This is a genomic window from Hoyosella levis, assembly GCF_026008515.1.
GTDB classification, from domain to species: Bacteria; Actinomycetota; Actinomycetes; order Mycobacteriales; family Mycobacteriaceae; genus Lolliginicoccus; species Lolliginicoccus levis.
The window spans coordinates 1-53,851 of the sequence record NZ_BQYM01000001.1 but is presented as its reverse complement, the minus strand read 5'-3'; the positions used below and the strand labels follow the sequence as shown (position 1 = coordinate 53,851).

Below are 53,851 nucleotides of genomic sequence, written 5' to 3'. Positions count from 1 at the left end.
AGCAGCTCATGGTGTCTACAAGGATTCCTTGGATCGGCGACCGGAAAAAGGCCCGGCCTGCGGTGCAGCCGATGGCCGACTACGGCTTCTTCGGCCCCCGATCCGTCACGTGGAAGGTCTGGGGGCACTCCACCACGCCCATCCTCGCGCTGCAGCGCGCGGTCGTGGTCGAGGAGCTCGACCCTGCCCTGATCGCCGCTGTCGACGCCACGGGAGCCAATTACTCCCGCCCGCGAACCCGCTACGACCGCACCGTGCGCTACTTCGCCACCGTCGCGCTCGCTGATAGCGAAACCGTGCTCAAGGCAGCCGATGTGCTCGTCAAGGTGCACGCGAAGGCGATCGGCATCGAGCCGCTCAGCGGCAACCCCTATGACGCCAACGACCCCGCCTCCCAGCTGTGGATCCTCATCACCGGCTGGCACTCGGTGCTCAAGATGTACGAGACCTACGGCGGCGGCCGCCTGACCGACGAGGAGGACCGCCAGTTCTGGGCCGAGTGCGCCGTCGCCGCCGAGCTCCAGACCTGCGATTCCGCGGACGTGCCGCGCTCCAGCGAGGAGGCTCGCGCCTACTTCGAGCGCATGCGCCCCCATCTCGCCATCAGCGAGGCCGCGCGCCGCATGATGGACCACCTGCTCACCGCCAAGGTCGCTTTGCCCGGCACTCCGCTGATCCTGCGGCCCGCGGTGCACCTGCTCTCCGTTGTCCTGCGCGCGGGCACCATTGCCACCATGCCGCGCTGGATGCGCACGCTCAGCGGGTTCGATCAGCCTGCCGTCGTCGACCTCGCGGTCCGCCCCCTCCTGAAAGCCGGTTTCGCGATCGTCGAGCGCAGCCCGCGCCTCAAGCTCGCGGTCGCCGCGACCATCGCGCCCTCCGTGGTCCCGGTCGCTGCGCCCCAGATCCTGGGCGTCGCTCCGCTATCCCCCGAGGTCCTGACTCCGGCGCGGGCCCGTGAGCGCTTCGGCTATGCCCGTCCTGCTGACGCGCACCGCGATCTGCGCGCCAAGCAATGGCAGCGAGTCTTCGGCGAGGGCAAGCCGCCCAGCGATGAGGGCCTCATCGAGTCCCAGGCCTACCTCGGCAACCTCGCCTGAACTGCTACGAAAGGCAACCATGACCCCCTCCACGGCTCTGTTCAACCCGCGCGAGCCAGGCTTCGCCGCGTTCGACGCCACCACGCGCCGCCTGTTCGAGATCACCATCGACTTCTTCGAGTCCCATGGCAAGGCCTGGCTCAAGCAGCAGGACCGCGACCGCGTCTGGTACTCGGATTTCCTCGACCTCGTCAAGCGCGAACGGATCTTCGCTACCTTCCTCACCCCAGCCAGCGAGGCCGGTGGTGATCCCGGCAAGCGGTGGGACACCGCGCGCAATGCCAAGTACAGCGAGATCCTCGGTTTCTACGGGATGCAGTACTGGTATGTCTGGCAGGTCACCATCCTCGGGCTCGGACCGATCTGGCAATCGAGCAACCCTGACGCGCGGCGCAAGGCCGCGCAACTGCTCGAGTCCGGCGAGATATTCGCGTTCGGGCTGTCCGAGCAGGACCACGGCGCGGACGTCTACTCCACCGACATGGTGCTCGACCCCGACGCCAAGGGTGGCTACCGCGCCACTGGAAGCAAGTACTACATCGGCAACGGCAACCTCGCCGGCATGGTGTCGGTGTTCGGGCGCCGGTCCGACAAGCCCATCATCGATAGCGCCGACATCGAGCGATACCGGCCCGAGGAGGATTTCGAGGGCTACATGTTCTTCGCCGCCGACAGCCAGCACAAGGCCTACAAGCTGCGAAAGAACGTCGTCGACGCGCAGATGTACGTCGCAGCGTTCGACCTCCAGGACTATCCAGTCCAGCAGGAGGACATCCTCCACGAGGGCAAGTCCGCCTTCCACGCCGCGATCAATACCGTCAACATTGGCAAGTTCAACCTCGGCTTCGGCGCGGTGGGCGCCTGCGAGCACGCCATGCACGAGGCCATCGGCCACGCGGAGAACCGCATCCTGTTCGGCCAGCGCGTCACCGAGTTCCCCCAGATCCGGCGCATGACCGCCGAGGCCTATGCCCGCCTCGTGGGCATGAAGCTCTACAGCGAGCGCGCCATCGACTACATGCGCTCCGCCTCGCCCGACGATCGGCGCTACCTGCTGTTCAACGCGATCGAGAAGATGAACGTCACCCGGGAGGGCGAGAAGATCGTCACCCTGCTGTCGGACACCATCGCCGCGCGCGCGTTCGAGAACGACATGTACTTCAACATGGCACTGCTCGGGGTGACGGGCCTGCCACGGCTCGAGGGCACCGTCCACGTGAACATGGCGCTGTCGCTGAAGTTCCTGCAGAACTACATGTTCCGGCCCACCGATGCCGGCCAGGCAGCGCTGAGTAAGCTGCCTATCGGTCGTGCGCCGCGCCCCGCGATGGCTGCCCTCTCCAAGGGCGCGCGCGGGGTGAGCAGCATCGCGGCCGCAACCCTGCCCGGGCAGGCCACCCCGCTGCCCGAGGTGCCCGTCCGTCGCGATTCCTCCGACGATGTGTTCTTGTTCAACCAGGGCCCGAGCAGGGGCCTGGGCAAGGTGCGATTCGCCGACTGGCGGCCGATCCTCCGCGAGCATGCCACGATCCCCAACGTGGCGGTGTTCCTCCAGCAGGCCGACGCGCTGCAATCGTTGCTCGCCGCCGCGGCCCCCACCGATGAGCAGCAGAAGGATGTCGATTTCCTCTTTTGCATCGGGGAGATGTTCACCCTGCTGCCCTACGCGCAGCTGATCCTCGAGCAGGCCGGCATCGAGGGCACCCGTGCCGACGTGCTCGATCAGCTGTTCGAGGTCCTCGTCACCGACATGTCCCGTCACGCGACGACGCTGCACTGCAAGGCCACCGCCACTCCCGCGCAGCGCAAGCGGGCGCTCGACCTGCTGCGCCAGCCGGTGGGTGACAGCGATCGGCTCGACCGTGTTGTCGCGGATGTGCGTGCGCTCGCCGGGGCCTACGAGATGAACCCCTAGCGGATCAGACCTTGCTGAAGGCCCGCCACATCGCATGCCCATACAGCTCCCCGAGCTCATCGGGAGACCATGTGGCGGGCTTATCAAGCAGGGACCGCATCGCCGCCTCGCAGGACGAGATGAAGAGCTCAACGAGAACGGGGAGCTTGCGCTCGAGGTCCGGGGTGGCCCGCGCCCGAAGCATCGGGGCGAGCTGGGCGCGGGCCGCCGCTGCCACCTCGGCGCGCGCCGCAGCGAAGCGATCCGCAACCTCCGGCTCCCGCGCGCGGGAGAACGTCAGTCGCCACGAATCAGCATGCGCGGCGCCCGCGCGCAACAACGCCTGGTAGCCCCGCACGAACGCATCCTCCGGGTCCTGCGCCGCCCGTCCGGAAGCTGCGAGCGCGTCGAGGGTCGAAGCGAGCAGCACCTGCGACTCCCGATCAAGCAGCGCGTCGATCAGCTGCACCCGGTCTTCGAAGCACGAGTACACCACGGGCCGGGTCACATCGAGGCGGTCCGCCACAGCCCTGATCGTCACTGCGCTCACCCCGTCGGAGACCGCGATGGCGAGGGCAGCGTCGAGGATCTGCGGGCGCCGCCGATCCGGCCCGAGATGAGCGGCGCGGGCACGCGGGCTCGGTGGGGCAGGCACGGCAGCTCCTCGGTCGGACGGCTTCTTCCCGCCTGATCCTATGCGCCGCGAGCGCTAGCGGGGACGGCGGTGGGCGTCGAGAGAATGCTCGCGCTCAGCGGGATCGAGCTTCTCGACGGCGAGGCGCAGTCCGGGACGGGGCATCGACGCGGCATGTTCCTCGAGCAGGGCGCGCACGCCGGCGGGCACCCGGCCCATGGCGTGCTTGAGGAAGATCCCGACAGCGTTGTGCACGACGGGCTCCGGGTCCTGGGCCAGCATCGCGGCAATGCGCAGCGATCCAGCGAGATCCTCGTCGGAGCCGGAGCGCACGAAGAACAAGGGCGCGGTGATCGCGGTGCGGCGGCGCAGCGGCTCGGGCGAGACCGCGAGCTGGCGCAATGGCTCGAGCGAGCCTCCGGCGAGAAAGCCGCCGATCACGCGGGGAGCTGCCCGGTCCACCATGTCCCAGGTGGTGATGCGGTGGTGATTGTCGAGGTAGCAGCGGTAGAGCACCTCGCGCTGCGGGCCGTCGAGCTTGCGGCGAGCCTTGAAGTCGAGGATGCAGAACCCGGCCAAGCGCGGCTCGTACGCGGGATGATCGAGCAATTGCTGCACCTCCCCGAGCGGGAGGCCCGCGTGCTCCTTGGCGATGGCGAACAGGTCACCCATGCGCAGGCCGATCGCGGGCTCGGCGGGGGCGAGGCGCTTGCGGATGGTGGCGAGCTCGGCCTCCGACCGATGCGCCTCGAGGCTGGCGATCACGTCCGGCGCGGTCATGGGTGCAATTCAAGCAGGGGCGACCGCGGTTCCGCAGCAGGTCAGGCAGCGGGGCGATCGAGCAGCTCGTGCAACCGCGCGCGCACAGCGCCTGGCTCGGCCACGGCCCCGATGGCAGCGACGGCGTCGGGATCAGCGGCTTGGAGCAACCCGAGGAGTACGTGCTCCGGCTCGATGGTGCGTTCCTTGCGCGCGATGGCCTCGCTGAGGCTGAGCCGGAGGGCCTGCTTGGTGCCCGATGCGAACGGTATGTGCCCGGTCCGGAACCGCTTGCGGATGGGTCGGCGGATATCGAAGCCGAACCTTCGCTCGATCGCGCCGGCGACCTCATTGAGATTGATGCCGATGCTCTGCAGCGCGGTCGCGTCGGCCTCGCCGAGGACGATATCGGTGGCGGATGCGCGGATGCCCTCGGCAGTGAGCCCGGTGCTGGCGAGCGCATCGCGCTCAGCGCTGTCGAGCGTGCCGAGTATCCCGATGAGCAGGTGCGTGGGGGTGATCGTGGCGGATCCCGCGTCGCGGGCCTCCTCCTGCGCGAGCACTACCCCGGCGCGGGCGGTGCGGGCGAATCGCTCGAACATGGTGGCCTACTTCCCGTACTTCTTGTGGACAGCTTGTCTGCTGATGTCGAGGTGCGTGGCGATTGCCTGCCAGGTCCAGCCGTGCTGGCGCGCGTTCGCGACATGGACTGCCTCGAGCTGGTCGGCGAGCTTGCGCAGCGCGACGACGGCCTGGAGGCCGACCGCGGGGTCGTCGGAGGCCGCTGATCCTGGCAGGGAACGGGGCGTACTCACAATGTCAATCTAGGTTGACAGCGATAGTTTGTCAACCCATGTTGACACTGTGCCTTCGGCGCTGTCATCCGGCCCAGCCCGGGATCACCAAGCGCCCAGCACCTCGCGCAGCCAGGCGACGAGCTCCAGCGGCGCATCGAGCATCACATGATGACCGGATTCGTTGATCGATCCGTACACGGCATCCCCCGGAAGCAACTGCCGCGTCGTCTCGAGGACCAGCTCGGTGACCACCGAGTCCCGTCCCGCTCGCAGCAACGCCGCCGGAACGGTGACCGGTCCGCTCACTGTGTGCGGCGATGTCAAGGCCTGGAAGATCGCCGGATCGAACCGCCACGACCAGCCCTCCTCTACCCGCTGTACCGAGTTCTCGCCGATATGGCGTTGCAAGTAGTCCGCGATCGGTTCGGCCGAGCCGAACGGGCGGAACGCTGCCACAGCGTCCTCCCTGGTGCGGTAGACCCGGTTTGGCCGCGCGCCAAGGTCCGCGAACGCGGCGCGCGCAGCGGCACTGGGCATTCCCGCGAAGCCGGTATCGACGAACGCGATCCCACCGAGGCCATGACCCGTCCCCGCCAGGTGATAGGCGACCCGTCCGCCCATGCTGTGCGCAACGACAATGGGCCGGTCGCAACCATCAAGAAGCGCAGCGACCTCCCGCGCCCACGCCGCGTAGCTGTAGCTCGGGCGCCGACCGCTATCGCCATGGCCGGACAGGCTCAGCGCGATGACGCGGCGGTCCTGCGCGAGCGATGGTCCGATGTGATCCCACCAGTGCGCGTTCGCCGCCGCGCCATGCACCAGCGCCACCACCGGATCATCGGCCCTCCCCCAGGCCCGGTAGGCGATATCCACGCCGTCGACGCGCACCGTGCCCGTCTCGACAGGTTCCTCGAGAGCGCGGCGGAACCACTCGGGAGCGGTCATATGGTCTCGGCTATACCGGCAAGGCGATCGAGCGACGCCGCGAGGTTGGCGCTCGACGTGGAGCGGGCACGGGGGAACCGGGACTCATCAGTGAGCCGCGACCAGTCATAGGTATGGGTGACGCGGGACTCGTTGTCGCCCAGCGGCTCCACCTCCCACCGCCACAGGTGCCCGAACGGGGGCTTGCCCACATCGGCGGGCGTCCATGCGATGAGGCGCCCCTCGGTGAACTCGACGACATGGTTCTCCCGCGTATTGCCCTTCTTCGTGGTCATCGTGAAGACGTCGCCGGCCGCCCGCACCCGCTGCCCCGCGGGCGCCTCCGCGAGATTATCGTTGCCATCCCAGCTCGGCTGCTGCGCGGGATCCGCGATCAGCTCAAAGATCCGCGCCGCGGGCGCATTGATGATCCGGCTTGCGTGCACTACCTGCGTTTCATCGGTCATGGCTCGATTCAATCAGCTCGCGGTTCGCGCGGCACGGTGGTTCGGGGGCTCGAGGCGGGGGCTCGACCCCAGCCAGTGCCGCGCCGGTCGCTCGCCAGTGGAAACTTTTCCCGCTCCACCGAGGAAAAGTTTCCACTCCGGGCGGGTGAACCGTCACCCCGCCCCCGGCACGCCGGAAGTACCGCCCCCACCAGGAGCCGAGAGCGCCAGGATGAGCTCGAGCACAACGCGGGGGTCGGCGAGCGCATCGCCGTAGATCTCGCGGAGCTGGTTCATGCGGTAGCGCACGGTCTGGGGGTGGACGAAAAGGTCGGCGGCGACGGTGTCGCGCTGGCCCTGGCGCAGCAGCCAGGCCCGGAGTGTCTCGCCGAGCCGGTCGGCGGTGGTGCCGCGCAGGTCATCGAGGGGGGCGAGCGCTCGGCGGCGCAGGTCGGCGGTGGCGTCGGGGTCGGCGGTGAGGATCAGCTCGACGAGGTGATCGTCGGTGTCGACGGGGCCCGGCGGGCTTGGCGGGACGAGGGCGAGGGTGCGCAGGGCGCGCTGGTAGGAGGCCGCGACGTCGGTCCAGGGCCGGGCGGGGCCAATGATGGCGGGCCGATCGTGGAGCAGCGCGAGCAGGTCGCCGCGCTTGCGGCCATCCATGTCGGGGACGAGCAGCACGGCGAACGCATCGCTCGCTTCGATGCCGGGGAGGTCGTCGGTGAGCTGCAGGGTGGACTGCACGAAGCGGGAAGCGAGGCCTCGGGACTGCGCGAGGGGCAGCAATACGGAAGTGAGGGTCGTGGGGGGCTGCCAGTTCGCGCGCTCGGCGCTGGCGAGCAGAAGGTCCTGGGGCTTTCCCGCGAGGAGCTGGCGGCCGAGCTGGTCGAGGTAGTGCTCGCGCACGCGGCCGGTGGTGGCGCGCTCGTCGGCGTGCCCGGCGCTGCTCGCGGCGGAGAGCTCGTCGATGAAGGCGAACGCGAGCTCGGCGAACCGGGCGACCGTGGACGCCGGCAGGCCGCCCTCGACGGCGGTGGCGGCGATGGCGCGCCAGGAGACCCGCGCTCCGACGCGGTAGGCGGCGAGGAGGGCGTCCATGGAGCGGCCGTTGCGGGCTTCTCCCCTGCCGAGCTCATACGCTGCGTCGAGGGCGGCGGGCAGGGGCGAGCTCTGGTCGGAGTCGGCGGGGCGGGCGGCGATCTGGACGAGCGCACCGAGGGCCATGCGGACGGCGTTCTCGATGTTGCGGCCCATGCGTCCGCGGAAGGCACGCGTGTAGGACGGCACTTCGACGGTGACGGCGCTGACGGTCAGTTCTGCGTAGCGGGGCAGGCTGGCCTGCAAAGCGTCGACTATGCGGGGGTCGAGATCGAGCCCGGTAACGCGTCCGGGATCGCGGCCTTCACTGCTGCGCGGCATGATTTGTACTCAGCGCATAAAAAGCTAGATCGAGTTCACGTCCCATGGACAAGAGTTTATACCTGAGGTGCGCGAGAGTGGAGGCATGACAACACGGGCTCCGAAATCACTCGCAGCCGGCACCCTCCGTGACCGGCTGATCAGGCTGGCCGAGAGGGCAACCACTCCGTTGCTGCCCTCGGACTACCTCGATCTGGTCGCGCCGCTGCGGTCCGGGTCGGCGCTGCGCGGACGGATCACTGCCATCCACCGCGAGACCACTGACGCAGTGACCGTTGTCATCAAGCCCGGCCGCGACTGGCGGCCCCACACGCCGGGCCAGTACGCGCGCATCGGCATCGACGTCGATGGCGTGCGGCAGTGGCGCACCTACTCGCTCACCTGCGGCTCCGACCGTGCTGATGAGTGCATCTCCATCACCGTCAAGGCGATCGAGGGCGGCACCGTGAGCAATCACCTCGTGCACCGCGCCACCGCGGGCACCATCATCCACCTCGACCATGCCGCCGGTGATTTCACGCTCGGCGCCGAGCTTCCCGCGAAGGCGTTGTTCGTCACCGCCGGCAGCGGCATCACCCCGGTGATGGGCATTCTGCGCAATGCGGTCGACCGTCTGGAGGACGTGGTCGTGGTGCATTCCGCGCCCACCGCCGAGGACGCCATCTTCGGCGCGGAGCTGCGCGCGCTGCACCGCCAGGGCCGCATCTCGCTCATCGAGCGCTACACCACTACGAGCGGGCGCCTGAGCGTCGACGAGCTGACCGCACTAGTTCCCGATCTCGCCGACCGCGAGGCGTGGGCGTGCGGCCCGGCCGGGCTCCTCGATGGGATCGAGCAGCGCTGGACCGATCTCGGCATCGCCGACAAGCTGCACACCGAGCGCTTCCGCATCACCCCGATCGTCGCCGGGGATGGCGGCACCGTCACCTACGACCGGGCCGGTACCACCGTCGAGGCCGATGGAGCCGAGTCCCTGCTCGATGCCGGCGAGGGCGCGGGCGTGCTCATGCCGTCGGGCTGCCGGATGGGCGTGTGCTTCGGCTGCGTCGTCCCGCTGCGCACCGGTGTTGTCCGTGACCTGCGCAATGGCGCGATCACCGCTGCTTCCGAGGGCGATGGCGTCCTCATCCAGACCTGCGTGTCCGCTGCGGCGGGCCCCTGCACCCTCGACGTATAAGGACTAGCTGACATGACCGTGATCCAGAAGAAGCCCAACAACGCGATCGCCCACCTCACCGCCGAGGACATCGAGAACATCGGCATCGAGCTCGACGCGATCCGCCAGCAGGTCCTCGATACCCGTGGCGAGCGCGACGCCGAGTACATCCGCTCGGTGATCAAGCTGCAGCGCTACCTCGAGCTCGGCAGCCGCGGCGTGCTGCTCGTCTCGCTGTTCCCGCCGGCATGGCTGATCGGCACTGCTGGCCTCGGCATCGCGAAGATCATCGAGAACATGGAGATCGCGCACAACGTTATGCACGGCCAGTGGGACTGGATGCGCGACCCCCAGATCCACTCCACCACCTGGGAGTGGGACAACGCCTCGCCGTCGGACATGTGGAAGCACTCCCACAACGAGCTGCACCACACCTACACCAACGTCATCGGCAAGGACAACGACCTCGGCTACGGCATCATGCGCGTGGACGAGGATCAGAAGTGGATGCCGTTCTACCTCGCGCAGCCGTTGTGGAACTTCATCAACGCGTGCGTCTTCGAGTACGGCATCGCTGCCTATGACCTCGAGATCGGCAAGTACATGAAGGGCCGGATCCCCAAGGAGGAGTTCGACCGCAAGAAGAAGAGCGTGCTCGCCAAGATCCGCAAGCAGGCCACCAAGGACTACCTGGTGCACCCGCTGCTCTCCGGGCCCTCCGCCCCCACCACCTTTGCCGCGAACGTCGTCGCGAACCTGATGCGCAACTGGTGGACCCACTCGGTGATCATGTGCGGGCACTTCCCCGAGGGCGTGGAGACCTACGAAAAAGCCTCGATCGACGGCGAGACCCGCGGCGAGTGGTACCTGCGCCAGATGCTCGGCTCCGCGAACATCTCCGGCGGCAAGATCACGCACTTCATGACCGGCAACCTGTCGTTCCAGATCGAGCATCACCTGTTCCCGGACCTGCCATCCAACCGGTACCAGGAGATCGCCCCGCAGGTGCGCGAGGTGTTCGACCGCTACAACCTCAACTACGTCAGCGGGCCCCTGCCCAAGCAGGTCGCCTCCGCGTGGAAGAAGGTCATCCGGCTGTCGCTGCCCAACGACTTCGGCAGCAAGGTCAAGTCCGCGCCGGCAAAGGTCATCAGCGCCCAGTTCGGTTCCCGGACCCCAGCCGCAGCGGCCGCATAGCTTTCCCCCTGCGAATCAACCGTGCGCGGGCCAGCTCGATCGGCCCGCGCACGGCCTTTTTGCGACAGCCCCGCTCGTGGCGGGTTCTTTCACTCGCCCGGCTCCTGTGCCTGCATGGCGGCAGCGAACATCACGCTCATCTTCTCGGCAAAGGCGGTAGTGGCCCTCAGCGGGCGCAGCATCACCGTGAACTCATCGATGAGCCCGTCAGCATTCGTATGGAGGAAGTCGCACCCCTGCAGCTCAAGGTCGCCGACGCGGGCGCGGAAGATCAGCGCGTGATCGCTGCCGTCGGAGATCTCCTTCTCGTACTCGAGGCCCTCGAATACCTGGGTGACGGCGCCGAGGATCAGGGCGACCATGTCACGGCCCTCGTAGGGCCGGTGGGCGATGGGGCTCCGGAAGACAACGTTCTCGGCGAAGAGCTCAGGGATCGTGGAGAGATCATTGGCCTCGACGGCGGCGCGAAAGGGGTGCATCAGTGGGCTCCTCGCAAGACGTGGGACGCTCCGAACACCGTCAACAATAGGACCATGCGAGCACCGGGCCGCTAAACTCCGCGCGCATGCTGCGGCTTCGGGCCGAGAACTCCCGCCGGAGAGGGTAAGTTGGTGCAATGGCGAAGTGGCTGTCCCCCCTCGACGCGATGTTCCTCTATATGGAATCTCCCGATTCGATGATGCATGTTGGTGGCCTGATCGAGATCGAGATCACCAACGGCTCTGCTGGCGACATGAGCAGGCAGATCCGTGACGAGCTGCAGGAGATGACCACGGTGGAACCACCGTGGAACCGCAAGCTCGCCACGCCGCGCTTCCTCAAGAACCCCGCGCACCGCTGGGTCGAGGACACCGAGTTCGATGCGATGTATCACGTGCGACGTTCCGCCCTGCCGAGCCCCGGCGGCGAGCGCGAGCTCGGCGTGCTCGTCTCCCGGCTGCACAGCCGACCACTCGACTTCCGCCGCCCGCCCTGGGAGTGCTACATCATCGAGGGGCATGAGTCGGGAAACCTGATGCTCTACACCAAGGTCCACCACTCCCTCGTGGATGGCTACACCGCGGTGAAGATGCTGATGCGCTCGTTCTCGAAGTCCCCCGATGAGCCCGATGAGCCGTTCTTCTTCCAGATCCCGCCCCCGCGAAAGCGGCTCAAGACCGCCTCGAGCAAGAAGGCCGAGGACGACCCAGCCGACCAGGGCTCGTTCGTCAGCGCCGTCGCTGGACACATGATGTCGGTGCGCGATATCGGCAAGGGCCTGGGCCGCTTGTCACGCTCGCGGTTCCGCAAGGACGATCACATCGTTACCGTGCTGCAGGCGCCCCGCGGCATCCTCAACGGCAGGATCGGCCGCGACCGGCGCTTCGCCACGCAGCAGTACGATTTCGCCCGGCTGCGCAAGATCGCTTCCGCGGCTGGCTGCACGCTCAATGACGTCGTGCTCGCCGTGTGCGGCGGAGGCCTGCGGACCTACTTGCAGGGCATCGATGCGCTCCCGGACAAGCCACTGATCGCGTTCGTCCCTGTCAACATCCGTCCCAAGGATGATCCGGGCGGCGGGAACATGGTCGGCGGCATGCTCGCCTCGCTCGGCACCGATGAGACCAACGCGGAGGATCGCCTCAAGGCTGTCGTCGCCTCGACCAGCGCGGCGAAGCAGCAGATGGAGAACATGACCCGCGCCGCCATCATCGCCTACACGACCTACGTCGGCTCGCCCCTGCTGATCCAGACCGGCCTCGCGCAGTTCGGACTCAGCAAGGTCGTCCCGCCGAGCTTCAACGTCGTCATCTCCAACGTGCCGGGCCCGAAGCAGCCCCTCTACTTCCGGGGCAACCGGCTCGCCTCGGTGTACCCGGTGTCCTTCCTCATGCACGGTGGGCCGCTCAACATCACCTGCGAGAGCTACGGCGATACGTTGAACTTCGGGTTCGTGGGATGCCGCGATACCTTGCCGCGGCTGCAACGCCTCGCGCTCGCGTGCGGGGAGGCCGTCGACGAGCTGGAGAAGACCTTCGTCAATCCCTAGCTCGTCGCGCGCTTCCAGTTCGATGCAGGGTGGCGATCGTTGCCGCCACGAGCAGCTCCCATGCCTGCACCGCATACACGGCGCCGCGCTCCCACGCGCCTTCCCCCAGGACGATCCCCGAACCCGCTTGCTGGCTCGCCACCAGCATCACCAAGCATGCGAGGCCGGTGATCCCGAGCCCGATGCTCGCCATGCGCACCGGGACGGGGACCGCCCCGCGCAGCACAAGCGCGCCGCCGGCGATCAACGCCAGGTTGCCGCCGACGATCGCCATCACGGCGCCCACCACATGGAAGCCCATCGTCGCGCCGCTGCTGGTATCGAGCTCGGCCGGGAAGGCTCCCACGAGGATGATCCCGGCGCCATGCACCAGCGCGAGCGCCAGGAACAATCCGCGGCGTGCCCCCGTCGGCACCGCGCGCGCCAGGAGGAATGCACCGAGGACGAACAACACGCCATGGCCGATGAAGCCGGCATTCATCACCCAGGCCAGCGGTGAATCGATGGTGCGGCCACCAGACACCCCAGGCACCGGGACACCCAGGTCGCTGATGTAGTTGCGCGAGTAGCTGTAGCCGGGGAACGCCACCGCCGCGGCTGCCTCGCACACCAGGTACCAGGCAGCCGCGGCAGCAAGGACAACAGCGGCGGGCACGGCAGCAGCGCGCACGCCTAGAAGATCCAGGCGATGAGCCAGGCGGTGATCGCGGCGATGGCCAGCAGCAGCACGATCGTGAAGATGACGATCACCGCGATCGACAGGATCACGCGGCGGCGGATCTGGGCGCGCGTGAGGTCCGGATCGGTGACGTGCCGATCGAGCAGCGCGACATTGCGATTGTTCGCCTTGTAGACCACATCGAAGATGGTGCCGAGGATGGGGACCGTGCCCGTGATCGCATCGAGCGCCAGATTCAGCAGCATCAGGACGAGTGTCGAGCCGCGCGCCCCATAGCGGGCCGCCTGGATGACGATGCCCGCGCTGATGACCAAGCTGGCCGCGTCGCCGGCGCCCGGGAGCAGCCCCAGGATCGGGTCGATGCCAAACGTCTGCTTGGTGCCAGGGATGCGGAAGCGCGAATCCATCAGCTTCGAGAACCGACGGATCTGGGCGCGCCGCTGGTCAACGAGCTCGGTCGACATGTGTTCTGGGGCCATGCGCCGAGTATCCCAGATGGTTGGGGGGTGGCCCGTGGCGCTACCAGGCCGGTGCCCGGCCTACCGGAAGCAGGCTGCGACGAATTCGCCTATGGGAATCAACGGAATCCGGGCTCCAGCACCCAAATTTGTTGAGTTTCATAGGCTTCTGCCGGTATGCCCGCCCGAGCACGCAGTCGACGATCCTCCGCAAGGATGTGCTCCGCTCGTGACCGGAATCACCGCTGCGACCCTGCCCCGCGTGACAGATTGAAGCCCGGATACCTGTTTTCCCATACCAGGAGGCTGCAATGCCCACCAGTTCAGACCTGCACCGAGGAGCCTCGTTCCGCCGCCGCGGCGGCTTGCTCGGTCTAGCAGCACTCGGTGCGGGCGCGCTGGCCACCATGGCACCGGGTGTGGCTTTGGCCGCCCCGGCACCGGTGTGCGCGGCGGGCACCTGCACCGTCACCTACACCGCGGCGGGCGCGGACACCTTCACTGTCCCGGATGGTGTCATCGGGATCGGTGTCACCGCGATCGGCGGGCGGGGCGCGTCCAACGATGTGGGCGGTGTGGGTGGCCTCGGCGCCATGACCACTGAAGCTGGCGTGGCGGTGACCGGCGGGGAGGTCCTTGATGTGCTTGTCGCCGGGGACGGCGTCGGCCGCAATGGCGGTGCCGGCGGCGGGGGCGATGCGGCTGCCGGGGAGCTGAACTCGGGGCGTGGCGGAGGCGGGGCGTCCTCGGTGGCGCGGGGTGCTGACCGGCTGATCGTGGCCGGCGGCGGGGGCGGCGCGGGCAGCGACGCCATCGCCCATGGTGGTGACGCCGGTGCCGACGGAGCGCGCGGCGCCGGCCGCTCCGCCGGAGAGGGAGGCAAGTCCGCGGTCGGTACGACTCCCGGCGCGGGGGGAAGTGGCGACACCGTCTCGCAGGACGGTGAGCCAGGCTCGGTGAACGGCGCTGGCGGCAACAGCGTCGAAAGCCCGAGCACCGGTGGGGGTGGGGGCGGCGGCCTCGCCGGCGGGGGCGCAGGCGGCGGTGGTGTCGCTGGCGGGGGCGGCGGCGGAGGCGGAGGCGGCTCGTCCACCGGATCGCCAACCGTGACCGAGCTTCCCGCGACGGTGATCATCACCTACACCGACCCTGATCCAGGCTGCGGCGGGTTGATCTGCCTCGACTTCGGCTCCCTCGGGCTACCGAGCTAGCTGCACAAGACGGCCCCGGCAGGCTGATGCGCGGCGCGCCAGGGCGCAGGCCGCGTCGAATTGGCCTATGCAACGCAACAGAATCCGGGCTCGAATCCCACTATTCGTTGCGTTTCGTAGGCTTCTGCCGGTGTGCCCCGGCCAGGGACGGACCTCATTCGGCGACGTATCGCAGCATCACCACGGGTTTGAAGTGCCTCGTCTCGGCCAAGCGGAGCTGGATGCGTTTGTCCAGTGCCGGGAACATTGGTGTGCCGCCGCCGAGCACCACGGGCGCGAGGAACAGCTGGAACTCGTCGATGAGTCCGTGCGGCATCAGCGCGGCCGCGAGGCTCGCGCCGCCGACCTCCATCACACCATCGCCCCCGGCCTTGAGCCGACGCACCTCCTCTACCGCGTTCTCGCTGATCAAGGTGCTGTTCCACTGGACCTCGGCGAGCGTCCGCGAGAAGACGAGCTTCGGCTTCGTCGTCCAGAGCTCGCCGAACTCGCGCTCGATGGGCGGGGCGTCCTCGGGCACGTGCGGCCAGTACTCGGCCATCAGCTCATACAGCCGGCGGCCGTGCAGCGAGATCTCGATCTCGCGGTACCGGTCGTTGTGGAACTGGTGCAGCTCGTCGTCCGGGACGGACCAGTCGATGCTGCCATCGCGGTCGTTGATGTAGCCGTCCAGGGATACCCCGAACGTGTAGATCAGTTTCCTCATGATGGGGCAGACCTCCTCCGCGCTCGAATCTCATCGGCGCTCCTCAGACCTCATCAGAAGCAGAGCCATCCGCGTCGGCGTTTGGCTATTCCGCCAATCAGCGACTACAAGCACGGTGCCAAGCCCTAGCGAACTATATAAGCGCGCGCTAATATAGTGGCAAGCCGATAGAAGGAGTTGATGAGCATGATCCCCGACCCGCTCGCCACAGCAGGACTCGTCGCGCGCGAGGTGCGCAGCGGCACCCGCGAGGACACTGCAACCCGGACTGTCATCGCGCGGCGCACCTACTCGACCGATCAGGCCGACCTCTGGGACGCCCTGACCAATGCCGAGCGCCTCCCCCGCTGGTTCCTGCCCGTCAGTGGCGAGCTCGCGCAAGGTGGCAAGTACCAGATCGAGGGCAACGCGGGCGGCACCGTCGAGCAATGCTCGCCCCCGGAGTCGTTCGCCGTCACCTGGGAGATGGGCCCCCAGGTCTCGTGGCTGCGCGTGCGCCTCGCCCCCGCCAGCGACGGCACCGAGCTCGAGCTCGCGCACGAGGCACCGGTGGACCCGGAGTTCTGGGCGCAGTACGGTCCGGGCGCCGTCGGGGCCGGGTGGGACCTCGCCCTCATGGGGCTTGGCCTGCACCTCGACAGCGGGGTGGCGGTCGATCCTGATCTGGAGAACGCCATTTCGACCTCCCCCGAGGGCATTGCGTTCGTTCAAGCCTCGACGGAGGGATGGGCGCGCGCGGCGATCGCCGACGGAGACGACCCGACCGATGCTCACGCTGCCGCCGAGCGCACCCTTGCGTTCTACACCACTGTTCCCGAGGACGAGACCCCGGGCTGATGGCAACCGCAGCGCCAGAGCAGGTGTTCGAGGCACTCGGCGACCCCGTGCGCCGGGCCATCCTTGACGTCCTGTCACGGGGCGAGCGCGCCGCCGGGGACCTCGTGGCCGCGGCGCGCGGGGAGGCGCCGATATCCCAGCCCGCGGTATCGCAGCACCTCAAGGTGCTGCGGGAAGCCGGACTCGTCCAGGTCCGAGCAGAGGGGACCCGCCGGATCTACGCGCTTGATCCCACAAGCATCAACGCGGCCCGGGACTGGCTCGCCGCTCTCGCGGACCCGCTCGCGCCATTCGAGCAGCCACTCGACGCGCTCGCCACCGAGATCGCCCGCGGCAAGCGGGAACGCCGTCGCACCGCGGCAGAGCGCAGCAGGAGCCATGCAGGGGGAAATGCGGATACCGCGTGACCGGCACGCCGCCGATGTCGATTCGCGGCCCGCCCGTTCGACCTATTCGCAGAGGACGGACCTCGCCCATATGACCCAAGGAGCTATCGATCATGCGCACTCTCATCATTACCGCGTTCGTGTCCCTCGACGGCGTCATGGAGGCCCCCGGCGGCGAGGAGGGATACCGTAACACGGGCTGGACCTTCAAGGACGTCGAGTTCGACGAGGCGGCATACGCGATCAAGGCTCGCGAGCAGGCCGAGACCACGGCGCTGCTGCTCGGCCGCAAGTCCTATGAGGCCTTTGCACCGGTGTGGCCGACGATGGAGGAGTTCGCCGAGTACAACGCGATGCCTCGCTACGTCGTATCGACGACCTTGGCCGAGGAGGATTCCCGCTGGCCTGCAACGATCCTTCGTTCGCTCGACGATGTCGCGGCGCTCAAGGAGACCGACGGCGGGCCCATCGCGGTGCACGGCAGCGCGGCGCTGGGACACGCGCTCGCGGATGCTGGCCTCGTGGACCGCTACCACCTGCTCGTCTTCCCGCTGCTCCTTGGTGCCGGCAAGCGGCTGTTCAGCAGCACGGACAAGGACACCACTAGGCTGAGGCTGATCGAGCACGAGGTGTACTCCAATGGCATCCAGATGCAGGTTCTCGACGTCCTGCGCTAGGCACGAAGGCGACACGCATGGCACGAAGCAATCCTCGGATCGGCAAGTTCCGGCGCGAGCGGCTGATCGGCCGCTACCTCGCGAACCCGGCGGTGCGCGCGCTCGACAGGATCGGCGTGCGGCCCTCGGTGATGGCGGAGCTCGAGACGATCGGCCGAAGGTCGGGCAAGCCTCGAGTGGTGCCTGTGGGCGTCGCGGTCGATAGCGCGGGCGCCTGGCTGATCTCCCAGCACGGCTACAGCTCCGGATGGGCGCACAACATCGCCGCCGATCCGAACGTGCGCCTGCGCATCGAGGGCCAGTGGCGGCCGGGCATCGCGGAGTTCCGGCCCGATGACGATGTGGTGGCGCGCAGCCGGGGGTTCAGTTCCAATCCCCTTCTCTCCAGGCTGATCGCGCTGACGTTCCGGGCGCTGGAATCCGATCCGATCACGGTGCGGGTGGATTTCCGCTAGTAGCGCCCCCCAGGAGTGCCCCCCGGTGCGCCCATCGTTGGGAGACTCCTCTGGACTTTTTAGCGAGCAACTGATTACTATCTATCTTTCATGGTGACTGGTGTCACAGGCCTAGATGGGAGGGAAATCAGTGCTTGCACAACACCCCGTCCGAGCAGCGTCCGCGAGCGCCACGTGCTGAGCTACTCAGCCGCCCCGGGCGCGCGTCGGCAGGATTTCCCGGGAGGGACGGTCCGCGCCCGGCTGCTCGGGCTCGTGCTGCGCAGAACCGTCAAGCCACTACTGGGAATCTGGGCGCGGTATCCCTTCGCTCCCTGGCCCTACGCCGCCATCGACCACGTGGGCAAGCTCCTCACCGTCGCCCCGGGAAGCTCGACCACACCCGTGCGACTACCCAACTGCGATGCGCGCCTCGTGTCCCCGGCCGAGCCACGCGATCAGCACACCATTCTCTACCTCCACGGCGGCGGCTTCTACGTGGGCCACCAGCACCTGCACCGCCAGATGGTGGCCAGGTTCGCCACCCGGCTCGGCTCCGCGGTCCTCGCGGTCAACTACCGCATGCTCCCCCACCATGCCGTCGGAGATTCGATCGCTGACTGCGTCGACGGCTACCGGCACCTCGTCCGATCAGGCATCGCGCCCAGCGAGATCGTCATCATGGGAGACTCCGCTGGCGGCTATCTCGCGCTCATGACCGCGATCGAGGCAATCGAGCAGGGAATGCCCTCTCCCGCTGCCGTCGTGGCGATGTCGCCCCTTGCTGACTGGAGCCCAGCGGGAAAGCTGGCCGCGCCGACATCCGCCACGTGCGATGTGTTCCCCGCGCGCGCCGTACCGGTGCTCACCGCCCAGGCGGAGGCCGCCCGGCAGCGATCTCGCACCCAGGCGGGGCGCGCGCCGCTCCGCTCCCCGGTGGACTGCGATCTCGCGCGGCTTCCGCCCGTGCTCATCCAGGCGAGCTCCAGCGAGATGGTGTATCCCGACGCGGTGCTCCTCGCGGAGCGGCTTGCCGACCACGGGGTGGAATGCACGCTCCAGGTCTGGCGCGACCAGGTGCACGTCTTCCAGGCAGCGGCTGGGATCGTGCCTGAGTCCGCCCACGCCGTCGCTCAGATCGCCGCGTTCGTTGACGGCATCGCCAGCGCGCGGTCCAGGCAGCGCCTGCTGCGGGCATGAATCGCCACCAGCCCGATCTCCCGCAATGACGCCCGCATCAATGGCACAACCGAGGAGCCGCACCACCATGCGCTTGATCAGCCCGCTCGACTACCTGTTCCTCGCCCTCGAGGCGCGGGAGCACCCCATGCACGTCGGTGGGCTCGAGCTTTTCCGCCCGCCCGATGGCGACGGGCATGGATTCGCGCGGGAACTGCACGACTCCCTCGTGCGCGCCCCGGAGATCGCCACGACGTTCACGCGGCACCCCGGGGCAGCTGGAGCCTCCCCTCGCACGCTCACCTGGGCCGTGGACACCGAGATCGATCTCGACTACCACGTGCGGCTCGGTGCGCTGCCCCGGCCGGGCCGCATCCGGGAGCTCCTCGAGATGACCTCGATGTGGCACAGCACGCTGCTCGACCGGCACCGCCCCCTGTGGGAGATGCATATCGTCGAGGGCCTCGAGGACGGCCGGGTGGCCGTCTACACGAAGATCCATCATGCCCTCGTCGACGGCGTGTCGGCACTGCGGCTGCTCCAGGATTCCTTGTCGAGCGATCCGGATGAGCGGCACCTGCCCGCGCCGTTCGCCCCCCGGCCGTCCACTGGCCACGCCCACCACCCAGCCCCGTCGACGCCGCTGCTGCGGAGCGCGCTCGGCCTTGGTGGCGAGGTCGCCGGAATGCTTCCTGCTACGGCGCGCCTCGGGTGGCGCGTCGCCCGCAAGCGTGGCATGCCCCTTCCCATGACGGCGCCGCGAACGATCTTCAACGTGCCGATCGGTGGCGCGCGCCGGTTCGCCGCGCAGTCCTGGAGCATCGACCGGATCCGATCCGTGCGGGAGGCCCTCGGCTGCACCATCAATGACGTCGTGCTCGGGATGTGCGGGGGCGCTCTTCGCCGCTACCTCATCGAGCAGGATGCACTGCCCGATGCTCCGCTGATCGCGCTCGTGCCCGTCTCCCTGCATTCGCTGACCGGGACGCGATCGGGGAACGCGGTCACCGCGGTGCTCGCCAGCCTTGGTACCGACCACGCCGACCCGCTCGACCGGATGGCGGCGATCACGCTGTCGATGGGCAAGGCGAAAGAGATGATGGCGGGCCTGACTCCAACCCAGGCGATCGCCGTCGCGGCTTCCTTCCTGAGCCCATTCGTAGCCTCGAGCGTGTCGGGATTCTCGCAGCATGCCTGGCCCACGTTCAACGTCGTGATCTCGAACGTGCCGGGGCCGCGCGCGCCCCTCTATCTCAACGGCGCCCGGCTCGACGGCATCTACCCCGCCTCGATCGTCATGGACGGACTCGCGCTGAATATCACCCTGACCAGCAACGCGGACACGCTCGACTTCGGCCTCACCGGCTGTCGTCGTTCCGTGCCCCACCTCCAGCGGCTCCTCGCGCACCTCGATGCCTCCCTCGAGGAGCTCGAGCACGCTTCGGGCTGCGCCAAAGCGGAGCGAGGGTGACAAGGCGCACGGGCACGTCAGCGCATGCCGTGATCGCGTGCGATCCGGAGCAGCAGCTCGGCGAGCTCATCACCGACGAGCGGGTCGTCGTCAGCGATGGCGAGGCGAGCCTCCATGCTGAACGCGGCGATCGCCAGATTGCGCAGCGCCTTGCGCTCGCGCGCCGGGAGATCAGCAAGCCCTGGAACATCATTGGTCACCGCATCGGTCGCGGCGCGCAACCTGCTGATGGCCGGCTCGAGGCGCTCGCGCAGGTGCTGGTCGGTCCGCGCGTGCACGTTGATCTCGTCCCAGAAGGTCCCATAGGGCGCCCGATAGATCGCGCGCGTGCTCTCGAGGATCAGCTTGATCGAAGGCTGCTCGGTCTGCGCCGCATGCTGGGGAAGCAGGTCGCGGAAGACCGCGATCTGGCGGGCCCCCACCTCATCGGCGGCGGCGGCGATCAGGTCGATGCGCGAGGGGAAGTGCCGGAATACCGCGCCCGTCGAGACGCCGGCGCGGTCAGCTATCCGCTGGATGGTCGCGGCGCTGTAGCCCACCTCATCGATCGCGGTGATCGTGGCCTCGATGATCGCCGCCATCGTCGCCTGGCGCCGCTGCGCCTGCGAGCGCCGCACGGGAGACGATCGGGCACTTGCGTTCGAGGAAGCCGTCACGGTGCCCAAGTGTAGAACGACCGCTCGGCCCTACCTCAATCCCAAGGAGTGATAGTGACCAAACCCCAGCTCAACGACCCGGCCCAGAGGCCTGCATGCACGGCGTGGCCTCGCTGGGGCGAACGCGTGCACCGATCAATGATCGCCCTGGTGTTGGCACTAGTGATGCTTCCGCTCGTGGTGGTCAGCGGTGCGTCGGCCGAGCCGCCTCCGCCCGCCGATACCTTCTATGACCCACCAGCCGAGCTTGCCTCCCTGAGCCCCGGGACGATAATCCGCAGCAGGCAGGTAGAGGTGAACGCGCTCCAGCTGATCCCTATCAATGTAGACGCCTGGCAATTGCTCTACCGCACTACCGACGCCTCGGGCGCGCCGGAGGCAGCAGTGACGACCATCATGGTGCCCCGCGGCGCTACCGGACCCCGTCCGCTGCTGTCCTACCAGGCCGCCACGGACTCCACGCTGCGCATCTGCAACCCATCCTATTCGCTGGTCGCAGGCTCGCCGATCGACCCTCTCAGTCCGGCAGGTCCGTTCACCTTTGCCCTGCCGTCCGCGGAGGTCGCGCTCGCCGCGGCGGGACTAGCCGAGGGGTGGGCGGTGGCGTTGCCGGACCATGGGTCGATCGACGATCGGTTCCTCACGCCGCGCCAGCCCGGGTACGCGGTGCTCGACGGCGTCCGCGCCGCGACGAGCTTCGGCCCTGCCGGGCTCGACGGCATCCGGACACCGACCGCGTTGTGGGGGTACTCCGGCGGTGCGATCGCCTCGAGCTGGGCGATCGAGGAGCACCCTGCCTACGCCCCCGAGCTGAACATCAAGGGGGCCGCGTTCGGCGCGCCCGAGCGGGACCTCGAGGAGTCGCTACGATCCGCGAACCGCGCGCTGCTCGCCGGTCTCATCCCTATCGCGCTCGCCTCGATCGCCAAGGACTCGCCGGAGTTCGCCGCCGAGATCGACCAGTACCTCACGCCTGGGGGCAAGGCCATCGTCGCGAGGGCGCGCAACCATTGCGTCGGTCAGAACGTCCTCGAGAACATCTGGTTCGACTACGAGCAGCACCTCAATGCACCGATCGAGGAGCTCCTCGCGAACCCGGTGATCCGGCGCGAGATCGACGCGCGAGGAGTCACCGGCCGAGTGCCGACCATTCCGACCTACATCCACAACGGGGTCAGCGAGGAAGTGGCGCCCATCGTGGGCACGGACAAGCTCGTCCGTAGCTACTGCGAAGGCGGCGCATCGGTCACCTACCGGCGCGAGGAATTCCCGAGCAATCCACCGAAGCAGTTCATCAGCACGCACGGGATCATCGCGATCAGCGGAAGCCCGGGCGCGTTCACCTGGATCAAGCAACAACTGTCAGGCAATCCACCGTTGACGGCGGGGTGCGACATCCAGACTGTTCCCAGCACGCTCGTCGAGCCCGGGGTCCCAGAGGTCATCGGGCCCTCGTTCATCCAGAACCTGCTGTCCCTGATCAACGGTGAGCCGATCGGCGCCCACCGCTAGATCACCGGCTCCCGCTTCTCGGAGGTGGTCGGCCTGCGGGCGCAGTTGCGCGGGAACGAGGACGAGCCGGGCGCTCGACACCTAGACTCGCGCCATGAACTGGTCGCAGTCCACCACCTCCGATGGGCAGACATTCGTCTACGACGACCGTGGCTCGGGCCCCCTGGTCGTTTTGTGGCATGGATACCCGGACACTCCTTACGGCTGGGAGGCAACGGCCCAGTTTCTGGCCACTGAGGGGTACCGGACAATCACGCCGTGGCTGCGCGGGTTCCACCCCGCGACGGTGCAGCGCGGGCGCGATTTTCATGCAACGACGCTGGCCATGGAGACATCGCGGTTGCTCGATGCCATCGGCGAGAAAGACGCCGTTGTGGTCGGCCATGATTTTGGCGCGTCCCTGGCCTATGGTGCCGCTGCGTACACCCCGGAGCACGTGCGCGCGATCGTCGCCGTCGCGATCCCGCACCCGAACCTGGTGAAGCCGAGCCTCGGTCTTGCCTGGGGCGCCCGGCATTTCGTCGAGCTGCGCCTGCCCTTTGCCCGGTGGTGGGTACAGCGGAAGGATTTCAAGTACATCAGCGACGAGTACGAGCGCTGGGCACCGAACTGGACCGGAGAGGCCCGGGATCGCACCCTCGCCGAGGTGAAGAAGTGCTTTGCCGAACCAAGCAACATCGACGGTGCTCTGGCCTACTATCGCGAGTTCAACGGGTATTTCGGCCGCGCCGGCTACCCGATCGACAAGCGTGGCTTCGTCGTGGGTGGAACCGCGGACCTCATTCCGGCGGAGGCTTTCGAGGAAACCCCGTCACGCCTGGGGGAAGGCTCGTCGGCGCTGATCATCGAAGGTGCCGGGCACTGGCCTCATCGGGAGGACGAGCCCCAGTTCCAGGCCGCGCTGCTCAAGTTCCTGCGGTCCCTCGATTGACGCGCGAGCACGGGATTCGTCGCGACTGACGTCGAGAGCGGGTCCCGGCTATCTCCAGCCATTGCTGGAATATGTAGACTGGTCTAGTCTAGAGGTATGCCAGGAAACGAGAAGGGCACCGCGACCCGGGCCCGCATGGTCGAGTCGATGCTCGAGCTCATCCAGTCCCACGGCTACTGCGGCACGGGCATCTCCACGATGCTCGAGCACGCGGGAGCACCCAAGGGCTCGATGTACTTCCACTTCCCCGGTGGCAAGGAGCAGGTCGCTGAGCAAGCCATCGCCGCCGCGGGCGCACGCTTCCACGATCTGCTCACCGAGCTCACCAGCGAAGGCCTTCGGCCAGGACAGCTCATCGCGCGATTGATCGACACGCTCGCCTCGCTCCTCGCCGACAGCAACTACCAGCTCGGCTGCCCAGTCTCCGTGGTCACCCTCGAGATGGGCGCGAGCAACGAGCGCCTGCGCGAGGCCTGCGCGGGCGCCTACGCCTCCTGGACCGTCCCGATGAACGACTACCTCGAATCGCTGGGAGTGCCCACCGAGCGGGCGCGGGACCTCGCGGAGACGACTGTCAGCACCGTCGAGGGCGCGATGATCCTCAGCCGCGCCCAGAACGACACAACCCCCCTTCACCGCGCCGCCCGCGTCCTCGCGCCCCTGCTTGACGCGGAGGCGACCGCTTCCCAGGAGACCGGATCATGACAACACCATCACGGACCGCCCTGGTCGTCGGCGCGACAGGATTCGTCGGCCGCCACCTGATCCTTCAGCTCGCTGCCGACGGCGTCACCGTCCTCGCCGCCTGCCGCACCACCGGATCCTTCGACATGCTCGCCGACTGGCTCGCCGAGCATGAGGCTGCCGCGCCACCGCAACGGGTGATCGTGGACTTCCGCCAGCCACGCCTCGGCATCGACAATGACGCGAAGATCAGCGAGGTGACCGAGATCTACAACTGCGCGGGCGCGTACCGGTTCGGCATGAGCGTCGAGGAGGCGCGCACCGCCAACGTGGACAGCGTTCGCGAGCTCGTCGGGCTCGCGGCCACGCTCCCCCGCCTCGAGCGGCTGGTGCACATCACCGGGTACCGCGTGGCTGCCCACGATTCCTCGCCCGCGCCCTGGAGCGACGAGAAGGCATCCGCCACCTATGGCAGCCTTGGCGCCTACGAGGCATCCAAGCTCGAGTCCGACGACATGCTCCGCACCGAGGCACAGCGGCTCGGCGTGCCATGGACGATCATCAACCCTTCCACGGTCAGCGGCACCAGCCCCACCGGCGAGTCCGACCAGTACCTCGGGCTCGCCGATATGCTCGCCGAGCTGTGGCAGGGCACGTTGCAGGCGATTCCCGGGGGCCCCGACACCTTTGTCCCGGTCGTTCCGGTGGACTACCTCGCCCGGTTCATGGCGCTCGCGGCCACCGACCCCGAAGCGGCCGGGCGCGCCTACTGGGTGCTCGATGACCAGACGCCACCGCTGCCGAAGCTGCTAGCCCTCATCGGTGAGCACTACCAGGTGCCGGTGCCGCGATGGCGACTGCCTGTCTCTGTGGTCAAGCGACTCCCCCAGGCGATGACGAAGGCGGACCCCGAGACCCTGTCGTTCCTCTCCAGCGACCGCTACCCCACCGGCGGAGCGCTCGAGCTTGCCGACCGCCACGGCCTGGAGATGCCACCAGCCACCAAGTCGCTCGTGCGATGGGCCGATCATCTCGCGGCGCATCGCTTCGGGCTTGCCGCTGACGGGCACGCGCTGCCGCGCCGATTCACCAACCTTGCCGGTCAACGCACCTTCCTGCTCGGCCCGGATTCGCCCCGCATCCTGGTTCTGCCGGGGCTGCCCGTCAACGCTGATACCTGGGCCACCGTGGCTCACCAGGTCGGCAACACGGCCGTGGCCGACCTGCCCGGCCTGGGACTGAGCAGCGGTGGCTCCACGGATTGGCCCCGGTGGATGGACGATCTGCTCGCCGATACGGGCGCGCGGCACCTCGTCGGGCATTCCCTCGGCGCGGCCGTCGCCGTAGAGGCCGCGCACCGCAACCCTGCCGCGATCGGGCAATTGACGCTGGTGGCACCGTTCTTCCTGCAATCACGCCCCCGAGCGATGTCCCGCATCCCGATGCTCACCAGCGCCTGCTTGAAGCAGGCCGGCGCGACATCGCTGGCGACACGGATCACCGGGCATGGCGAGCACGCCGACGCTCTCCGTGGCGTGGTGGCGGACCTCCGGCGCCCTGGTGTCGCTCGGCGGATCGGCAATTTGCTCCACCGGGCCGCCGACCAGCGGTGGCGCGAGTCGCTAGCACGGCAGCTCGCCAGCTTTCCGGGGCGCGTCCAGGTGATCGTCGGCTCGGAGGATCCGCTCGCGCCCTGGGCGACAGACCTGCTGGCTTCCCTCGGTGACAGCGCCCGCGTGAACGTGATCGAGGGCGCCGGGCACCATCCGCAGATCACCCACGCCGCCCGGCTCGCGGAAGCGCTGGCGAGCGCGGCAATGCCCGCAGCAGGCAGGTGAATCGCCGTCAGCAGCAGTTCGGGTCCAGCACCGCGCACAAGGCCGCGAGAGCGTCGCGCCGTCCGGAGTGCGCGACGTTCATCCCCTGCCGTTGCGAGCTGACGAGGCCTGCCTTGCGGAGCTGGGTGAGGTGATGGCTCACCGTCGACTCGGAGAGCTCGAGGAAGGCCGCCAGCTCGCGAGTCGTGTTCTCGCCCACTGGGCGGCTCAGCAGCAGCGACACGAGCCTCACGCGCACGGGGTCGGCGAGTGCCTTGAGGCGCATCGCGACCTCGAGCGCGGCCTGTTCGCCCACTGGTCCCGCTGCGACGGGCGCGCAGCAGACCGGGTCGGACATATCGACGACGGGGAGCGACTTGGGCATGAACCCGATTCTCCAACCTTCTTGACATATGTCAAATCCGGGCCGATGATGGGCCTATCGAAGTCATTCGATATATGTCGAACCACTGGAGGTCATCATGTCCCGCATCCAGCTCGCCCTCAACGTCGACCGTCTCGACGAGGCCATCGCGTTCTACTCGAAGCTCTTCGGGGTCAGTCCCGCGAAGGTGAAGGAGGGATACGCCAACTTCGCGGTCGTGGACCCGCCGCTGAAACTGGTTCTGATCGAGAACCCTGGCCAGGGCGGCTCGCTCAATCATCTCGGAGTCGAGGTGGAATCCAGCGAGGAGGTCCGCAACGAGATCGCGCGCCTCACCGAGGAGGAGCTGTTCACCCAGGAAGAGATCGGAACGACCTGCTGCTTCGCCACCCAGGACAAGGTATGGGTCAGCGGGCCAGACGGAGAACCGTGGGAGGTCTACACCGTGCTTGCCGATAGCGAGGTCTTCGGCAGGAGCGCCGCTACCGGTGGCCGCACCGCAAAGGCGTGTTGCTAGTCCGGACCACTCGAGGACACCGTAGCGTTCTGCTCCGTGGCCTCCGGAACAACGATGCATAGCTTCACTGTCGAGCTTGCCGACCTCGATCGCGGCGTATTTGAGCAACTGGACCTTCGATTGGCGCGACACCCCTCCGAGACCGTCGAGTTCATGGTCACGAGGCTGCTGGCGTATTGCCTCGAGTACCAGGAAGGCATCACCTTCAGCGACGGGGGCGTTTCCTCCGCCGACGAGCCCGCGGTGCTGGTACGCGACCTGACAGGGCGACTGGTCCACTGGGTCGAGGTCGGCGCGCCCGATGCTGAACGAATCCATCGGGGCAGCAAGCGAACCGGATCTGCAGCCGTCTACACCCACCACGATCCGGCGCGAGTGCTTGCGCAATGGGCGAGCAAGCGCATCCACCAGGCCGAGGCGATCCCTCTCTACAGCTTCGACCGAGCCTTCATCGATGCGGTCGCCGCGCTCATCGAACGCCGCAACGCGCTGGCGCTGTCGATCACCGAGCAGCAGGTGTACCTCGAGCTCAATGGCAACGTACTGACCTCTCTGGTGGTCGAGCACCGCCTCGGCTGACGAGTGGGTGGCAAGTCCCGCGATTGACACAATGCAACAGCAGTTGTAGTTTTGTTGCATGCATGCTCCGGGTTCCGAGGACACCGAGGAAGCGATCCTCGACGCCGCCCGCGCGCGGATCATGCAGGTGGGCATCCGCCGCAGCAGCATGGATGACATTGCCCGTCGAGCTGGAGTCAACCGCGTCACGATCTACCGGAAGTTCGCGAACAAGGACAGCCTCGTCGAGGTTGTGCTGGCGCGAGAGGTCCAGCGGCTCCTCGCCGAGCTCACCGCCATCGTGACCGCCCACGAGGCGGTCGAGCAGCAGATCGAGGAGACTGTCCTCCACGTTCTCCGTCAGACCCAGGAGCACCCGGTGGTGGTCAATCTGCTCAAGGTGGCACCGGAAGAGATCCTCGAGTTCGTGACGGTGCGCGGCGAGCGAGGCGTCACCCTTGGTATCGAGTACATCGTTGCCGTGCTCGAGAGCGCGCAGGCGATGGGCCTGATCGAGAAGTACGACCCCCGCCCCATCGCGGAGATCGTCGCGCGCCTGGCCCATTCCGTGCTGCTGACGCCCCGGGGTGGTCTGCGATTCGACGACGAGGACCAGGCCCGCCAGTTCGTGCGGGCAGCCATCGTGCCGCTGGTCAGGCAGGGAACCAGCTCGAAGGAGCAAGCATGAACATTCCGATTCGTCATCCCGATAGGCCCCGTCCGGTGCCCGGCCTCACGCCCGTCGCGCTGCTGCTCGGCGTGGGAAAGCCATCGCCGCAGCAGTGGGATGAGCTGGGCAGCGGTCTGCTTCGGGGCGATCCCATGATGGACGAGCTTGTCGAGTGGATGGCAAGCGAGGGCAAGGGGACACGGCCGCTGTTCGAGCAAGCGCTGCGGTCTGGCATCGATACGATCCCCGATGCGCCCGAGCCGCTCCGGGCGTTCTTCGCCCACTACGAGACTCCCCCGCCCTGGCTGGACCGGGACAAGCTCCGGCTCGGCGAGAAGGTCCTGCAGCGCGGCGGCCTCGACGGCTTCTACCTGGCGAGGGATGTCTCGCTGATGGGCGGCTACCTCGCGTCAGGATTCAACCAGACATTGCTCCGCACCGGTGCGCTGGAGAAGGGATCCGCGCAACGGTTCGCCGAGACCGCCCAGTGGGCACTCGACGTGACCGCCACCGGCGGCATGGACGTCCTCGGGCCCGGCTACCGGTCAACGCTGCACGTGCGACTGATTCATTCCTACGTTCGCCGGCATGTCGCCGCCATGCCCGACTGGCGCACCGAGCAGTGGGGCATCCCGATCAACCAGACCGACATGGCCGCGACGCTCGTGGGCGCGCTCATCGCACCCAGCATCGGCGCGGCAGCCCTCGGCATTCTCGCCACTCCGCGCGAACTCGATGCGGCCATCCATGTGACCCGGTACGTGGGCTGGCTGATGGGAGTCGAGGACCAGTGGCTGCCGCGTTCATTCCGCGACGGGGTGCGCGTGCTCTATCACACCTTGATGGCCATCACGAACCCCGATGAGACCTCGATGCGGCTGGCCCGCCCCATGGCCCGCGAGCCCCTCGCCTGGCACTACTCCAGCTTCGGACCGGTTCGCGGCCGGATCGCCTGGGCGCAGCACCTCTCCCTCGCGACGGTATTCCTCGGCCCCGAGGCGATGCGCCAGCTCGGCCTGTTCGGCTACATGCCACCCTGGTATCCCGCGATGCGGCTACCGATCAACCTCGCTCGCCACCTCGCCGCGCGCGTCGTCCCCGGCGCCCTCGACAAGCTGTCGCGGGATGGCCGCGACGATCAGATCGCGTTCCTACGCACCCTGACGGGCCGCGACGGAGCGGCGATCGGTGCGTCCGCGCACGCATCGCACGCCGCGTAGCCGCGGGGCTTCGCGAGATGGCCTAGCGCTGCTGATCCCGGAAGCGGTACAGCGCCCGGATCTCCTTGGTGATCGCCTTGTGCTCCTTGGTGCGCTTGCTGGCCTTGCGTGAATCTCCCCGGCTCGCGGCCCATTCGCTCTCGCGCAGGAGCTTGCGGTAGCGATCGAGCCTGCGCGCATCAAGCTCGCCCGCGGCGATGGCCGCCTGCACGGCGCACCCCGGTTCGCTGCGGTGCGCGCAATCGCGGAACGAGCAGTCGGCCGCAAGCTCCTCGATGTCGGCGAACACCTGCTCGACGCCGTCGGTGACATCCTGGATGCCGATGCTGCGCAGGCCTGGGGTGTCGATGAGCGCGCCGCCACCCGGAAGCGGCAGGAGCTGGCGATGCACGGTGGTGTGGCGCCCCTTCCCATCAGCGCCGCGAACCTCGTTGGTGCCCATGAGGTCGCGCCCGAGCAGGGCATTGGCGAGCGTGGACTTCCCGGCGCCGGACGGGCCGAGCAGGACCGCGGTGCCCGTGATGGCGTCCGCGAGCGGGCCGAGGCCCTCGCCGGTGGTGGCGCTGGTGGTCACGACGTCCACGCCCGCGGCGACAGCTTCCACGATGGCACGGGCCAGGCTGGCATCGTCGGCGACATCGGCCTTGGTGAGCGCGATCACGGGCCGCGTGCCACTGTTCCAGGCGAGCGCGAGCAGCCGCTCGATGCGACCAGCCTTGATCGGCATCGCGAGCGAGACCACGATGACGACGGTGTCGACGTTCGCGGCCAGGACCTGCCGGTGGGACGTGCGATCGGCGGACGCCCGGTTGATCGCGCTGCGGCGTGGCAGCATCGCGACCACTTCGGGCTCGGGGCCAGTGCGCAGGGCCACCCAGTCGCCCGTGCACACCGTGAGCTCGGGATCGTCGCTCGCCACGGCAATGCTCGAAGCGCGGACAGGGCCTGCGTCGGTGATCGTGTCGCAGCGGCCCCGATCAACCCGCACCACACGGGCAGGCACGAGACCAGCGGCGGCGTGCTCGGCGAATTGCTCGGCACGTGAATCGTCCCAGCCGAGTGCCAGGAGGCGCTCGGACGGGCATGGAGAATCGTGCGATGGTTGCACGGTAGGACCCTTCGGGAAGGGGCCCCGGTACTGGACTGAGGTGTTCCATCATCAACGATGGATGTAGAGCTAGGCCGCGAGCGGCCCATGGGCGTCGGTCAGATCGGGGCCCGGGAGGAATGACTGTTCCGGGCGCTGCACGCGGCAGCGATCTTCACCGCAATCATGGACCGGCCTCCCGCTCTTGTGACCACCAACGACAAGCTGAAGCTAGCACGCGCCCAATCGCCCGTCCACGCATTTTCGAGCGGAGGGGACCGAATCCCTGCCTTGTAACCACCGACGCGAGCACCCGGCAGTAAAAGCACGCGGAATCGTCAAACGCGATAGAAGCGGTCCAGATTTTCCGACGGCTTCTATCGCGTTTGCAGCAGGTGCCCGAGGCGGCAGCAGGGCCCGCTACTCGCCGCGCGGCTTCTTCCGCTGCCCGCGAGGGGCGTAGTCGTTGACGTATTCCTGGCCAGTGAGGGCCTGGATTCGCTCCATGATGTGGTCGGTGAGCGCGCGCTCGGCGGCCTTGTCCCCGCTGCTGCCGAAGGTAGCGGGGTCGATCGGCGTACCGAAGGTCACCGTGACCTTGGTGCGGTTCCAGGTGTTCTTCCCTGGCGGGCAGACCTTGTCGGTGCCGACGACGCCGACAGGGATGATGGGCACGCCGGTCTCCAGCGCGATGCGCGCGACGCCGGTCTTGCCGCGGTAGAGCTTGCCGTCGGGCGAGCGGGTCCCCTCGGGATACAGCCCGACGAGGCGGCCTTCCTTGAGCAGGCGCTTGGCAGTGGCGAGAGCGTTCTCGGCAGCGCTGGCACCCGTGCGATCGATGGGGACCTGCCCGGTCTGGGAGAAGAAGAACCGCTGGAACTTCCCCGAAAGGCCGGGGCTGGTGAAGTACTCGTTCTTCGCCAGGTACGAGATGCGACGGGGCGCAGCGAGGGGGGCGAACAACCAGTCCGCGATGGACATATGGTTGCCGGCGATGATCGCCGGGCCGTCCTTGGGAACGTTCTCGACGCCGAGGAACTCGGGATGGTTGCACACCTTCAAGAACGGTCCGATGATCGCGAACTTGAGTATCCAGTACAGAGTCTGGTTGCCACTGAAGTCCGGGTGGTGCTCGACCGCTTCGCTATCGGCCATGTTCGTCCCTGTCTCCTTCAAGGCCCCACTAGCCCGTGCCCGTAGCTGGGCACCAAGCGGGCACTAGCGTGTCGATTTTGTCGTATTGACTCTCGCCTAGTTGTTCCGGCGACACAAGTCTAGAACGTGGCGGCCCCGCGGGTGGCCCGGAGCGGTCATACCGGTGTGCCGCTCGCACCAGGCTGCGCAGCGACGGGTTGCGGCGAGCAGGGCTCCCGCGAATCATCGGAGGATGGACGTGCGCCGATTCGAGGACCTGCCCCTGACCTACAGCGAGGTGGGTGCCACCCTTTCCCCGCCATTGCCCAGCGGCTACCACGTGATCCGGATCGAGCGGGTGATCGGCGCTGGAGCGGACGCGTTCGGGCGAGCGGCGGACGCGCTGGTCCAGTGGGACGCGCATCGCGGGGCTGGCCTGTCGGTGTGGTCCTCGCATGCCCGGGCCGTCGTTGGTGCCGTTGTCGTGCTCCGGGTCGGACCAGGTCGCGCGGGATTCCTCGCGCCGTGCCGCGTGGTGGCGGTCGTCGATGAGCCAGCCCGCCACGGCTTCGCGTACGGAACGCTGAGAGGGCATCCCGAGCGGGGCGAGGAAGCGTTCATCGTCGAGCTTGACCAGGAGTCGGGGCAGGTGACCGCGCGGATCGTCGCGTTCAGTGCTGCTGGTCGCTGGTACACGCGCCTTGGCTGGTTCCTGCCCCGGCTCGTCCAGCGCGCGGTGGCCCGGCGCTATCTCGCTGCCCTGGAGGCGGCAGCGCGGGGCGAGTAGGTCGCGCGCCTAGCACTGCCTGTGTGCCCTTCATCACGAGCAGGGTCGCCTGCGCTCGTCTCTATGCTCTACTGCATAGGACATATTGGCTGAGCATTCCCGCATCAATGACGATGCGCACCAAGGAGCACTGATGGCCCACTCGACCAGTCCACCCTTTAGGCGGCTCGGCGCGTTCGCTGCCCGCCATGCCCGCTGGATCATCGCCGCATGGATCTTCGCGCTCGTCGGGCTCAACGTCGCCGTGCCGCAGCTCGAGCGGGTGATCGCCGACAACTCGGCCGCGTTCATCCCTCACGACAACGAGGCCAACCAGGCCCTGATCGAGATGTCCCGCGACTTCGATAATCCCGAATCCTCCGCCATCGGGTTCTTCGTCCTCGCCAGCGAGGACGGATTCGACGAGCAGGACCGCGACTACTACGAGCAGCTCGCCGAAGGACTCATCGCGACGCCCGAGCACGTCGCCTACATCCTTGACCTGCAATCGACCCCCGAGGCCCGCGAGCTCACCACCAGCGAGGACGGCAAGGCCGTCACCCTGATGACGGTGCTCAACGGCGGCAACGGGACCACCGAGGCCACCCAGGCCACCGATGCCGTCCGAGAGCTCGCCGACACCCTGCCCCGGCCAGACGGGCTCGACGTCGAGTTCACCGGACCGGTCGCCACCACATCCGACCAGCTGCGCGCGGTCGATCACGGGATGCTCCTGATCACCGGCGTCAGCATCATCCTCATCAGCCTCGCGCTGCTGATCGCCTACCGACGCATCGCTACCGTCGTCATCGCGCTCGCCCTACTCGGCGTTGGCCTGGGCACGGCTCGCCCGGTCGTCGGCATGCTGGGCCAGGCCGGCATCCTGGAGATGTCGATGTTCACCGCGGCACTGATGACCGCGCTGGTCATCGGCGCGGCCACCGACTACGCCGTGTTCATCATCGGCCGCTACCACGAGGCACGGAAGCAGGGCCTCGACGTGCAGGAGGCCGCGGCCGACGCCATCGGCGGCATCGCGGTCGTCATCATCGCCTCGGGCCTGACCATCGCCGCCGCCTGCATGGCCATGCTTTTCACCAAGGTAGGCATCTTCCGCACCGCCGGTCCCCCTATCGCCGTCGGCATCCTCGTCTCCCTCGCCGCGGCGCTAACACTTGGCCCGGCCCTGCTCGCAGTCCTCGGGCGCGGAGGCCGGGCTGATCCGCTCCCGGGCAAGCCCGGCAAGCGGACCCCCGAGCGCCGCTGGAGGCGTGCTGGGGCGCGCGTGGTCCGCCGGCCCCTGCCCGCGTTCGCGCTCTCGGTGCTAGTGCTCGTGCCCTTCGCGCTCGTCGCGCTCACCCATGAGGCGAACTTCGATGAGTTCAGCGCCCAGCCCAGCGACTCCCGCAGCAACCTCGGCTACCAGCTCGCCTCGAAGCATTTCCCCCACAACGAGCTGCTCCCCGAGTACGTGATCGTCCGCGCGGACCACGACCTGCGCAACACCGAGGACCTAGCGGCGCTCGAGCACATGGCCCGCAGCATCTCCGAGGTCAAGGGCGTGGGCGAGGTGCGATCGATCACCCGGCCCGACGGCGAGACACTGCCCGAGGCCTCCCTGGGCTACCAGGCCGGGCTCATCGCGGACGGCCTTGGCACGGCCAGCGATCGGATCACCGCGGAGCGGCCCGAGCTCGACCGCCTGGTGGCTGGTGCCGCTGAGCTCGAGCGAGGCACCAGCGAGGCGCGGGAACGGATGCCCGAGCTCGTCGATGGCACCGATCAGTTGGTCGGGGTCGCCCGCGAGATCCTCGGCACCGTCTCCGCCGTCGAGCGCGCCGTGCAGGATGCATCCGGCGGCACGATGGACCTCGATGATGCGCTCGCCGAGATGCGCGTGCTCGCCGACGGCATCGAGAATGCCGCCACCGTGATCGCGGCGAACTCCACCGCGATCCGGGACTCGACCGAGCTGCTCGCCGCCGTGTTCGGGCCCGGCCTGCGCGACGGCGGATGCGGTGCCGACGCGCACTGCGCCGCCGTGCGGCAAGCGCTCGTCATGATCGATGCTGCTACTGGCGGCAACTCCGCCCAGGCCCTGCGCGATGCCATCAGCGCCGGACGCGATGCGGACGCCGCAGCGGAGCGGATGCGGACGATGTCGGTGAGCATGCGCCAGATCGCCGATCGCGTGCAAGGCTCCCTCGCCGTCCTCGGTGGGGACGGGACCGCCGTGCGCGGGCAGCTCGATGCCCTCTCCGCCGGGGTGCGCGAGCTCGAGGTCGGTGTAGACCAGATCGCTGGTGGCGCCAACCAGATCGCCAATGGAACCGGACAGTTGCCCGGGACCCTCGATGAGCTCACGGCTGGGCTCGGCTCGGCGACCGGCTATCTCGAGCAGATGCGGGCGAGCGCCTCGACGGGAACCGCTTCGGGCTTCTACCTGCCCGCCTTCGCGTTCGAGGACCCGCGCCTGGTCACCGCGAGCCAGTTCTTCGTCTCCCCCGACGGCCAGACCGCGCGGATGATCGTGCTCAGCGAGGGCGAGGCGCTCGGCCATGAGGCCTTCGATCGGATCGATAACATCAAGTCCGCGGCCCGCGCGGCCGCGGAGGGAACCGTGCTCGAGGACGTCGAGGTCTCGACCACCGGGTTCGGGTCCGTCTACAGCGACCTCGAGAACGAGATCAATCGCGATTTCGCGCTTGTTGCCATCATCGCGCTCGCTGCCGTCACGCTGATCCTCGTGGCCATGCTGCGCAGCATTGTCGCGCCGCTGGTGATCATGGTGTGGGCGCTGGTCTCCTTCATCGCCACCATCGGTATCGGCGTGCTGGTCTGGCAGCACATCCTGGGCATCTCGCTGCACTGGTCGGTGATCCCGATCGCGTTCGTCATCCTCGTCGGCGTGGGCGCGGACTACAGCATGCTGGTGATCAGCCGGATCAGGCAGGAGTCAGCCCAGTCCGCCGATGCCAACGGGCCTAGTGGCGGGCTGCGCCTCGGGGTGATCCGTGCGCTCGGCGCCACCGGCAGTGTCATCACCACCGCGGGCGTGGTGTTCGCGGTGACAATGTTCGCGCTGATGGCGGGCGGCATCTACCTGCTCGCGCAGCTCGGCTTCGTGGTGGGCGTCGGGATGATCCTCGACATCCTGCTCGTGCGCACGGTCCTCGTGCCGTCGACGTTGCTGCTGCTCGGTCGCGCGTCCTGGTGGCCTGCGAAGTCCTAGCCGCATCCCGCTAGCGCTGGCGCCCCGCCGGTCCCGGATTCTCGGGCACCGGCGGGGCGCTCGTTGTCCTCAGCCAGGAGTCGTCGCGACGTAGACCGTGTTAGTGGACGTGCCACCCTGCAGCGGGTTCGGGAACTCCACCACGCGCGCTTCCGACGTCGCGAACACGCTGGCGAGCCGGGCGAGGAACTCCTCGTCCGGTGGATCGTTGGACCACAGCGCGAACACACCGCCAGGGCGCACGTGCGTGGCGAGGTGCTCGAGCCCGGCGAGCTCGTAGAACGCGGCGTGCCGGGGGTGCAGCACATGCCGCGGGGAGTGGTCGACGTCGAGGAGGATCGCATCGAACTGGCGGCCCGGCTGGTCCGGGTCGAGGGTGTCGCCCGCGGCGAGGGCGAAGAAGTCACCGTGGACGAGGCGGCAACGGGGATCAGTGGCCAAGCGCTCGCCCGCCGGTATCAGGCCTTCGCGGTGCCAGGTGATGACCTCGGGAATGGCGTCGATGACCACCAGCGATGCCACGCGTGGGTCATCGAGCGCGGTGATCGCGGTGTAGCCGAGGCCGAGGCCGCCCACGGCCACGTCGAGGGCTCGCTCGTCCGTGCCGAGCAGGGCCAGCCCGAGCCGAGCGAGCTCCTCCTCTGCCTCGGTGAACATGCTCGACATGAGGTACTCGTCGCCGAGCTTGACCTCGAGCACGTCCCGTTCCACGCGGGGGTCCCAGCGGCGGCGCAGGCTGATCTCTCCGAGCGGGGTGTCCTGCCAGGCCAGTTCCTCGAATCTCATTTGCCGCACCTTACTTTGCCGCCTATTGCTTTGCGGCCCTGTCGCGTGCGTGGCCTGGCGCGCGGTGGCAGACTCTGATCATGGTGGCATCGCTGGGCAAGGTGGGATTGTGGACGGCATCGCTCGATGGTCGTGCACCGGCCGAGGCAAGCGACCTGGTCGCGGAGCTCGACGAGCAGGGCTGGGGGTCGCTGTGGTTCGGTGAGGCCTACGGCCGGGAGGCGTTCACCGCGGCACACCTGTACCTGTCGGCGTCGCGGCGCATGGTGATCGGTTCGGGCATCGCCAACATCTATGGGCGCGATGCGCTCGCCGCTGCAGCAGCGGGGCGCACGCTCGAGGCACTGCATCCGGGCCGGTTCATCCTGGGCCTGGGCATTTCTCATGCGCCACTCGTGGAACGCATGCGCGGCCACGTGTACCGCAAGCCCATCTCGGCGATGCGCGACTATCTGGATGCGATGGATTCCGCCCCGGCGGTCGTGGCGGGCGAGCAAACGTCCCCGCGCCGGGTGCTCGCGGCGCTGGGCCCGCGGATGCTGGAGGTGGCGCGAGACCGTGCTGATGGCGCGCACCCCTACCTGGTGACGCCCGACCATACTGCCGGCGCGCGGGAGATCCTTGGCCCCGATCCCTTGCTCGTCGTGGAGCAGGCCGCGGTGATCGATCCGGCGGCGGCGGGCAACCGCGAGGCGTGGGCGGAGCGCGCGCATGGCCACCTCGCGGTCTACACCGGGTTGCCGAACTATCGCACGTCGTTCGTGCGCCAGGGATTCACCGACGATGACCTCATCCGGGGAGGCAGCACGCACCTCGCCGAGCAGCTCGTGGCGCGCGGCGTCGAGCACACGCGCGAACTCGTCGCCGCCCACCTCGATGCGGGCGCTACCAGCGTGGTCCTGCAGGTACTCGGGCCGAGCATCACCGAGCCGCCGCGCGCGGACTGGGCATTGCTGGCCGAAGCGCTGCTCTAGCGGTCCCGCCCTCTAGCCGGTCGCGCTGCCGCTGGGACCGCGCACGACGGTGTAGCGGGCGCAAGCGAACTCCCCGTTGCGCGCCACCTCCTCGAGGCGAAGCTCGAGGTTGCGGGGCATCAGCGGCTTGCCCGCGCCGACCGTGACGGGCGCGAGGTAGACGATGAGCTCATCAAGCAGGCCCGCGTCGGCGAACTGACCGGCGACGTCTCCCCCGCCCACGATCCAGATGTCACGCCCGCCGCTAGCCTCCCGCAGTTGCTCGTGGATCTCGGAAGCATCGCCCTGCGCGAAGGTGATCGATGACCCGGGAATGCTGGGCAGGTCGCGGTGGGTGAGCACCCAGCACGGGATGGTGTAGGGCCACTTCCACTCAGAGCGCTCCTTGCCCGCGAACTCGTGATCGACCACCCACTGGTAGGTCGTCGACCCCATCACCATCGCGCCGATACCGGCGAAGAAGTCGTCGTAGTTCAGCGGGCCGCGTGGATCCTGTTCCCTGGTGAGTAGCCAGTCCAGCGAATCATCGGAGGTGGCGATGAACCCGTCGAGGGTCATTGCGGTGTAGAAGATCGTGCGCGCCATGGTGGATCCTCACGGAATCAGGTTGCGATGACTCTGCCAACCGTAGCGAGGTGGTCCGACAAGTTGGCGCTCGCCGCGGCTCAATGCGGCGATGTGTCCTCTTGCCTTGTGACGATGTGGTGCGCGTCGCGCAGGCCCAAGCCTGGATAGCGCTCGCGCAGCGTCTTGACGGCCACTACTGTGCCGTTCCCGGCGGCGCCCTCCCCGGCGGCGCCATCCCTGGCAGCGAGCGCCCTGCACTGCTCGGCGTCGGTGGGCGCGACATTCGCCGGATCCTGCCCAGCGGGGCGCCGCATCTCGAGGATCAGTAGCGCGATGCCCGCTATGACAAGAACGATGCCGGCGAGACGGATCGGGAACTCCGCAGTCACAGTGGCGGTAGCGCCCACGATGGCATACAGAGCGGGCAGCGCGAGGCGGGTGAGGGCGGGCATCGGCGTGGCCTCCTTGGGTGGTGGATCATCCGAGGCTAGCGGCGGGCGTTCAGGTCCGCAGCGCGAGCGGTATGCGGCTCAAGCGCGCAGTCCTGCCGCGATGCCCTCGAGGTGAGTGGTGAACACAGCGGCGTGGGTGAGCGGCAGGTAGTGGCCCGCGCCCGGCACGATGCGCAGCTCGGCGGAATGGCCATTTTCGCGGCTCGCGCGCAGGAAGCGCCGCTCGTGGATGCGGAAGTGATCATGGCGCCCATTGATGTACCAGGTGGGGCCCGGGTAGGAGCGCGCGGCGGCGAGCGGGTCGAAGGCGACGATGTCGCGCACGACGTCGGGGATCACCTCGGTGGCGATGCCGCTGTCGATGATCGCGCGGGCAGCTGGGGGCGGCGCGGTGAGGCGCATGGCGATCTGGCTGGCGGTGTCGCCCTGCCTCGGGAGCCGGTTGAGAGCGTGGTAACCGCCGAGAAAGGGCGCGGCGAAGATCTTGCTGGGGATCGCGGTGGAGCCTGTGACGACGAGTCCGGCGAGGAGCTCGGGGTGCCGGGCCGCGGCGGCGAGCGCGAGGTATCCGCCGAGCGAGTGGCCGACGAGAAGGGCAGGCTCGCCGTGGACGTCGAGGCTGCTGGTGATGACGTCGATCGCGCCGTCGAGGGTGAAGGGTTCCCCGCGACGGCTGCCGTGACCGGGGAGGTCGACCGCGTTGACGCGGTAGCCGTGCTCGCGGAGCTGGGCGGTCTCCGCGGTCCATTCGGCATGGCTGAGACGGATCCCGTGGACGAGGACGATCGGAGGCGTGGTGCTCACGCCAGACAGTGTTGCATGACGGTGCGCGATCGCGCGGTCGGGGAGATCCGCGCCACACCAGGGTTATGCACTATGGCATATCGCTATACGATAAGGCGCGAACGCACCCCTCTGGAGCCCAAGGAGCAACCATGCAGATGACCCCACGAGTCCTCAAATGGGGCATGCGGGCCTGGCCCCCCTTCGTCGGCGCGGGCATCAAGGTCGAATCGATCGCCGAGGACTGGTCGCGCGCGGTCGTCTCCATGAAGGTCACCCCGCTGACGCGCAACGCCGTCGGTACCGCTTTCGGTGGCTCGCTCTCCTCGATGACCGACCCATTTTTCATGCTCTTGCTCATCCCTCAGCTCGGCGAGGACTACCTCGTGTGGGACACCCGCGGCGAGATCGACTACCGCAAGCCCGGACGGGGACGCCTGACCGCGACGATGGACGTGCCCCCCGAGGCGGTCGAGTCGATCCGCGAGCGCGCCGCGGGAGGCGAGCGGGTACTCACCTGGTTCTCCTGCGATGTCCGCGACGAGTCGGGCGATGTCGTCGCTACCGTGCGGCGCGAGGTCTACACCCGGCTCAAAGCCCGCCGGAAGGCTACGGTAGCGGCCTAGTCGCTTCCCTCGCCCGGCGCGCGATCAGGGCTCGAGCCGCAGCACATGGATGTGGGAGGCGGTGGCGTCATCCCCTGCGTCGTTGCTGCCCGTCGCGAGAATGACCGTCCGCGAGCCATCTGCAAGCACTGGCCCCGGGCTGATGGCCTCGATTGCTCCTGGCTGGACGCCAAGAGTGCCAAGATCGAGCAGCAGCTCTGTCGCCAGCGGCGTCTCGCTGCCCGAGAGCTCGTGCGCCCCGGCGATATCGGTGGCGCCCAGCGTGCTTGCCTTGTAGAGCCGGGAGGCAGGCTGGCCGTCTGCACCCTCGCCGCGCTCGACGATCAGGTAATCGGTGTTGGAGAGCGCGAGGATCCCGGTCACCCGCGCCCTGCCGTCCATCGAGAGCTCATACGCGTGCTCTCGCGCGACGATTCCGCTGTAGCGATCGATCTGGGCGAGGCGGGCGCGCGGTCCACCAGGATGGGCGCTGTCCTGCCGTAGCGGCCCGCCGCTGATCGCGGTGATGAGGCCACCATGGATCGCCGCGCCCAGCGTCGACGGTGCGACCGCTATTCCCGAGCCGCCCGCGGCGCCCGGCATCCATGAGCGTGGCAGGGAGTAGTCGCGGACATGCGTCCCGGTGATGTCGAACCCGTTCAGGCTCGGTACCGCGCCTGAACGGCTCTTCGCGGTGCTCGCGACGAGCACATCGCCGTCGGCGAGGCGCACCGCTCCGGGTGTGAAGCCGGCGCTGGAGTCGAGGGAACCGGCAGCGTCGCGCAGCGGGGAATCAGCGAGAACCTCAACGCGGTTGCTCGTGAATCGCCCATCGGGGCCCAAGGGAATGCGGAAAGTGCGGAAGCGAGCAGGGTCGCCATCGCCGGACACTGCGAGGAAGACCCCCGGGATCGGCGTGGCGTCTAGCCCGGTGAAGCCGCCGGGGAAGACCGCGAGAGGGCGGGAATCTATTTCTACGGCAGCGGTGTCAAGATGGGTCACTCTCTCTGCCGCTGCAAGTGGTGCCGCAGGTGCCGCCGCGATCGTCACTGTGACGAGCGACGCGACGATTCCCAGCCTGGTCCTCATGGGGCAGCACGGTACTCCCGCGAAGTTACGTTCTCGTGCACGACACGTCGCGGCCCGGTGATGGGTGCCGCATAAGGCGCAGGAGGCGCGCCCGCTGGCTCGCGAGTGTTCAAAGAACGACAGGCTAGAGCGCGGTCGCTGTCGTTTATCGCACAAAGGCGGGGCGGTTCATCCGTAGTCCTGCGCGGATTCTTGTCGGACCAATTGGCCATACTTGCCATGCTTGGCCTGGTATGCAGCACGGGATTGTCAGGTGACAGTCATGTCATGTGACTGCCTAATAACATGACTAACAAGTTAGGTGACTGCGGTGTTGTACGATAACGGAGTGGATCATCGACCCGTCCGCCCCATCCCCCTGACCGTTGGAAGCGTGCCGGCGCTGGAGGACATCATTGGCCGCGACCAGCAGGTAGATCGCGTCCTCGGCCTGCTCGCTGCCCGCCAGACAGTCCTGCTCACCGGCGACCGACGCGTCGGCAAGACGTCGATCGCCCGGCTGGTCGAGGAACACCTCGCGGCAACGGACCGCCGATTCGTCCGCACGTCCGCGGAACGGGTCGACTATGGCGGGTTCGCCACCGAGCTCGCCCGGTCCCTCTCCCGCTCCGTGCCCGCCGGCCCCCTCCGCGAGGAGCTGCGCCGCTGGGAGCTCACCATCACCGCAGGCCCGGTGGGCGCCAAGCGTTCCAGCGAGGACCGTGGCCTCGATGACATCATCGCCCTCGCGCTCCCCGACGAGGGCGAGCCACCCCTTGTGCTCATCATCGACGAGGTGCCCGTGCTTGCCCTCGAGATGGAGCGCGCCGATCCTGGATCCGGGCGCGAGCTGCTCGTCACGCTGCGGCGGATCCGCCAGCAGCACTCCACCCGGCTCGCCATGCTCCTGCTCGGCTCCATCGGGTTCCACCACGTCAGCGACGCAGCACCGGGAAGCGTCAACGATGTGGTGCCCGAGCCCGTCGGTTCGCTCGATGAGGCGGACGCCATCTATCTCGCGCGCTGCCTGATGCTCGGCGAGGACGTCTGCCCCGCGGACCCGATCGGTGTCGCGGTAGCGATCACCCAGGCGGCCGAGAGGGTCCCCTACTACATCCAGCACCTTGTCAAGGCGTGCCGGGACATGCCCGCGCGCGATGCCCTCGCCCCCAGCGACATCGCCGGGCTCGTCGAGTCGGCGCTGATCGACCCCCACGATCCGTGGAACATGCGGCACTACCGGGACCGCATCACCCCCTACTACGGGGCCGAGCGGGCGGAGCTGATCGAATCCATCCTCGATGTGTACGCCGATCGCGGCACCATCACCGTCGACGAGCTGCGCCGCCTGCTGCCCTACACCGAGCTGCCCGAGCTACCGGGACGGCGCGCGCTCGTGCGCATCCTCGAGGACCTCGAGCGCGACCACTACCTGCGCCGCGAGGGCCGGCCGAGCGGCTTCCGCAGCACCCTGGTGCGCGAGTACTGGAAGCGCAGCATGCGATGACCGCACCCATCCCAGCGCCACTGCATCCGGTGCACAATCCGCGCACCGCCCCGCTCCCCCACCTCGAGCGAGCCACCGCTGGGCATGGCGCCCTGATCGCGCGGGTGCGCTCACGGATCGAGACCGCCTCGCGCTCCGGGACGCGCGCGCACACGTTGCTGCGCGGGCCGTGGGGGTCCGGCAAGACGCACATCCTCACCGTCGCCACCGGGCAAGCGTTGCGCGACGAGAAGGTCGCGAGCCGCGTGGCACTGGCCTGGCTGAGCGACGACGCGTTGCCGATCAGCAGCTACCCCGACCTGCTGCATGAGGCCATCACCACGCTCGATCCCGACCTTGCTGGCGAGGCGCGCGCGGCGCGGCTCGGCGGCTCGGCCACCGACCTCGAGGATCTCCTTGCCGCCGTGGTAGGCCGACGCCTCCTCGTGCTCGTCGCCGAGCACATCGACGTGCTGTTCGATCGGATCGGCAGCGCCGGGGCGCGAGCGCTGCGCGGGTTCGTCGAGACCCATGGCCGCACCCTCGTCCTGGCCTCCGCGAGCAGGCTCGTCCCTGCGCTCTCCTCGCGGACCGAGCCCTGGTACGGCAACCTCGATATCGACACCATCCCGCCGCTAGACCGGGACGAGGCCACCGGCCTGCTGCAGCACCGGGCCGCGCTCGCCGATGACCACCGGCTCCGCGAGTGGCTCGGCACCGGGGAGGCAGCACAAGCGGTCGAGTCCATGCATCGCGCTATCGGGGGATCGCCACGGGCGTGGCACATCATCGCCGATACCGCTCGACCGACCACCCTCGGGGAACCCGCGCTGACGATCAGCAAGCTGCTCGATACCTGCTCCCCCCACTACCAGCACGAGCTGCTGGGCCTGGCCAACACAGAACGACAACTCCTGCTCGGGCTGGCGCGGGCGCCCGGCCCGGTGACGGTCGGTGAGCTTGCCGAGAGCGCCGGCATGACCGCCAATACCGCCGCGGTCACGCTGCGCCGACTCGCTGATGGCACCTGGGTGCGCGGCGGCAAGCTGCCTGGCGAGGACCAGCGGCGCACCTATTACCAGTTCACCGATCCCATGCTGGCCGCCTACCTGCTGTGGCGCGACACGCCCGGCACGCCCTGACCGGCTAGTCCGCCATCATCTCGCGCATGTGCTCGCTGATCTCGATGATCTGGGCATGATTGCCATCAGGGTCGATGAACGTGCCGAACCAGCTGCCGTCGCGCTCCTCGAGCGGAGCGAACCAGCTCGCCCCCGTGTCATCGATGCGCGCGGCAGCCGCGCGAGCATCGTTGACCTCGATGTTGAGGATGAAGCGGGACGGATCGATGTTGTGCTCCTCCACATCCTCCCGGCCATCGAGCATGAGGTAGAACCCGCCGAGGCCGAGCACCCAGTACCCGTCATCAGGCGTGCGCTGGGCCTGTATGCCCAGGGCCTTCTCGTAGAACACGCGGAGGCGCTCTGGATCGCGGGTCGCGAACAGGACGCTCGAGACGGCTGGGCCGGAAAGCGAGTCAGTGGTCATGGCAGGGTCCTTTTCCTCACGGTGAACGGGCAGTGCATGAAGGTGTGACTCGCCACGAGGTGGGAAGTCATCGCGCCCGCCTGGCTCCGAGGGCGTAGAGTACGAGGTACGCGGAGCAAGCCCGGCAGGAACATCGTCCGGTAATACTCTGGCTACTGCACCGCGATCCGTCTCCCGCTCGCCCGCTCCGCGTCACCACGCGAGAGGCCAGCCAGCGGGACACCCACGGGCGCCACCTGGAACGCGCGCCCCCACGAACTCACTGAAAGTTGTCACGACTGCATGGAATACTCACAGCTCTTCCTCGCGCCCACCAGCCACGATCCCGATGCCAGCCCGGCACCGGAGGAGCAGGAAACCACTAGCTCGTACCAGACCAGCCCCGACGCCTCGCACGGCAAGCCCCACTCCTACCGGGACCTGTTCTCCGACAGGCCCGCCCGCTCGCGCGGCTAGCGCTGCACCGCCCAGCTCGTGGAGCGGCGCCGCCGCAACCGCCGGGACCCCCGATAGGCCAGCCACGCCACCCCGATCAGCACCAGCGGGATGAGCACCGGCAGCAGCAACGCGATCAGTGCAACGACGAATGACAGCACGTCCTCGACGAGCGACACGATCGGGTTCGCGGTGCCGCCGGTCGCGGTAGTGCTCGCCACGCGTGTCCCGGCCTGGGCCGTACCGACTGCAAAAGCAGTGGGCGCGCCGACGATGATGCCGGCGATGATCGCTGCGGACGGATCAAGGCTGGTGAACACTGCCCCCGCCGCGATCGCTGCCGCCACGGGTCGCGAGATCATGCCGACCACGCTGAGCGCGTTGTCGACCAGAGGGATCTTGTCCGCGAGAAGCTCCGCGAGGGTCGCGATCGCCAGGGCAACCAGCGCAGCGGTGGACCCGAGCCAGGCGAACGACTCGCCGAGGCTGATGCCCAGCCACCCGAAGTGCGCGACCGCGCTGAGCATCAACAGCGGCAGGAACGTGCGCAGCCCGGTGGCGGCAGCAAGGCCGAGGCCGAGGAACGCGGCAAGGATCCAGATGTCCATTGTCCGATTCTAGGCTGACCGATTCTAGGCTGACTGCCCTAGGTGGACTCCCTGGACGGCCGCTGGAACTACGCAGGGCTCAAGGCGTCGCGCACGGGAACGCTATCGGCGACCTGCTCGAAACTCGTGATCAGGCCATCCTCGACGGTGAACCAATGGGTGAACCGGGCCCGGAACGAGCGTCCCGCGCGACGGCCTGTCCCGGAGTACCAGCCAAGCGCGGCGACGCGCTGCCCCTCGGCGAGGATCGCCGTTGGCTCCACGCGGAACCCATCCCAATCGCTCGCCAGCGGCCCCAGGACATTCGCCGCCACCGCGTCTGGGCCGATGTAGGTGCCTCCGTAGGGGAAGCCTGCTTCCTCGATCCACGAGATATCGGGCGCCAGCATGGCCATGACGCCGGGTCCATCGCCCTCGGCGAGCTTGTCATAGAGAGTCTCGACGGTTCGTCGTGCATCCATCCCGGGTGCATCCATTCTGGGCCTCCGATCGCAAGCTCCTCCCATTCTCCCGCCGCTGCGCTGCAGTGCACAAGGATCCCGGCGAGGCGTCACGCGACCTGCTACTCGCTGTCCTGGTCGAGCAGCTCGCGCATGGTGTCGATCTCGGCCTGCTGGCTGTCGATGATGCCCTGTGACATGTCGCGGGCTCCGGGGTGCTCGCCGTTGCCGAGGTGCGCGCGGGCCATGTGGATCGCGCCCTCGTGGTGAATGATCATCTGCTCGAGAAACATCCGGCTCGCGGCCGGGCCGTCGGCGTTGCGGAGCTCGTCGAGCTGCGCGGTGGACATCATGCCGTTCATATGGCCCATGGTGTCGTCGTCCATCATGCTGCCGTCGTCCATCATGTGGCCGGCATCCTCGTGCTGGTCGGTCCACTCTCCGATCCACTCGTTGAGGGTGTCGATCTCGGGCTGCTGGGCGTCCTTGATCTGCTGGGCGAGCGCGGTGACCTCGGGCATGATGCCGTCCTTGCCGAGGATGATGTCGCTCATCTCGATCGCTTGCTCGTGGTGGGGAATCATGCCCTGGGCGAACATGACGTCGGCGGCATTGGCGGCCGTGGACTCGGCCGTGGAGCTTGCCGGGGTCGCTGTGGGGGTCGTCGTATCGGTGCTGGTGGCGCCACACGCGGAGAGGGCGAGCGCGAGGGCGGAGGTGGCGACGAAGGCGAGGGGCCGGGTGCTCATGGTTCTCCTGTCAGAGGGGGTTTCCGGGTCCAGGAGGTTGCTGGACCCATCTCATTTATATACCCTAGGGGGGTACCTACGCCACAGCGTCCGGACGACACGCCGGACCAACCCGAGGAGCTTTCCATGACCACCACGATCACCGTCACCGGCATGACCTGCGGACACTGCGAGAACTCCGTCCGCTCGGAGATCAGCGCCCTGCCTGGCGTCACCAACGTCGCCGTCGACCTCGCCACCGGCGCGGTCACCATCACCAGCGACACCGAGCTCGACCAGGCAGCCCTGCGCGAAGCAGTCGACGAGGCCGGCTACGCCATCGCTTGATCGCGCCCCCTGATCCACCCCCACCCCGCCCAGCACTCCGGAGGCTCTCCATGAGCAAGACCCTCGACACGGCGCGCGCTGCCCAGCAGGCACCGCCCCGGGTCATCGACCTCGACATCACCGGCATGACCTGCGCATCCTGCGCCGCGCGCATCGCGAAGAAGCTCAATCGCGTCGAAGGCGTCACCGCGACCGTCAACTTCGCCACCGAGAAGGCGCGCATCACCACCGAGACCACCGCGGTCGACACCGAAGCGCTCATCGACGTGGTCCGCAAGACTGGCTACGGCGCGCGCCCCCATCAGGCGGATACAACCCTCACCGCCGCCGATATCGACGCCGAGGACGAGCGCGCCGTCGCTGGGCTTCGCCGCCGCCTCGCCCTCGCCGCCGTGCTCAGCGTCCCCGTCATCGCGACCGCCATGATCCCGGCGCTGCAGTTCCCCGGCTGGCAGTGGTTCTCCCTCGCGCTCGCCCTCCCCGTCATCGCATGGTCCGGGCTCCCCTTCCACCGGGCCGCGATCCTCAATGCGCGGCACCGTGCCGTCACCATGGACACGCTGATCTCCATCGGCACGCTCGCCGCGCTCGGCTGGTCCCTCTATGCCTTGTTCTTCGGCACCGCCGGGCACATCGGCATGACCCACGGCTTCAGCCTGCTGCCCGCGCGCGGCGACGGCTCGGCCAACATCTATCTCGAGGCCGCCGTCGCGATCACCACGTTCATCCTCGCTGGGAAATACCTCGAGGCCAGGTCAAAGCGGCGTGCAGGCGCGGCGCTGCGATCGCTGGCAGAACTCGGGGCGCGTGATGTCGCGGTGCTGCGCGACGGCATCGAGCAGCGCATCCCCGTTGCGAGCCTCATGGTCGACGACATCTTCATCGTCCGGCCCGGCGAGAAGATCGCCACCGACGGAACCATCGTCGAGGGCCACACCGCGGTGGACGAATCCATGCTCACCGGCGAGCCCGTGCCCATGGAGGCCGGGCCCGGCGACACCGTGACCGGCGCGACGCTGAACACCTCCGGGCGCATCGCTGTGCGTGCCACCGCCGTGGGCGAGCAGACCCGGCTCGCGCGCATCCGCGAGCTCGTCGAGCAAGCACAGGCCGGCAAGGCGGCGGTCCAGCGCCTCGCCGACCGCGTCTCGGCCGTGTTCGTGCCGTTCGTTCTCGCGCTGAGCGCCGCGACGCTGGCGTTCTGGCTGATCAGCGGTGACGGCACCGAGTTCGCGTTCACCGCCGCGGTGGCCGTGCTCATCGTGGCCTGCCCCTGCGCGCTCGGCCTCGCCACCCCCACGGCGCTGATGGTCGGCACCGGCCGCGGCGCGCAGCTCGGCATCCTCATCAAGGGCCCCGAGGTGCTCGAGTCAACCCGGCGCATCGACACCGTCGTCCTCGACAAGACCGGCACGCTCACCACCGGCGCGATGACCCTGCACGAGGTGATCCCCGCGACCGGAACGAGCGCGTCCACCGCACTGGCCCGCGCGGCAGCGCTGGAGGATTCCTCCGAGCACCCCATCGCCCGCGCCATCGTCGATGCGGCACGGGCCGAGGGATCCACGCTCCCTGCCGTCTCGGGTTTCTCGAGCATCTCCGGGCTCGGTGTCCGCGGCACCGTCGAGGGCACCAGCGTCATCGTTGGTCGTCCGGCCCTGCTGCAGGACGAGGGCCTCGCCGTTCCCGCCGACCTGGTCGATGCGCTCGAGGAGCAGCAGCGCGAGGGACGTACTGCCGTGCTCGTCGGCTGGGACGGTGCGGCGCGCGCGGTGCTCGCCGTGGGTGACTCCCCGCGCGCCGAGTCCGCCGAGGCCGTCGCGGGATTGCGGCGGCTCGGGGCCGAGGTGATCATGCTGACCGGCGACAACGAGACCGCCGCGCGCGCCGTGGCCGCGACCATCGGCATCGATGAGGTCATCGCCGGGGTGCTGCCCGAGGACAAGGCCACCGTCATCGCGGACCTGCGCGCCCGCGGCAAGGTCGTCGCCATGGTCGGCGACGGCGTCAACGATGCAGCCGCACTGGCGGGCGCGGACCTGGGCATCGCGATGGGCAGCGGCACCGATGTCGCCATCAACGCCAGCGACCTGACCCTGATGCGACCGGATCCCCGCGCGATCGTCGATGCGATCCGGCTTTCCCGCGCCACGCTGCGCACCATCAAGGGAAACCTGTTCTGGGCTTTCGCCTACAATGTCGCGGCACTGCCGATCGCGGCGGCGGGCCTGCTCAACCCGATGATCGCCGGCGCTGCCATGGCGGCCTCGTCGTTGTTCGTCGTGGGCAACAGCCTGCGGCTGCGCCGCTTCTCCCCCGCCCGTTCCTGACCTCCCCTCCGGCGAAGGTCCTGCACCTGAAAGGCCACCGACGATGACTACCCCCAATCCGCCATCAGCCAGCGCTGACGCCTCGGAGACCCACCTGGCCCAGGCTGGCACCGCATGCCAGGATGGCCACCACCACGGCTACATCTCCAGCAAGGACAACTACCTCAAGCGGCTGCGCCGCATCGAGGGGCAGGCGCGCGGCATCCAGCGCATGGTCGAGGAGGAGAAATACTGCATCGACATCCTCACCCAGGTCTCGGCGATGACCAGCGCCCTGCGCTCGGTCGCCCTCGGGCTGCTCGACGACCACATGAGTCACTGCGTCGCCGAGGCCGTCGCTGCCGGTGGTGACGAGGCGGACGCGAAGCTCCAGGAAGTGTCCGATGCGATAGCACGGCTCGTGCGCTCGTAGACTCTCCCCCATGCCCGTCACCACACCTCACGCAACGGCACCCGGCCCGGGCGCGTACCAGGACCTCATGGAGGCCGGATACGTGCGCGATGGCCTCGAGATCTACCGGCGCTCCTTCGCCATGATTCGCGACGAGACCGATCTCAGCGGGTTCTCCCCCGCCGATGCCGAGGCCGTGGTGCGGATGATCCACGCGTGCGGGCAGACCGACCTGATCGACGACATCGCGCGCACGCCCGGTGTCGTCGATCACGCGCGCGCCGCGCTCGAGGCGGGGGCGCCGATCCTTGCCGATACCCACATGGTCGCCGAGGGCGTCACCCGTCGGCGCCTCCCCGCGGGCAACGCGGTGATCTGCACCCTTCGCGACCCGCGGGTGGCTGGCCTTGCCGAGCAGCTCGGCACCACCCGCACCGCGGCCGCCGTGGAGCTGTGGCGCGACCATCTCGACGGCGCGATCGTCGCGATCGGCAACGCCCCCACCGCGCTGTTCCACCTGCTGCAGCTCATCGATGACGGGGCGCCCATGCCCGCTGCCATCGTGGGCGGGCCCGTTGGCTTCGTCGGAGCCGTGGAGTCCAAGGAAGCGGTGATCGCTCATCCGCGGGCTCCCCGGCACCTGCTCGTGCGTGGCCGTCGCGGTGGCAGCGCCATCACCGCCGCCGCTGTCAACGCGATCGCGAGCGCGGAGCTATGAGCGGCACCCTGTGGGGCCTCGGGCTTGGCCCGGGCGACCCCGAGCTCGTCACCGTCAAGGCCGCCCGGCTGATCGCCGCGGCCGATGTCGTCGCCTATCACAGTGCCCGCCATGGCCGGTCCATCGCCCGCAGCGTCGCCGCGCCCTACCTGCGGGAAGGCCAGATCGAGGAGAAGCTCGTCTATCCGGTGACCACCGAAACCACCGATCATCCGCGGGGCTACCAGGGCGCGATCGACGAGTTCTATGCGGAATCCGCTGAGCGCCTCGCCGTCCACCTCGCCGCGGGCCGGGATGTCGCGCTGCTCGCCGAGGGCGATCCGCTCTTCTACAGCTCCTACATGCACATGCACAAGAGGCTGCAAGCGCGGTTCCGCACCGAGATCGTGCCTGGTGTCACCTCCATCTCGGCGGCCTCCGCAGCGATGCAGGTGCCGCTCGTGGAGCGCGATGAGACCTTGACCGTCGTGCCGGGCACCCTTCCGGAAGCAGAACTGATCGATCGGTTCACCAGCGGCGACGCGGTCGCGGTGATGAAGCTGGGCCGCACCTTCGGGCCGGTGCGCGACGCGCTGGAGAAGGCAGGCCGCCTCGATGAGGCCGTGTATGTCGAGCGGGCGAGCTGGGACGGCCAGCGGGTCCTGCCGCTGCGCGATGTCGATCCCGCTGACACGCCCTACTTCTCGGTGGCGATCGTTCCCTCGCCGTTGAACACTCGCGCGCCGAGCCCTGCGCTTCCCGGCGAGGGGCAGCCCGGCGAGGTCGTTGTGGTGGGCCTCGGGCCCGGCCACACCGACTGGACCACGCCCGAGGTGCGCCGCGAGCTGCGGGCCGCCACCGACCTCGTCGGCTATGGCCCCTACCTGGCGCGCGTGGCGAAGAATGCCTGGCAGCGCCAGCACCCTTCCGACAATCGCGTGGAGGAGGAACGTGCCGCCCATGCGCTCGACCTCGCCCGCGATGGGGCCCGCGTCGCGGTGGTCTCCTCCGGGGATCCGGGCGTGTTCGCGATGGCCTCCGCCGTCCTCGAGGTTGCCGCGCGCGACGAGTACGCGGACGTGCGCGTACGAGTCGTGCCCGGGATGACCGCGGCCAACGCGGTAGCGTCCCGCGCCGGAGCACCACTCGGCCACGACTACGCCGTGATCTCCCTGTCGGACCGGCTCAAGCCCTGGGACGTCGTCGCGGATCGCGTGCAGGCGGCAGCGAAGGCGGATCTCGCGATCGCGATCTACAACCCCGCGTCACGCTCGCGCACCTGGCAGGTGGGCGCGCTGAAGGAACTGCTGCTCGAGGTCCGGGATGGCGCGACGCCGGTGATCATCGGCCGCGCGGTCGGTAGCGACGCCGAGACCGTCACCGTCACCCGTCTCGCCGATCTGGATCCATCACAGGTCGATATGCGCTGCCTGCTGATCATCGGATCGACGCAGACCAGCGTTGTCGAGCGCCCGGCCGGGCAGGTGGTCTACACCTCGCGCCGCTACCCGGCCCTCGACAACGCCGTGCGCTAGGCCCTGCTGGCCGCCGAGCCCGCGGTGATGGTCACGCCAGCCACTCGGCGGTCCACCAGACATTGCCACTGAGCACGGCGGGCGCCACCCACAGCGCGGCGATGAGCGTGGCGCTGGTGAGCATCTGCTCCCGGGTGCCGCCCGCCCGGCCGAGGACCGGCAGGCGCACGCGGCGCTTGGGCAGCGGCCACAGGAAGTTGTTGAGCCCACGGGTGGTCATCATGTCCTGCACGCAGTGCAGCAGGCAGCCGATCGCCGCGGTCCAGGGCATCCACCACCAGTCCCCTGGTGCGAGCCACAGCGCGAGCGCAACGATAGCGATGGCCTCCACCGCCATGATCTCATCGCCGATGTGACGGGACCGGAACACCGACAGCCCCAGGGTGAGCAACATCGTGTAGGCCAGGAACCACATCATCACCATCAGGGCCCAGTTCGACGGCAGCACCAGCTGCCCGAAATCGTGCGGTACCGTGCCGAGCAGGCCAGCGAGGAAACCCATCGCCACCGCGAACAACACGGTGTGCGTCTTGCCCACTCGGTGCCCGCCCGACAGCTTGTTCACCAATGTCGCGAAAGCCTTGGAGAAGGGACCGAGCGTGCGGGAGAGCTGCGCGTCGGAGTGGTCCCAGTCAGGCCACACCGACCAGCCCGCGATGGCGATGGTGGAAACAATGATCTCGCCGGTGGTAAACGGCCTCCCTGCCGCGTCGGCGATCGGCGGGGCGAAAGCGAGCCACAGAACGCTCGTGGTCGCTAGATGTCCTCGGGCCATCATGGTGGCGAGGCCCCCCTTTCGTAGTGATGGAGCCCGGCCCCGCCGCGAGGCTGGAACATCACCCTGCTGCCGGGCCGAGACTTGTTGCTGTGCAACCAGATACACGACGACTCCGACAGAAGCGGCACCCCGGGGCCCCTGGTGTGCCGGGGATCACAGGCCCCCCGATTCCGCGGCCCCGACGAGCAATCCCGCAGCAACGAGGGCAGCCACCGCGAGCGCGGGAACGGCCCAGGAGATGATCGTCGGCAAGCGCTGCCGCTTGCCGGGGCCGCCCGCTCCCGGCGGATAGGAAACCGGATCCTCCCGCGTCCGGATGAGCAGCATCATGCCAAGCAGCAGTGCCACGCCCAGCACTACCGCCGACCAGGGCGGCATCCCCCACATCGCGTCTGCGCTGCCGGCGATGCTCCTCGCGCCGGAGTAGATCAGCAGTCCGCCGAGGAAGCCGAGGATGCCCGAGAGGACCGCGACAAGGTAGTCGACGGCGCGGAGCCTGCTGCCATGATCGGCGGCCCAGGTCGCCGCGTACTCGCGCGCAGGACCGAATTTCTCGTCGGCCGCGGCCCCCGTCACCGCGAGGTGGTCACGGGCCTCGGCGAGGATCCCCCCGCAGCGGTCCCCGGGCACTCCCCGCATGCGTAGCGCGAGCAGCAGATCATCGAGATACTGCTCGTTGGATTCCATTCGCGCGCGACTCATCATGGTTCTCCCTGCTGCTCGATTCCGTCGTGCTCTATTCCGTCGTGCTCGATGTTTTCTGGCTCGATAAGGCGCTGGACCCGTCCCGTCCAGGAGCGCCACTGCTCGACCGTGCGGCGCAGATGCGCGCGACCGGTCCCGGTGATAGCGATGATCTTGCGGCCCGGACCGTTCTCCCCGGGCGTCCAGGTCCTCGCGACGAGGTCGCGATCCTCCATGCGTGCCAGGGCCGGGTAGAGCGTTCCGCCCTTCACCTCGCCCAGGCCGCGCTCGGACAGGTGCACGGCGATGCGGTACCCGTGCATTCCGCCCTCCTGGTCGAGCAACGCGAGCAGGCACATCTCCAGCCCGGCGCGGGTCCACGGGGATGGCCATTGATCATCCATGGCTAGATAGTAGCGCTACCTAGATCGGGCTGCTACTTATCGGCCGGAGGCATTGCGGGTAGCCGAAAGTGCGAAGAACGACAGTTCTATCGCGGTGCGCTGTCGTATTTCGCGCACTCGCGGCGGGCCGGGCGCGAGGTTGGGCATGCGCGGGAAGCGAGCGCGCCCCCACGGTGTTGCTGCTAGTAGCACACCATCAGGGAGGACCACCATGATCCGCGCAGTCTGGAACGACACCATCATCGCCGAGGCCGAGGCCACCGAGGAGGTCGAGGGAAACCAGTACTTCCCGCCCGAGAGCGTCAAGCGGGAGTACCTGCGCCCGAGCGAGCACCAGACTTCCTGCTACTGGAAGGGCACCGCCTCGTACTACGACCTCGTCGTTGACGGCGAGACCGGCCGCAACCTGGCCTGGTACTACCCCGAACCCATGAGCGAGGCCCGCCACATCGCCGACCACGTCGCCTTCTACCCGCAGGTCACCATCGCGGTGGACTAGCCCGCTCGCGCGAAGGCGCCGTACGAAGTCGCCGCGCGAGTGTGCGAAAAGCGTCACGGATCGCGACCTGGGTTCAAGGGGTGGTCGCAACACCTTCTAGCAGAAGAGGTGTTGCGCATGGATGCACGTCGCGGCCGTCCACG

General features: G+C 68.4%; 60 protein-coding genes. 33 read left to right on the top strand and 27 right to left on the bottom strand.

All coding sequences use genetic code 11. The features are described from left to right. Nucleotides 1-8: 8 nt before the first annotated feature. Both QC765_RS00300 and QC765_RS00295 read left to right on the top strand, forming a co-directional pair. Complete coding sequence (locus QC765_RS00300) at nt 9-1,100, top strand: oxygenase MpaB family protein (protein ID WP_278312422.1); 1,092 nt, start codon at nt 9-11, stop codon at nt 1,098-1,100. Nucleotides 1,101-1,119: 19 nt separating this feature from the next. Next, the gene (locus QC765_RS00295) at nt 1,120-3,015 is read left to right on the top strand and encodes an acyl-CoA dehydrogenase family protein (RefSeq protein WP_278312421.1); all 1,896 of its coding nucleotides are present in this window, start codon (nt 1,120-1,122) and stop codon (nt 3,013-3,015) included. A 4-nt stretch (nt 3,016-3,019) separates the two neighbouring features. On the opposite strand, the gene QC765_RS00290 is transcribed toward QC765_RS00295, so the two are convergent. From QC765_RS00290 to QC765_RS00260, 7 genes are all read right to left on the bottom strand, one after another. Beyond that, a complete protein-coding gene (locus QC765_RS00290; RefSeq protein ID WP_278312420.1) occupies nt 3,020-3,649 on the bottom strand; it encodes a TetR/AcrR family transcriptional regulator in 630 nt (209 codons plus the stop codon). 54 nt (nt 3,650-3,703) lie between these two features. Then, nucleotides 3,704-4,408: a DNA alkylation repair protein gene (locus QC765_RS00285; protein ID WP_278312419.1), complete on the bottom strand. Its 705-nt coding sequence runs from the start codon at nt 4,406-4,408 to the stop codon at nt 3,704-3,706. 41 nt (nt 4,409-4,449) lie between these two features. Continuing rightward, nucleotides 4,450-4,989 (bottom strand): Clp protease N-terminal domain-containing protein, encoded by a 540-nt coding sequence (locus QC765_RS00280; protein ID WP_278312418.1) that lies wholly within the window; start codon nt 4,987-4,989, stop codon nt 4,450-4,452. Between the two features lie 6 nt (nt 4,990-4,995). Further along, nucleotides 4,996-5,202, bottom strand: a complete 207-nt coding sequence (locus tag QC765_RS00275) for an RNA polymerase subunit sigma-70 (protein WP_278312417.1) — start codon at nt 5,200-5,202, stop codon at nt 4,996-4,998. An 84-nt stretch (nt 5,203-5,286) separates the two neighbouring features. Next, entirely contained in the window at nt 5,287-6,129 is an 843-nt protein-coding gene (locus QC765_RS00270) for an alpha/beta fold hydrolase (protein WP_278312416.1), read from the bottom strand. Continuing rightward, nucleotides 6,126-6,575, bottom strand: coding sequence for an SRPBCC family protein (locus tag QC765_RS00265; protein WP_278312415.1), 450 nt, complete (start codon nt 6,573-6,575; stop codon nt 6,126-6,128). Before QC765_RS00265 ends, QC765_RS00270 begins: the two co-directional genes overlap by 4 nt. A gap of 153 nt (nt 6,576-6,728) precedes the next feature. Continuing rightward, nucleotides 6,729-7,973 (bottom strand): PucR family transcriptional regulator, encoded by a 1,245-nt coding sequence (locus tag QC765_RS00260; RefSeq protein WP_278312414.1) that lies wholly within the window; start codon nt 7,971-7,973, stop codon nt 6,729-6,731. Nucleotides 7,974-8,058: 85 nt separating this feature from the next. Between QC765_RS00260 and QC765_RS00255 the strand changes: the two genes are divergently transcribed. Both QC765_RS00255 and QC765_RS00250 read left to right on the top strand, forming a co-directional pair. Continuing rightward, the gene (locus QC765_RS00255) at nt 8,059-9,150 is read left to right on the top strand and encodes a ferredoxin reductase (protein ID WP_278312413.1); all 1,092 of its coding nucleotides are present in this window, start codon (nt 8,059-8,061) and stop codon (nt 9,148-9,150) included. Nucleotides 9,151-9,162: 12 nt separating this feature from the next. After that, nucleotides 9,163-10,326: a fatty acid desaturase family protein gene (locus QC765_RS00250; protein WP_278312412.1), complete on the top strand. Its 1,164-nt coding sequence runs from the start codon at nt 9,163-9,165 to the stop codon at nt 10,324-10,326. 89 nt (nt 10,327-10,415) lie between these two features. On the opposite strand, the gene QC765_RS00245 is transcribed toward QC765_RS00250, so the two are convergent. Continuing rightward, nucleotides 10,416-10,805 carry a nuclear transport factor 2 family protein gene (locus QC765_RS00245; RefSeq protein ID WP_278312411.1) on the bottom strand — a complete coding sequence of 130 codons (390 nt, stop codon included), beginning with the start codon at nt 10,803-10,805 and terminating at the stop codon, nt 10,416-10,418. Between the two features lie 137 nt (nt 10,806-10,942). Here QC765_RS00245 and QC765_RS00240 point away from each other — a divergent pair, with 137 nt between their 5' ends. Beyond that, the gene (locus QC765_RS00240) at nt 10,943-12,355 is read left to right on the top strand and encodes a WS/DGAT/MGAT family O-acyltransferase (protein ID WP_278312410.1); all 1,413 of its coding nucleotides are present in this window, start codon (nt 10,943-10,945) and stop codon (nt 12,353-12,355) included. Here the strand turns inward: QC765_RS00240 and QC765_RS00235 are convergent. Then, nucleotides 12,345-13,025 (bottom strand): DUF998 domain-containing protein, encoded by a 681-nt coding sequence (locus QC765_RS00235; protein ID WP_278312409.1) that lies wholly within the window; start codon nt 13,023-13,025, stop codon nt 12,345-12,347. The genes QC765_RS00240 and QC765_RS00235 overlap by 11 nt on opposite strands. 2 nt (nt 13,026-13,027) lie before the next feature. Next, complete coding sequence (locus QC765_RS00230; RefSeq protein WP_278312408.1) at nt 13,028-13,513, bottom strand: DUF4112 domain-containing protein; 486 nt, start codon at nt 13,511-13,513, stop codon at nt 13,028-13,030. 290 nt (nt 13,514-13,803) lie between these two features. Between QC765_RS00230 and QC765_RS00225 the strand changes: the two genes are divergently transcribed. Continuing rightward, nucleotides 13,804-14,703: a hypothetical protein gene (locus QC765_RS00225; RefSeq protein WP_278312407.1), complete on the top strand. Its 900-nt coding sequence runs from the start codon at nt 13,804-13,806 to the stop codon at nt 14,701-14,703. 154 nt (nt 14,704-14,857) lie between these two features. Here QC765_RS00225 and QC765_RS00220 read toward each other — a convergent pair whose 3' ends face one another. Beyond that, nucleotides 14,858-15,409 (bottom strand): dihydrofolate reductase family protein, encoded by a 552-nt coding sequence (locus QC765_RS00220; protein WP_278312406.1) that lies wholly within the window; start codon nt 15,407-15,409, stop codon nt 14,858-14,860. 180 nt (nt 15,410-15,589) lie between these two features. On the opposite strand from QC765_RS00220, the gene QC765_RS00215 reads away from it, so the two are divergent. The 6 genes from QC765_RS00215 to QC765_RS00190 all read left to right on the top strand — a co-directional run bounded on the left by QC765_RS00215 (nt 15,590) and on the right by QC765_RS00190 (nt 20,393). Beyond that, a complete protein-coding gene (locus tag QC765_RS00215; RefSeq protein ID WP_278312405.1) occupies nt 15,590-16,246 on the top strand; it encodes an SRPBCC family protein in 657 nt (218 codons plus the stop codon). Continuing rightward, a complete protein-coding gene (locus QC765_RS00210) occupies nt 16,246-16,653 on the top strand; it encodes an ArsR/SmtB family transcription factor (protein ID WP_278312404.1) in 408 nt (135 codons plus the stop codon). Before QC765_RS00215 ends, QC765_RS00210 begins: the two co-directional genes overlap by 1 nt. Before the next feature lie 92 nt (nt 16,654-16,745). After that, complete coding sequence (locus QC765_RS00205; protein WP_278312403.1) at nt 16,746-17,309, top strand: dihydrofolate reductase family protein; 564 nt, start codon at nt 16,746-16,748, stop codon at nt 17,307-17,309. A 17-nt stretch (nt 17,310-17,326) separates the two neighbouring features. Then, nucleotides 17,327-17,764 carry a nitroreductase/quinone reductase family protein gene (locus QC765_RS00200; protein WP_278312402.1) on the top strand — a complete coding sequence of 146 codons (438 nt, stop codon included), beginning with the start codon at nt 17,327-17,329 and terminating at the stop codon, nt 17,762-17,764. 174 nt (nt 17,765-17,938) lie between these two features. Next, on the top strand, nt 17,939-18,943 hold the full coding sequence (locus QC765_RS00195) for an alpha/beta hydrolase (protein ID WP_278312401.1): 1,005 nt from the start codon (nt 17,939-17,941) through the stop codon (nt 18,941-18,943). A gap of 67 nt (nt 18,944-19,010) precedes the next feature. Then, a complete protein-coding gene (locus tag QC765_RS00190; protein WP_278312400.1) occupies nt 19,011-20,393 on the top strand; it encodes a WS/DGAT/MGAT family O-acyltransferase in 1,383 nt (460 codons plus the stop codon). A gap of 17 nt (nt 20,394-20,410) precedes the next feature. Here QC765_RS00190 and QC765_RS00185 read toward each other — a convergent pair whose 3' ends face one another. Then, the gene (locus QC765_RS00185) at nt 20,411-21,010 is read right to left on the bottom strand and encodes a TetR/AcrR family transcriptional regulator (RefSeq protein ID WP_278312399.1); all 600 of its coding nucleotides are present in this window, start codon (nt 21,008-21,010) and stop codon (nt 20,411-20,413) included. A 189-nt stretch (nt 21,011-21,199) separates the two neighbouring features. Here QC765_RS00185 and QC765_RS00180 point away from each other — a divergent pair, with 189 nt between their 5' ends. From QC765_RS00180 to QC765_RS00165, 4 genes are all read left to right on the top strand, one after another. Beyond that, entirely contained in the window at nt 21,200-22,561 is a 1,362-nt protein-coding gene (locus QC765_RS00180) for a lipase family protein (RefSeq protein WP_309297280.1), read from the top strand. Nucleotides 22,562-22,655: 94 nt separating this feature from the next. After that, nucleotides 22,656-23,492 (top strand): alpha/beta fold hydrolase, encoded by an 837-nt coding sequence (locus tag QC765_RS00175; RefSeq protein ID WP_278312398.1) that lies wholly within the window; start codon nt 22,656-22,658, stop codon nt 23,490-23,492. A gap of 96 nt (nt 23,493-23,588) precedes the next feature. Continuing rightward, nucleotides 23,589-24,197, top strand: coding sequence for an LmrA/YxaF family transcription factor (locus QC765_RS00170; protein WP_278312397.1), 609 nt, complete (start codon nt 23,589-23,591; stop codon nt 24,195-24,197). Beyond that, entirely contained in the window at nt 24,194-26,014 is a 1,821-nt protein-coding gene (locus QC765_RS00165) for an alpha/beta fold hydrolase (RefSeq protein WP_278312396.1), read from the top strand. The genes QC765_RS00170 and QC765_RS00165 overlap by 4 nt, the downstream gene beginning before the upstream one ends. 7 nt (nt 26,015-26,021) lie before the next feature. Here the strand turns inward: QC765_RS00165 and QC765_RS00160 are convergent, their stop codons facing one another. Beyond that, nucleotides 26,022-26,378 (bottom strand): Rv2640c family ArsR-like transcriptional regulator, encoded by a 357-nt coding sequence (locus tag QC765_RS00160; protein WP_278312395.1) that lies wholly within the window; start codon nt 26,376-26,378, stop codon nt 26,022-26,024. 97 nt (nt 26,379-26,475) lie between these two features. Between QC765_RS00160 and QC765_RS00155 the strand changes: the two genes are divergently transcribed. From QC765_RS00155 to QC765_RS00140, 4 genes are read left to right on the top strand one after another with little or no spacing between them, the layout of a single operon-like run. Then, complete coding sequence (locus tag QC765_RS00155; RefSeq protein ID WP_278312394.1) at nt 26,476-26,895, top strand: ArsI/CadI family heavy metal resistance metalloenzyme; 420 nt, start codon at nt 26,476-26,478, stop codon at nt 26,893-26,895. A 36-nt stretch (nt 26,896-26,931) separates the two neighbouring features. Then, on the top strand, nt 26,932-27,474 hold the full coding sequence (locus QC765_RS00150) for a YaeQ family protein (RefSeq protein WP_278312393.1): 543 nt from the start codon (nt 26,932-26,934) through the stop codon (nt 27,472-27,474). 58 nt (nt 27,475-27,532) lie between these two features. Continuing rightward, nucleotides 27,533-28,141: a TetR/AcrR family transcriptional regulator gene (locus tag QC765_RS00145; protein WP_278312392.1), complete on the top strand. Its 609-nt coding sequence runs from the start codon at nt 27,533-27,535 to the stop codon at nt 28,139-28,141. Beyond that, nucleotides 28,138-29,343 carry an oxygenase MpaB family protein gene (locus tag QC765_RS00140; protein ID WP_278312391.1) on the top strand — a complete coding sequence of 402 codons (1,206 nt, stop codon included), beginning with the start codon at nt 28,138-28,140 and terminating at the stop codon, nt 29,341-29,343. Before QC765_RS00145 ends, QC765_RS00140 begins: the two co-directional genes overlap by 4 nt. 22 nt (nt 29,344-29,365) lie before the next feature. Here the strand turns inward: QC765_RS00140 and rsgA are convergent, their stop codons facing one another. Further along, on the bottom strand, nt 29,366-30,451 hold the full coding sequence (gene rsgA / locus QC765_RS00135) for a ribosome small subunit-dependent GTPase A (protein ID WP_278312390.1): 1,086 nt from the start codon (nt 30,449-30,451) through the stop codon (nt 29,366-29,368). 399 nt (nt 30,452-30,850) lie between these two features. Then, nucleotides 30,851-31,585 (bottom strand): lysophospholipid acyltransferase family protein, encoded by a 735-nt coding sequence (locus tag QC765_RS00130; RefSeq protein WP_278312389.1) that lies wholly within the window; start codon nt 31,583-31,585, stop codon nt 30,851-30,853. Between the two features lie 232 nt (nt 31,586-31,817). On the opposite strand from QC765_RS00130, the gene QC765_RS00125 reads away from it, so the two are divergent. Further along, entirely contained in the window at nt 31,818-32,351 is a 534-nt protein-coding gene (locus QC765_RS00125; RefSeq protein ID WP_278312388.1) for a DUF1990 domain-containing protein, read from the top strand. Nucleotides 32,352-32,484: 133 nt separating this feature from the next. Next, nucleotides 32,485-35,562, top strand: a complete 3,078-nt coding sequence (locus QC765_RS00120) for an MMPL/RND family transporter (protein WP_278312387.1) — start codon at nt 32,485-32,487, stop codon at nt 35,560-35,562. A gap of 69 nt (nt 35,563-35,631) precedes the next feature. Here the strand turns inward: QC765_RS00120 and QC765_RS00115 are convergent, their stop codons facing one another. Continuing rightward, entirely contained in the window at nt 35,632-36,348 is a 717-nt protein-coding gene (locus QC765_RS00115) for a polyamine aminopropyltransferase (RefSeq protein WP_278312386.1), read from the bottom strand. Nucleotides 36,349-36,428: 80 nt separating this feature from the next. Between QC765_RS00115 and QC765_RS00110 the strand changes: the two genes are divergently transcribed. Then, a complete protein-coding gene (locus QC765_RS00110) occupies nt 36,429-37,322 on the top strand; it encodes a TIGR03620 family F420-dependent LLM class oxidoreductase (RefSeq protein ID WP_278312385.1) in 894 nt (297 codons plus the stop codon). 12 nt (nt 37,323-37,334) lie between these two features. On the opposite strand, the gene QC765_RS00105 is transcribed toward QC765_RS00110, so the two are convergent. The 3 genes from QC765_RS00105 to QC765_RS00095 form a co-directional block, all read right to left on the bottom strand. Further along, on the bottom strand, nt 37,335-37,907 hold the full coding sequence (locus tag QC765_RS00105; protein WP_278312384.1) for a dihydrofolate reductase family protein: 573 nt from the start codon (nt 37,905-37,907) through the stop codon (nt 37,335-37,337). Nucleotides 37,908-37,987: 80 nt separating this feature from the next. Then, nucleotides 37,988-38,341: a hypothetical protein gene (locus tag QC765_RS00100; protein WP_278312383.1), complete on the bottom strand. Its 354-nt coding sequence runs from the start codon at nt 38,339-38,341 to the stop codon at nt 37,988-37,990. 78 nt (nt 38,342-38,419) lie between these two features. Next, entirely contained in the window at nt 38,420-39,145 is a 726-nt protein-coding gene (locus tag QC765_RS00095) for an alpha/beta fold hydrolase (RefSeq protein WP_278312382.1), read from the bottom strand. A 137-nt stretch (nt 39,146-39,282) separates the two neighbouring features. On the opposite strand from QC765_RS00095, the gene QC765_RS00090 reads away from it, so the two are divergent. Beyond that, the gene (locus QC765_RS00090; RefSeq protein ID WP_278312381.1) at nt 39,283-39,750 is read left to right on the top strand and encodes a DUF4442 domain-containing protein; all 468 of its coding nucleotides are present in this window, start codon (nt 39,283-39,285) and stop codon (nt 39,748-39,750) included. 24 nt (nt 39,751-39,774) lie between these two features. On the opposite strand, the gene QC765_RS00085 is transcribed toward QC765_RS00090, so the two are convergent. Continuing rightward, nucleotides 39,775-40,818 carry an esterase-like activity of phytase family protein gene (locus tag QC765_RS00085; protein WP_278312380.1) on the bottom strand — a complete coding sequence of 348 codons (1,044 nt, stop codon included), beginning with the start codon at nt 40,816-40,818 and terminating at the stop codon, nt 39,775-39,777. A 328-nt stretch (nt 40,819-41,146) separates the two neighbouring features. On the opposite strand from QC765_RS00085, the gene QC765_RS00080 reads away from it, so the two are divergent. Then, complete coding sequence (locus tag QC765_RS00080) at nt 41,147-42,304, top strand: ATP-binding protein (RefSeq protein ID WP_278312379.1); 1,158 nt, start codon at nt 41,147-41,149, stop codon at nt 42,302-42,304. Continuing rightward, nucleotides 42,301-43,425 (top strand): helix-turn-helix domain-containing protein, encoded by a 1,125-nt coding sequence (locus QC765_RS00075; protein WP_278312378.1) that lies wholly within the window; start codon nt 42,301-42,303, stop codon nt 43,423-43,425. Before QC765_RS00080 ends, QC765_RS00075 begins: the two co-directional genes overlap by 4 nt. Before the next feature lie 4 nt (nt 43,426-43,429). On the opposite strand, the gene QC765_RS00070 is transcribed toward QC765_RS00075, so the two are convergent. After that, nucleotides 43,430-43,831 carry a VOC family protein gene (locus QC765_RS00070; protein ID WP_278312377.1) on the bottom strand — a complete coding sequence of 134 codons (402 nt, stop codon included), beginning with the start codon at nt 43,829-43,831 and terminating at the stop codon, nt 43,430-43,432. Between the two features lie 282 nt (nt 43,832-44,113). On the opposite strand from QC765_RS00070, the gene QC765_RS00065 reads away from it, so the two are divergent. Continuing rightward, nucleotides 44,114-44,287 carry a hypothetical protein gene (locus QC765_RS00065; RefSeq protein WP_278312376.1) on the top strand — a complete coding sequence of 58 codons (174 nt, stop codon included), beginning with the start codon at nt 44,114-44,116 and terminating at the stop codon, nt 44,285-44,287. Here QC765_RS00065 and QC765_RS00060 read toward each other — a convergent pair. From QC765_RS00060 to QC765_RS00050, 3 genes are all read right to left on the bottom strand, one after another. After that, nucleotides 44,284-44,874 (bottom strand): DUF4126 domain-containing protein, encoded by a 591-nt coding sequence (locus QC765_RS00060; RefSeq protein WP_278312375.1) that lies wholly within the window; start codon nt 44,872-44,874, stop codon nt 44,284-44,286. The genes QC765_RS00065 and QC765_RS00060 overlap by 4 nt on opposite strands. A gap of 68 nt (nt 44,875-44,942) precedes the next feature. Further along, nucleotides 44,943-45,335: a nuclear transport factor 2 family protein gene (locus QC765_RS00055; RefSeq protein WP_278312374.1), complete on the bottom strand. Its 393-nt coding sequence runs from the start codon at nt 45,333-45,335 to the stop codon at nt 44,943-44,945. Nucleotides 45,336-45,436: 101 nt separating this feature from the next. Next, nucleotides 45,437-46,063, bottom strand: a complete 627-nt coding sequence (locus tag QC765_RS00050) for a DUF305 domain-containing protein (protein ID WP_278312373.1) — start codon at nt 46,061-46,063, stop codon at nt 45,437-45,439. Nucleotides 46,064-46,189: 126 nt separating this feature from the next. Here QC765_RS00050 and QC765_RS00045 point away from each other — a divergent pair, with 126 nt between their 5' ends. The 5 genes from QC765_RS00045 (at nt 46,190) to QC765_RS00025 (ending at nt 51,343) form a co-directional block, all read left to right on the top strand. Next, entirely contained in the window at nt 46,190-46,390 is a 201-nt protein-coding gene (locus QC765_RS00045; protein ID WP_278312372.1) for a heavy-metal-associated domain-containing protein, read from the top strand. A gap of 50 nt (nt 46,391-46,440) precedes the next feature. Next, on the top strand, nt 46,441-48,720 hold the full coding sequence (locus tag QC765_RS00040) for a heavy metal translocating P-type ATPase (RefSeq protein WP_278312371.1): 2,280 nt from the start codon (nt 46,441-46,443) through the stop codon (nt 48,718-48,720). Nucleotides 48,721-48,763: 43 nt separating this feature from the next. After that, entirely contained in the window at nt 48,764-49,132 is a 369-nt protein-coding gene (locus tag QC765_RS00035) for a metal-sensitive transcriptional regulator (protein ID WP_278312370.1), read from the top strand. 67 nt (nt 49,133-49,199) lie between these two features. Then, entirely contained in the window at nt 49,200-49,829 is a 630-nt protein-coding gene (locus QC765_RS00030; RefSeq protein WP_278312762.1) for a precorrin-8X methylmutase, read from the top strand. Continuing rightward, nucleotides 49,826-51,343 (top strand): precorrin-2 C(20)-methyltransferase, encoded by a 1,518-nt coding sequence (locus tag QC765_RS00025; protein WP_278312369.1) that lies wholly within the window; start codon nt 49,826-49,828, stop codon nt 51,341-51,343. The genes QC765_RS00030 and QC765_RS00025 overlap by 4 nt, the downstream gene beginning before the upstream one ends. 31 nt (nt 51,344-51,374) lie before the next feature. Here the strand turns inward: QC765_RS00025 and QC765_RS00020 are convergent, their stop codons facing one another. From QC765_RS00020 to QC765_RS00010, 3 genes are all read right to left on the bottom strand, one after another. After that, nucleotides 51,375-52,121: a metal-dependent hydrolase gene (locus QC765_RS00020; protein WP_278312368.1), complete on the bottom strand. Its 747-nt coding sequence runs from the start codon at nt 52,119-52,121 to the stop codon at nt 51,375-51,377. Nucleotides 52,122-52,274: 153 nt separating this feature from the next. Then, on the bottom strand, nt 52,275-52,823 hold the full coding sequence (locus QC765_RS00015) for a hypothetical protein (protein ID WP_278312367.1): 549 nt from the start codon (nt 52,821-52,823) through the stop codon (nt 52,275-52,277). Further along, entirely contained in the window at nt 52,823-53,209 is a 387-nt protein-coding gene (locus QC765_RS00010; RefSeq protein WP_278312366.1) for a PadR family transcriptional regulator, read from the bottom strand. The genes QC765_RS00015 and QC765_RS00010 overlap by 1 nt, the downstream gene beginning before the upstream one ends. 211 nt (nt 53,210-53,420) lie before the next feature. Between QC765_RS00010 and QC765_RS00005 the strand changes: the two genes are divergently transcribed. Beyond that, nucleotides 53,421-53,708 (top strand): DUF427 domain-containing protein, encoded by a 288-nt coding sequence (locus QC765_RS00005; RefSeq protein WP_278312365.1) that lies wholly within the window; start codon nt 53,421-53,423, stop codon nt 53,706-53,708. The last annotated feature ends 143 nt before the right edge of the window (nt 53,709-53,851 follow it).

Excerpts from the sequence above, each read along its gene's own strand:
- QC765_RS00300 (WP_278312422.1), top strand. The coding sequence starts at position 9 with ATGGTGTCTACAAGGATTCCTTGGATCGGCGACCGGAAAAAGGCCCGG.
- QC765_RS00295 (WP_278312421.1), top strand. The coding sequence starts at position 1,120 with ATGACCCCCTCCACGGCTCTGTTCAACCCGCGCGAGCCAGGCTTCGCC.
- QC765_RS00285 (WP_278312419.1), bottom strand. The coding sequence starts at position 4,408 with ATGACCGCGCCGGACGTGATCGCCAGCCTCGAGGCGCATCGGTCGGAG.
- QC765_RS00280 (WP_278312418.1), bottom strand. The coding sequence starts at position 4,989 with ATGTTCGAGCGATTCGCCCGCACCGCCCGCGCCGGGGTAGTGCTCGCG.
- QC765_RS00270 (WP_278312416.1), bottom strand. The coding sequence starts at position 6,129 with ATGACCGCTCCCGAGTGGTTCCGCCGCGCTCTCGAGGAACCTGTCGAG.
- QC765_RS00265 (WP_278312415.1), bottom strand. The coding sequence starts at position 6,575 with ATGACCGATGAAACGCAGGTAGTGCACGCAAGCCGGATCATCAATGCG.
- QC765_RS00260 (WP_278312414.1), bottom strand. The coding sequence starts at position 7,973 with ATGCCGCGCAGCAGTGAAGGCCGCGATCCCGGACGCGTTACCGGGCTC.
- QC765_RS00255 (WP_278312413.1), top strand. The coding sequence starts at position 8,059 with ATGACAACACGGGCTCCGAAATCACTCGCAGCCGGCACCCTCCGTGAC.
- QC765_RS00250 (WP_278312412.1), top strand. The coding sequence starts at position 9,163 with ATGACCGTGATCCAGAAGAAGCCCAACAACGCGATCGCCCACCTCACC.
- QC765_RS00245 (WP_278312411.1), bottom strand. The coding sequence starts at position 10,805 with ATGCACCCCTTTCGCGCCGCCGTCGAGGCCAATGATCTCTCCACGATC.
- QC765_RS00240 (WP_278312410.1), top strand. The coding sequence starts at position 10,943 with ATGGCGAAGTGGCTGTCCCCCCTCGACGCGATGTTCCTCTATATGGAA.
- QC765_RS00230 (WP_278312408.1), bottom strand. The coding sequence starts at position 13,513 with ATGGCCCCAGAACACATGTCGACCGAGCTCGTTGACCAGCGGCGCGCC.
- QC765_RS00225 (WP_278312407.1), top strand. The coding sequence starts at position 13,804 with ATGCCCACCAGTTCAGACCTGCACCGAGGAGCCTCGTTCCGCCGCCGC.
- QC765_RS00220 (WP_278312406.1), bottom strand. The coding sequence starts at position 15,409 with ATGAGGAAACTGATCTACACGTTCGGGGTATCCCTGGACGGCTACATC.
- QC765_RS00215 (WP_278312405.1), top strand. The coding sequence starts at position 15,590 with ATGAGCATGATCCCCGACCCGCTCGCCACAGCAGGACTCGTCGCGCGC.
- QC765_RS00210 (WP_278312404.1), top strand. The coding sequence starts at position 16,246 with ATGGCAACCGCAGCGCCAGAGCAGGTGTTCGAGGCACTCGGCGACCCC.
- QC765_RS00205 (WP_278312403.1), top strand. The coding sequence starts at position 16,746 with ATGCGCACTCTCATCATTACCGCGTTCGTGTCCCTCGACGGCGTCATG.
- QC765_RS00200 (WP_278312402.1), top strand. The coding sequence starts at position 17,327 with ATGGCACGAAGCAATCCTCGGATCGGCAAGTTCCGGCGCGAGCGGCTG.
- QC765_RS00190 (WP_278312400.1), top strand. The coding sequence starts at position 19,011 with ATGCGCTTGATCAGCCCGCTCGACTACCTGTTCCTCGCCCTCGAGGCG.
- QC765_RS00175 (WP_278312398.1), top strand. The coding sequence starts at position 22,656 with ATGAACTGGTCGCAGTCCACCACCTCCGATGGGCAGACATTCGTCTAC.
- QC765_RS00170 (WP_278312397.1), top strand. The coding sequence starts at position 23,589 with ATGCCAGGAAACGAGAAGGGCACCGCGACCCGGGCCCGCATGGTCGAG.
- QC765_RS00165 (WP_278312396.1), top strand. The coding sequence starts at position 24,194 with ATGACAACACCATCACGGACCGCCCTGGTCGTCGGCGCGACAGGATTC.
- QC765_RS00160 (WP_278312395.1), bottom strand. The coding sequence starts at position 26,378 with ATGCCCAAGTCGCTCCCCGTCGTCGATATGTCCGACCCGGTCTGCTGC.
- QC765_RS00155 (WP_278312394.1), top strand. The coding sequence starts at position 26,476 with ATGTCCCGCATCCAGCTCGCCCTCAACGTCGACCGTCTCGACGAGGCC.
- QC765_RS00145 (WP_278312392.1), top strand. The coding sequence starts at position 27,533 with ATGCATGCTCCGGGTTCCGAGGACACCGAGGAAGCGATCCTCGACGCC.
- QC765_RS00140 (WP_278312391.1), top strand. The coding sequence starts at position 28,138 with ATGAACATTCCGATTCGTCATCCCGATAGGCCCCGTCCGGTGCCCGGC.
- QC765_RS00130 (WP_278312389.1), bottom strand. The coding sequence starts at position 31,585 with ATGGCCGATAGCGAAGCGGTCGAGCACCACCCGGACTTCAGTGGCAAC.
- QC765_RS00125 (WP_278312388.1), top strand. The coding sequence starts at position 31,818 with ATGGACGTGCGCCGATTCGAGGACCTGCCCCTGACCTACAGCGAGGTG.
- QC765_RS00120 (WP_278312387.1), top strand. The coding sequence starts at position 32,485 with ATGGCCCACTCGACCAGTCCACCCTTTAGGCGGCTCGGCGCGTTCGCT.
- QC765_RS00115 (WP_278312386.1), bottom strand. The coding sequence starts at position 36,348 with ATGAGATTCGAGGAACTGGCCTGGCAGGACACCCCGCTCGGAGAGATC.
- QC765_RS00110 (WP_278312385.1), top strand. The coding sequence starts at position 36,429 with ATGGTGGCATCGCTGGGCAAGGTGGGATTGTGGACGGCATCGCTCGAT.
- QC765_RS00105 (WP_278312384.1), bottom strand. The coding sequence starts at position 37,907 with ATGGCGCGCACGATCTTCTACACCGCAATGACCCTCGACGGGTTCATC.
- QC765_RS00100 (WP_278312383.1), bottom strand. The coding sequence starts at position 38,341 with ATGCCCGCCCTCACCCGCCTCGCGCTGCCCGCTCTGTATGCCATCGTG.
- QC765_RS00090 (WP_278312381.1), top strand. The coding sequence starts at position 39,283 with ATGACCCCACGAGTCCTCAAATGGGGCATGCGGGCCTGGCCCCCCTTC.
- QC765_RS00085 (WP_278312380.1), bottom strand. The coding sequence starts at position 40,818 with ATGAGGACCAGGCTGGGAATCGTCGCGTCGCTCGTCACAGTGACGATC.
- QC765_RS00075 (WP_278312378.1), top strand. The coding sequence starts at position 42,301 with ATGACCGCACCCATCCCAGCGCCACTGCATCCGGTGCACAATCCGCGC.
- QC765_RS00070 (WP_278312377.1), bottom strand. The coding sequence starts at position 43,831 with ATGACCACTGACTCGCTTTCCGGCCCAGCCGTCTCGAGCGTCCTGTTC.
- QC765_RS00065 (WP_278312376.1), top strand. The coding sequence starts at position 44,114 with ATGGAATACTCACAGCTCTTCCTCGCGCCCACCAGCCACGATCCCGAT.
- QC765_RS00060 (WP_278312375.1), bottom strand. The coding sequence starts at position 44,874 with ATGGACATCTGGATCCTTGCCGCGTTCCTCGGCCTCGGCCTTGCTGCC.
- QC765_RS00055 (WP_278312374.1), bottom strand. The coding sequence starts at position 45,335 with ATGGATGCACGACGAACCGTCGAGACTCTCTATGACAAGCTCGCCGAG.
- QC765_RS00050 (WP_278312373.1), bottom strand. The coding sequence starts at position 46,063 with ATGAGCACCCGGCCCCTCGCCTTCGTCGCCACCTCCGCCCTCGCGCTC.
- QC765_RS00045 (WP_278312372.1), top strand. The coding sequence starts at position 46,190 with ATGACCACCACGATCACCGTCACCGGCATGACCTGCGGACACTGCGAG.
- QC765_RS00040 (WP_278312371.1), top strand. The coding sequence starts at position 46,441 with ATGAGCAAGACCCTCGACACGGCGCGCGCTGCCCAGCAGGCACCGCCC.
- QC765_RS00035 (WP_278312370.1), top strand. The coding sequence starts at position 48,764 with ATGACTACCCCCAATCCGCCATCAGCCAGCGCTGACGCCTCGGAGACC.
- QC765_RS00030 (WP_278312762.1), top strand. The coding sequence starts at position 49,200 with ATGGAGGCCGGATACGTGCGCGATGGCCTCGAGATCTACCGGCGCTCC.
- QC765_RS00025 (WP_278312369.1), top strand. The coding sequence starts at position 49,826 with ATGAGCGGCACCCTGTGGGGCCTCGGGCTTGGCCCGGGCGACCCCGAG.
- QC765_RS00020 (WP_278312368.1), bottom strand. The coding sequence starts at position 52,121 with ATGATGGCCCGAGGACATCTAGCGACCACGAGCGTTCTGTGGCTCGCT.
- QC765_RS00015 (WP_278312367.1), bottom strand. The coding sequence starts at position 52,823 with ATGAGTCGCGCGCGAATGGAATCCAACGAGCAGTATCTCGATGATCTG.
- QC765_RS00010 (WP_278312366.1), bottom strand. The coding sequence starts at position 53,209 with ATGGATGATCAATGGCCATCCCCGTGGACCCGCGCCGGGCTGGAGATG.
- QC765_RS00005 (WP_278312365.1), top strand. The coding sequence starts at position 53,421 with ATGATCCGCGCAGTCTGGAACGACACCATCATCGCCGAGGCCGAGGCC.